Below are 46,200 nucleotides of genomic sequence, written 5' to 3' on the forward strand. Positions count from 1 at the left end.
GGGCCATTCGACCTGCTGGCCGCGCTGGGGCGTGACTGCGTCGGCGCGCTGCAACTGCTGCCGGAAGGCGCCGAGCCCGAAGGGCTGCGCACCATCGAGGGCACGCCGCTGGATGCGTCGGGCATCGCGCGTCTGCTGCGCGATGCCACGCGCAGTGCGCCGCTTGGCCAGCACGACGACGAAGGCGACTTGCGACTGTCGATTGCCGGCGCGCAGGAAAAGACCGCGCTGCTGCATCACGGCGGGCAATGGCTGCTGCCGCACGGCAGCACCCCCACCACCCATATCCTCAAGCTGCCGCTGGGACTGGTGGGCAACATGCGCGCGGACATGCGCACCTCGGTGGAAAACGAATGGCTGTGCGCCCGGATGGTGAGCCACTTTGGCCTGCCCATCGCCGATTGCACCATCGAAACGTTCGAGGACCAGAAGGTGCTGGTGGTGGAACGCTTCGACCGGCGGCTGGCGCCCGACGGCAGCTGGATCATCCGCCTGCCGCAGGAGGACTTTTGCCAGGCGCTGGGCCTGTCGCCGCTGTCGAAGTATCAGGCCGACGGCGGCCCAGGCATCGCGGACATCATGGCCGTGCTGGCGGCGTCCGAAACCCCGGCCCATGATCGTCGTAATTTCTTCAAGACGCAGATCCTGTTCTGGCTGCTGGCGGCGACGGACGGGCATGCCAAGAACTTCAGCCTGTCGATCGGGCCGGGCGGCCGCTACTGGTCGACACCGCTGTACGACGTGCTGTCGGCATTCCCGATCATGGGCGGCGGCGCAAACCAGCTGGCGCCGCAGAAGGCCCGCCTGGCCATGGCCGTGCGCGGCACGCAGAACCACTATCGCATTGGGCAAATCATGCGCCGGCACTGGCTGGAGCAGGGGCGGCTGGTGGGCATGCCCGCCGATGTGGTCGAGGCCATCCTGATGGAGCTCAAGGCGGCCGTCGAGCCCGCTATCGACGCCACGACAGCCGAATTGCCGGCGACGTTTCCGCCCGACGTGGCCGAGCGCGTGTTCGAGGGGCTACGGGCGCAGGCGCGGCGCCTCTGAGCATCGGCTGCTTCCGGGCGGCGATTTGTACCGTTGTGTATCACGACGGCGGGCCGATACGTCGACACACGCAACGGCCGCCTGCGCCACACGGACGCGATACGTCCAACCCTTCCAATAGGCTCCATGGCGATTGCGCATGGTGCGCCGCCAACCATCGGTCCGGCTGGAGCCTCCCATGTCGAAAATCAACATCGCGTTGCAGCTGACGAGGACAGTGTTCTGGTCATTGCCACCTGGTGCGCTCCAGGGGTTGACGCTGGCGGCCGCAGTCATTGCCACCGCCACGGCCTGCGTGGCGCTGGTGATTGCGCTGCCGGCGCGGCCTGTACCGGACTTCCAGAACTAGTCTTGCCGGAATAATCGGAGAAATCGCAATGTGGAATCGCAAGCTGACGCACAACCGAACCATCGTATCGCTGGCCATGGCCACCATCGGCCTGGCCGCCGCCACGGCGGCGCATGCCGCACCGGCTGCGGCCGAGGCCGCTGACAAGCAACCGTCGGTGGTCATCGTGCACGGTGCCTTTGCCGATGGCTCGGACTGGGCCCGCGTCATTCCGCTGCTGCAGGCCAGGGGCGTGAAGGTGCAGGCCGTGCAGAACGGTCTGGAATCGCTGGCTGGCGACGTGGCGGCCACGCGCCGCGCCATCGACAATCAGCCGGGCAAGGTGGTGCTGGTGGGGCATTCGTGGGGCGGCACGGTGATTACGGAGGCGGGCGCCAACGACAAGGTGTCGGCGCTGGTCTACGTCGCCGCCTTCGCGCCGGAAGCGGGCCAGTCGACCGAGGAAGCCGGCAAGGCATTCCCGCCCGCGCCGGGTATCGCCAAGCTGGTGGCCGACAAGGACGGATACCTGTCGCTGCCCCCGCAAGCGGTGGCCAGCGATTTCGCGCAGGACGTGCCCACCGCCCAGGCCCGCGTGATGGCCGCGACCCAGGGCCCTATCCAGGCAAAGGCGTTTGGAGAAAAAACGAGTGTCGCGGCGTGGTCCAGCCGGCCGTCGTGGTACATCGTCAGCGCCAACGACCGCATGATCCCGCCCGATCTGGAACGTGCGATGGCCAGGCGCATTGGCGCCAAGGTGACCACGCTTCCGACCAGCCACGTGCCGCAGCAATCCCGGCCTGCCGATGTGGCGAAAGTCATCCTGGATGCCGTGCAGACGGTGAAGGCGCAGAACTGATACGGGTCTGATCTGGCGCGTGGGCCGCGCCGGGCAGCACGCAGGGCGGCGGGATTATCCCAATAGGCGGGGCGGAATCCCGCGGACGACCGCATTTTCAAGGCGCGCCGGTTATTCTGACAAAATTGTAATGCTCCGCGATTAAGAGAAAACCCTTGAATGACAAATAGACGTTAAAAGATCACCTATAAATAGAGCCTACGTGTTGCGAACTGGTGTCACGCATCACGCCTCCGCCCGCCTGTGCTAGCCTGCGGGCTTTTTTTTGTCAATTTTCCGGCCATGAATGCATTGCAATGATTAATAGCGGATTTTTCATGGGTCCCGGTAATGAATAATGATTCAGGGGTGGTGAAAACCCTCTCCCCGCTTTCGCTTGACTATGTTGGTATATCACATACCTTGTATCTGTCGCGTGGCGCATTACGCGAACATTACGTCGAACATTACATCTTTGTAATGCGGGATAGCCACCGAACATTACAAACCTGTCATTCATTCGGGGTTTTTTGATATCGAGGAGATTTCAGATGCAAAACGAATAGCCAGTCGATGAATTACCTGGAAACCAAGGCTGGACAAGGGTTCTGTCGCGCATTCGGTACCAACTCGTGGTTCGAGCAATGGCGGTCCTGCGCAAATGGGTTTCACACGCGAAACCGGACGACCAAAACAACAAGAACGAAGACACAGGAGACTCGCAAATGCAGGCGACCATTTTACGGTTCGGGCGCACGATGCCCGTGTATCGAACCGCATTCCCATACATTGCAGACCACACCACGACAACAGGGAGCGCGCAATGACTCACGCACCGACCGGGGCCCTTCGCCCCAATCCACAGGTTTCCGACAGCAAACGCTGGTTCCAGTTGCTGGTAGGCGTCGTCTGCATGATCGCTACGGCGAATATCCAGTACGCCTGGACGCTATTCGTGCCGGAAATCCAGGACACCTTTGGCTGGTCTCGCGCCAATATCCAGATTGCCTTTACGATTTTCGTGCTGGTACAGACCTGGCTGGCACCGATCGAGGGGTATTTCATCGATAAATTCGGGCCGCGCCTGATGGTGGCGTTTGGCGCACTATTCATCGGGTTTGCCTGGGTGATCAATTCGCAGGCCACCACGCTGATGGGCTTCTACGTGGGCGCCGCCGTGGGCGGGCTGGGTGTGGGTTCGATCTACGCCACCTGCATCAACAACGCGATCAAGTGGTTCCCGGACCGTCGCGGGCTGGCCGTGGGCCTGACGGCCGGCGGCTACGGTGCCGGTTCGGCGGCCACCATCCTGCCCATCGCCGCAATGATCGAATCGCAGGGCTTCCAGCACACGTTCATGTTCTTCGGCATCCTGCAGGGCGCGCTGGCGTTCATGGCCGCCTGGTTCCTGCGCGCGCCGCAGGCCAGCGAGGTGAAGGCATCGAGCAAGATCTACCAGTCCACGCGCGACTACACGCTGCGCGAGGCGCTGGCCACCAGGCTGTTCTGGCTGATGCTGGTGATGTTCGTGCTGGTGGTCACCGGCGGCATGATGGCCGTGGCGCAGCTGGGCGTGATCGCCAAGGATCTGGGCGTCAAGGAGTTCAAGGTGGACCTGTACTTCTTCACGATGGCCGCGCTGCCGCTGGCGCTGATGCTGGACCGCGTGATGAACGGCATTTCGCGGCCGCTGTTCGGCTGGATCTCGGACAACATCGGCCGGGAGAAGACGATGGTGATCGCGTTCTCGCTGGAAGGGATCGGGATCATCGCGCTCGGCTACTTCGGCAGCAATCCGTACGCGTTCCTGATCCTGTCGGGCGTGGTGTTCCTGGCGTGGGGGGAGGTCTACTCGCTGTTCTCGGCGCTGGCCGGCGACGCGTTCGGCACCAAGCACATCGGCAAGATCTACGGCGTGCTCTATACGGCCAAGGGCATTGGCGCGCTGTTCGTGCCGATCGGCAACCTGATGATGGAGGCCACCGGCACGTGGTCGACGGTGCTCTATACCGTGGCCACCATGGATCTGCTGGCCGCGTGCCTGGCGTTCACGGTGCTGAGGCCGGTGTTCGCGAACCATGTGGCGGCATCGAAACGGGCCTTTGCCGGCGAGCGGGGCGGGACGCAGGTGCCAGCCTGACGTAACGTTCAGGCCGGGAAGGCGCCGCGGCCGGCGTCTTCCCGATGGCACGGCGAAGGCAGGGGACAGGGCTCGACAGGGCGGGACAGGGCGCGACAGGGCGGGACAGGGCGCGACAGGGCCGGACAGGGCGGCATCGGCCCGCCATGCATCTATAATCCGGCATGACTTCTTCAGCCCCTACCCCATTTGCCACGCTGCCGCTGTCCGCGGCCATGCAGGCTACGCTTGCCCAGCTTGGCTACGACGCCATGACGCCGATCCAGGCTGCCAGCCTGCCGCTCGCGCTGGCTGGCCACGACCTGATCGCCCAGGCGCGTACCGGAAGCGGCAAGACCGCCGCTTTCGGGCTTGCCCTGCTGCACCGGCTGGACCCGCGTTCCTTCGACGTACAGGCGCTGGTGCTTTGCCCCACGCGCGAACTGGCCGACCAGGTTACCCAGGAAATCCGTCGCCTGGCCCGCGCCGAGGACAACGTCAAGGTGCTGACGCTCTGCGGGGGATCGCCGATCCGGCCGCAGGTGGAAAGCCTGGTGCACGGCGCCCACGTGATTGTCGGCACGCCGGGCCGGATCATCGACCACCTTGATCGCGGCAGCCTGAACCTCGACACGATCAACACGCTGGTGCTCGATGAAGCCGATCGCATGCTCGACATGGGCTTTCATGACGACATCGCGTTCATCGCCAGCCACGCGCCGAAGAACCGGCAGACGCTGCTGTTCTCGGCCACGTATCCGGACGCCATCGACAAGCTCGCCCATCGCTTTCTGCGCCAGCCGAAGACCGTGAAGGTAGCGGAGTCGCACGACGCCGGCACCATCACGCAGCGGTTTTACGAAGTGGAAAACAGCGAGCGGCTTAACGCCGTTGGCCTGTTGCTCGACCATTTCCGCCCGGCGACCACGCTTGCGTTCTGCAATACGAAGGCGCGTTGCCGCGATCTGGCCGATTTGCTACACGCCCAGGGTTTCGCCGCGCTCGAGCTGCATGGCGATCTGGACCAGCGCGAGCGCGATCAGGTGCTGGTGCAGTTTGCCAACCGGAGCTGCTCGGTGCTGGTGGCCACTGACGTGGCCGCACGCGGGCTCGACATCGCGCAACTGGAAGCCGTGATCAACGTGGACGTCACGCCGGACCCCGAGGTGCACGTGCACCGCGTGGGCCGTACCGGGCGTGCCGGCGAGGCAGGCATGGCATTCAGCCTGGTCAGCCTGGACGAAATGGGCCGCGTGGGCAATATCGAACAGCATCAGGGCGGCGAGTTCGAGTGGCACCCGCTGTCCGAACTGACGCCCGCAGGCGGCGGGCGGCTGCTGCCGCCCATGGTCACGCTGCAGATGCTGGGCGGCCGCAAGGAGAAGATCCGGGCCGGCGATATCCTGGGCGCGCTGACCGGCGAGGCCGGCTTCACGAAGGAGCAGGTCGGCAAGATCAGCGTGATGGAGATGTCCACCTACATCGCCGTGGACCGCGCCATCGGCCGCGAGGCGGTGAAGCGGCTCAACGAGGGCAAGGTCAAGGGCCGCAAGGTGAAGGTCAGGATGCTGACCACCGGGCAGCGCTAAGCCATTGCCGTAGCCATGCCGGTCGCGGCCGGAACAGGCCGGCCAGACGCAGAAGGGGCGCCTCGGCGCCCCTTCTTCATGAACCTCAAGCCAGTTCCTGCTCCGGCACCGCTGCAACCTGTCTGGCCGTGGACTGCCGGCTCGCGGTCAGCCGGCGGTAGCGTCCCAGCGCCCACAGCGGAAAGTACGCGGTATAGCCGTGGTACTTCAGGTGGAAGATGCGTGGGAAACCGGGGGCATTGTGATAAGGATGCGTCCAGAAGCCGTCCTGGCCCTGCGCGTCCACCAGCCAGGCCACGCCGCGCCTGACCGAATCCGATTCGTGCTCGCCCAGCGCCAGCTGGCCCAGCAGCGCCCACGCCGTATGCTCGGCGGTGCTGCCCGCGTCGTGCGTGCCTGCCAGTTCGGGGTGCAGATAGCTGTCGTTGGTCTCGCCCCAGCCACCGTCGGCGTTCTGCTTGCCGCGCAGCCAGTCCACCGCGCGGCGCATCATCGGCAGCTTGCGGTCCACGCCCGCCAGCGCCAGGCCGGCCAGCACGCTCCACGTGCCATAGATATAGTTGGTGCCCCAGCGGCCCCACCAGCTGCCGTCGGCCTGCTGCGTCTGGCGCAGATATCCGATGCAGCGTTCACGCGCGCTGGCGTCCTGCGGGCGGTTGGTCACACCCATGGCCAGCAGCATGCGGCCGGACACGTCTTCGGTGGGCGGGTCGAGCAGGGCGCCATGATCGGCGAATGGAATCGCGTTCAGGTAGTCGCGGTCGCAGTTGGCGTCGAACGCGCCAAAGCCGCCGTTCTTCGACTGCAGCCCGATTGACCAGTCCAGCGCGCGCTCCACGTGCGGCCGGAAGCGTTCGGCCTGGCCGGTGCGCTTGCCGTGGGCGTGCAGCATGGCCAGCACCACGGCGGTATCGTCGATGTCCGGGTAGTAAGGGTTCTCGTACTGGAACGCCCAGCCGCCCGGCGGCGTGGCCGGCGCGGCGTTGTGCTGCCAGTCGCCCACCAGATCCAGCACCTGCCGTTCGGTCAGCCAGTCGTAGCCGCGCGCGATGGCGGCCTTCGATTGCTCGGTGGCCGGTGCCTGCTCCAGCGCCATCAGGCTCCAGGCGGTATCCCACACCGGCGACAGGCAGGGCTGGCAATACGAGATGCCGTCGTCGCGGTGGACGATCAGCTTCTTCAGCGCGTCCATGCAGTCGCGGCGCATCGGATGGTCCTTGGCGTAGCCCATCAGCACCATCATTTCGTAGGCGTAGACCATCGGCGGGAAGATGCCGCCGAAGCCGTCCTCGCCGTTCATCCGCGCCTCGCTCCACTGCACGGCGCGCTGGATGGCCTTGCGGCGCAGCGCGCGCGGGATCAGCGGCTCCATGTGACGTACCACGCGGTCGAGCTTCAGGAACAGGCCCTGCAGGCCGGGCTTGCGCGGGAAGTACTCGGTCTCCTGCTCGGGCGGCGTCACGAACAGTTCCTGCACGCGGATGCCGAGCGGGTTCTTCGCCTGCGCGCGCATCGAGCACAGCACCAGCAGCGGCACCATGGTCGTGCGGGCCCAGTAGGCCACCTTGTCCATATGGATCGGGGCCCAGCGCGGGAACAGCACGAACTCCACCGGCATGAACGGCGTGGCGCGCCAGGGCACTTCGCCAAACGTGGCCAGCAGGATGCGCGTGAACACGTTCGACCGGGCCGCGCCACCGCGCGCCAGGATGGCGTCGCGGGCGCGCACCATGTGCGGGGCGTCGGGCGAATCGCCGGCAGCCTTCAGCGCGAAGTACGCCTTGACGCTGCACGACACATCGAGATCGCCGCCGTAGTACAGGTCCCAGGCGCCGTGCCGGTCCAGCCGCTGCAGCGCGCGCAGATACTTCGCCATGCGGGCTTGCAACGCCGTGTCGATCTCGTCGACAAAATGCATCATCAGGATGTACTCGGCCGTGATCGTGGCATCGGATTCGAGTTCGAAACACCAGTGGCCGTCGGGGTGCTGCTTGTCCAGCAGCGCGTCGCGCGCACGTGCCAGGACGGCATCGATATCGGATGCCGGAATATCTTGTGGAGTCATGCTTGTTCTGGTTCCGTGCAGGGCTGGGTCAGCTGTTCGAGATGGCCAACCAGCGCCGCGCGTTGGGCGGGATCAATGGTGCGATGGCCGAGCAGGTCGGCCAGCCAGAGGCCGTCGGCGGCCAGCCGGCACAGCAGCAGGCGCGTGGCGTCTTCGCACTGGGCCGCGTCACGCTGCAGCGACGCGGCTTCCCATTCCTGGTAGGGCATGCGGAATTCCGGGCGGGCCATGACGAGCATCATGGCGGCCTTCCAGAGTTCGCGTTCGCCCGCTTCGACAAAGCCATCGGCCGATGCCCGCAGGTAGGCGCGCGTGTTGCGGCCGTGCGGCTCGGCGTCGGATTCTGCCACCGTGGTCACCTGGCGCTTGAAATGGTCAAGCACCTCGCTGGACAGCGCCTGCAGCAGTTCCTGCTTGCTGGAGAAGTGATGCTGCAGCCCGCCCTTGGAGACACCGGCGCGGGCCGCCACGGCATTGAGCGTCACCGCGCCGATGCCTTCCTCGACCAGCAGGTCGATGGTGGCGGCGATCAGTCGATCGCGAATCAGCTGGGGCTGCTTGGGGCGGCGGTGGGCTTCACTCATGGCGCCGGAAGATACCATCCGGCCGGATTGTTTGCAAACCGATGCGGCGCCTACGCCGCTTTTTGGGTGTCGCCATGTCTACATTTGTCTACATGAGCGGACGTGCCTTCAGTCGCGGGATTCGGGGCCGTTAGTGCGCTGCAGCATCGACTCCTGTTTCTGTATTGCCATGCCAAGTCAACTTTCGATTCGATTCCGCCTCAACGCGGCGCTGGCCGTGCTGGCAGCACTGCTGACCCTGATCGGCACCATCGGTGTCTTCGGGATGCGCGCGTCCATCGCCGATATCCACGAGATCTACACCAACCAGTTGGCGTCAACGCGCCTTGTGGCGGCATCGCAGCTGAATGCCGCCGTGGTGCGGACCACGCTCGATCGCGCGGTTTTCCATCCCGACGCCGCCGATGTGCCGACCACCATCGACAAGGCGGTGGCCTACCGCGAGAAATCCGAGAAGGCGTGGAGCGCCTACCAGGCGCTGGCCAAGTCCGCCGACGAGAAGGCGCTGTCCGACAAGGTTGAAGCCCTGCGTGGCAATTTCTTCAAGGAAGGCGTGGAGCCGCTGATCGCCGCACTGCGCGCCCACGACGCGGCCGCCATCGATCAGCAGGTCATGGCGAAGATCCCGCCGATGTTCGTGGAACTGACCGCCGCCGTGAATGCGCTCGAACGCAACCAGAGCGACCAGGCGCAGACGCTGTACGACAAGGCCACGGCGCGCTCGCAGCGATTCCTGTGGATGGTCACCGGCGCGATCGCGATCGGCATCGTCGGCGCGCTGCTTTGCGCCATTGGCCTGCGCCGTGCCATTTCGGAGCCGCTGGTACGCATGCTGGAAAGCTTTGGCCGGATTTCCCACGGCGACCTGACCGAACGCATTCGCGTGACCAGCCAGGACGAGATGGGCGACCTGACCCAGGGCCTGCGCCAGATGCAGTCGGGCCTGATCGATGCCATCCAGACCATGCGTGGCGGCAGCGATGCGATTGCCACGGCCACGCGCCAGATCGCGGCGGGCAACCTGGATCTGTCGCAGCGCACCGAGCAGCAGGCCAGCGCGCTGGAAGAAACTGCCGCCAGCATGGAACAGCTGACGGCCATCGTGCGGCAGAACGCCGAGAACGCCCAACAGGCCAACCAGCTGGCCGCGGCCGCTTCGGAAACCGCGTCGCGCGGCGGCGAAGACATGCGCAACGTGGTGGCCACGATGAGCGGCATCCAGCATGCGTCGCGCAAGATTGGCGAAATTACGGCGGTGATCGAAGGCATCGCGTTCCAGACCAACATCCTGGCCCTGAACGCCGCCGTGGAAGCGGCCCGCGCGGGCGAGCAGGGCCGTGGCTTTGCCGTGGTGGCCGGCGAGGTGCGCGAACTGGCGCAACGGTCGGCAACGGCCGCCAAGGAAATCGTCCAGCTGATCAACGACACCGTGAGCCAGGTGGAAGCCGGCACGCAGCAGGTGGACAAGGCCGGCACCACGATGCACGACCTGGTGCAGGCGGTGGGCCGCGTGACGTCGATCATGGGCGAGATCAGCACGGCGTCGCGCGAGCAGAGCGCCGGCATCGAGCAGGTGGGCAAGGCCGTCACGCAGATGGACCAGATGACGCAGCAGAACGCCGCGCTGGTGGAAGAGGCCGCCGCGGCGGCCAAGGCGCTGGAAGAGCAGGCCGATGTGCTGAAGGCGTCGGTGTCGTCGTTCCAGGTGCCGGCCGTGGTGTGAGTCGGGGGGCCTCCGCGCCCCGCTCAGGCCTCGGTCAGCGGGGCAAAACGCACGCGCTCATCGTCCAGCCGCCCGTGGAACATCTCCGCCGGCCGCACCCACGGCGACGTGTTGTGCGGCCAGATATGCACGTAGACCGTCAGGATTTCGTCGTTTTCCGAGTGCCTGGCTTCAAAGATGCGCCGGTACAGGCCGCCCTTGTAGTGCCGGTGCGTGGCCAGCTTCAGCGCGTCGGCCTCGCTGGTGACCTGGTAGCGCGGCGTCTTGCCTTCGCCGAATTCACCCACCAGCGCAAAAGCCTGGCGGATGGCGTCGATGTCCGTGTCTTGCATGAGGAATTCCGGTTGGGTCGGCCTGGCCCGGTGCTGGCCCAGGCGGGGCCGGCATTCTACTCCGGGCAGGGCCGGCGCTTCTCCGCGGCGCCCCGGACGGCATCACGGCGTGATGGCCACCTTCAGCACCCCGTCGCGCTGGTTGGCAAAGAGGTCATAGGCCGATTCGATATCGGCCAGCTTGTAGTGGTGCGTGACCAGCGGCGCCAGGTTCACCCGCTGGGTCTCGATCACGTTCATCAGGCGGCGCATGCGTTCCTTGCCGCCCGGGCACAGCGACGTGATGATCTTGTGGTCGCCCAGGCCGGCGGCGAACGGGCCCAGCGGGATGCGCAGGTCGGTGGAATAGACGCCCAGGCTGGACAGCGTGCCACCGGGCTTCAGCACCCGCAGCGCCGCCTCGAAGGTGGCCTGCGTGCCCAGGGCCTCGATGGCGGCATCGACGCCCCGGCCGCCAGTCAGCCGCAGGATTTCATCGACGACATCGGTCTTGCGGAAATTGACGACTTCGTCGGCGCCCATCTGGCGGGCGATCGCCAGGCGCTCGTCAATGCCATCGACGACGATGATTTTCGATGCCCCACGCAGCCGCGCGCCGGCCGTGGCGCACAGGCCAATCGGCCCCTGCGCGAAGACCGCCACGATATCGCCAATCTTGATATTGGCCTGTTCGGCCCCTGCAAATCCGGTGGACATGATGTCCGGACACATCAGCACCTGCTCGTCGGTCAGCCCGTCGGGAATCGGTGCCAGGTTGGCCTGGGCATCGGGCACCAGCACGTATTCGGCCTGCGTGCCGTCGATGGTGTTGCCAAAGCGCCAGCCACCCATCGGCTTGTAGCCATGGCCGTGCGACTGGCCGTCCTGCGACGCGCAGCCGTCCTGGCAGGCGTACGAGTAAAAGCTCGGACAAATCGCACCCGCAATCACGCGCTGGCCTTCCTGATAGCCGGTGACGTTGCTGCCCAGCTTCTCGATCACGCCGACCGGCTCGTGTCCAATGGTCAGGCCCGGCTGCACCGGGTATTCGCCTTTGAGGATGTGAACGTCGGTGCCGCAGATCGTGGTGGTGGTGATACGGATCAAGGCATCGCCGGGACCGACGCTGGGGATGGGCTTTTCCTGAAGGGTGATCTTGCCGGGACCTTGAAAGACGGCAGCACGCATGGTGGGCATGGTTTGGCTCCTGAAGACTTCGGCGGAAGGGCGGCCGTGGGGGCGAACGGCGCGCCGCTTTCAGTCTATTGCCACAGATTTGCGCCAGTGTTGATCAGAGTCGGAGGATGCAGACGTTGACCTGTGGCGCTTCTGGCGTGCGTGGCAACGCTGGTCCTACCGCCCGCCGCGCTCGAGAATCTTGTACAGGTGCGACCGCGATATCTGCAATTGCGCTGCCGCGCGTTTCTTGTTGCCGCCGTGGCGGGCGATGGCATCGAGCACCGCCGCATAGGCCAGCCCGCTCATGCCGCCCCCGGTGTCCGCCGGCGGTATGCCGAAGGCCACGCCATCGCTGACGGCGGGGGCGCCGGACAACGGTGTGCCGAATGCAGATGCCTCCGGCATATCCTGCGCCACCACCGTACCCCGCGCCGCGTCCCCCCGCGCAAAGTCCGCCACCTTCAGCGCGCGGCCATCGCAAAACACCAGCGCCTCTTCCACGCGTTGCCGTAGCTGTCGGACATTGCCCGGCCATCGCTGCCCGGCCAGATACCGTGCCACATCATGCTCGATCCGGGGCGCAGGCATGCCATTGCGCGTGCAGAAGGCTTCGACAAAATGCTGCAGCAGGGCCGGAATGTCCTCGCGCCGTTGCCGTAGTGCGGGAATGCGCAGCACCACGCCGCTGAGCCGGTAATACAGGTCCAGGCGGAATCTGCCGGCGTCGATCAGTTCGGGGATATCGCGATTGGTGGCCGATACCAGGCGGAAATCCACCTTGCGGGCGCGTCCGCTGCCTAGCCGTTCGACCATGTGGTCTTCCAGCACGCGCAGCAGTTTCACCTGCATTTCCATCGGAATATCGGCCACTTCATCGAGGAATACCGTACCGCCGGCCGCCAGTTCGAGCTTGCCGGCCTGGCCCTGGCGCTTGCTGCCGGTGAAGGCGCCGGGGGCGTGGCCGAACAGTTCGGATTCGATCAGCGTGGCGGGCAGGGCGGCCAGGTTCAGGCTGACCAGCGGGCGGTCCGCGGCAGGGTCGTCGTGGCCGGTGCCGTGGATGGCGCGTGCCACCAGTTCCTTGCCGGTGCCGCTTTCGCCCAGGATCAGCACGGGCACGTCCAGCCGGGCCACGGTCTGGATTTCGCGGCGCAGACGCTGCATCGGCGCGCTTTCGCCGATCAGGCCCATATTCGACTGGCGTTCGCGCAGGCCCTCCACTTCGCGCTGGTAGCGTGCCACCTCCGAACGCAGCGTCACCAGTTCCTTGTGCAGCCGCAGCAGCTCGTCCGGCCCCTTGAACATCACCTGGCCGATGGCGCCCACCACTTCGCCGTGCTGGCGGATCGGAATGCGGTTGACCACCCGGGTGGTGTGATTCAGCTGCTGCAGCTGGCCGATTTCGGCCTTGCCGCTGCTGACCACCTGCGGCAGCCGCGAGTTCGGAATCACCTCGGCCGCCGCGCGCCCGATGCCTGCCCCTGGGGCCAGGCTCAGAAATTTCTCGTGGACCGGGCTGATATAGCGCACCAGCCCCGCGTGGTCGACCACAGTGATGGCCTGGTAGGGATCGTTCAGGAAGTGGTCGAGGATGGCATCGGCAAACGGCACGGTGCCCAGGAAATCGAACAGCGTGGCCTGGGGGTCGGCACGATGCAGCAGGATCAGGTGGCGATCGGCGTCTTCGAGCGACAAGCCGATGTAGCGCGCCGGGCCGACTTCCACCGGAAACAGTCGCCGACCGCTTGCCGGGTCGGCGTTTGCCCGGGCAACCCGCGCCGCGTGCGCCACGGCGGGATCGGCACAGACGCCGAAGGCTGCCACGGGGTCGCCATCGCCCTGGCATACCAGCGCCCCAAGGAACGCGGCATCCGGAAGCGGATCGCGCTTGGCGACCGTCGCCTGTGTTGTCTCCGTGGACACGCGTGTCTCCTGTTGTGTCCTCGTTGTGGACACTTTGATGTATTTGTCACGGACATCTTAACGGTGTCATACGGAATTCTCAATGTAATCAAGGCTGGAACAAGTGCCTGAAATCTGGCACGACTTGTGCGGAGTGTCTTCGCATCAACACAAGAAAGACAGTCGGAGACAGACACGTGAGTTGGCAGCCTGAAGTGGACGAACTTGCCTGGCGGCGGCGGCTGGCCGCCCGCATGGGCGGGGACAGCAAGGTGGAGCGCCACAAGGCGGCGGGCAAGCTGACAGTGCGCGAGCGGGTCGATGCGATTGCCGATCCGGGGTCGTTCCGCGAGGTGGGCGGCCTGAGCGGCAGCGGCCGCTATGACAGCAACGGTCGGCTGATCGACTTGATTCCGTCGAACCTGGTCATGGGCCGCGCGCAGGTGGACGGCCGCCCCGTGGTGCTGGTGGGCGACGATTTCACGGTGCGCGGCGGGGCCAACGACGGCGCGCCCGGCGACAAGCTGATCCATGCCGAAAAAATGGCCCACGACCTGCGGCTGCCGATGATCCGGCTGGTGGACGGCACGGGCGGTGGCGGCTCGGTGCGCAATATCGAGATCAAGGGCCACACGCTGATTCCGACCATGAAGGTGTGGCAGTACGTGGTGGAAAACATGGCCACTGTGCCCGTGGTGTCGCTGGCGCTGGGCTCGGTGGCGGGCATGGGCGCGGCGCGCGTGGCGGCCAGCCACTATTCGGTGATGGTCAAGGAGACCTCGCAACTGTTCAGCGAAGGGCCGCCGCTGGTGGCGCAAGCCGGCCAGGACATCGGCAAGAACGAGCTGGGCGGCAGCCAGATCCACACCCGCAATGGCGTGGTGGACGACGAGGTGGCCACCGAGCAGCAGGCCTTTGCGCGTGCCCGGCAGTTCCTGTCGTACCTGCCGGCCTCGGTGTATGACCTGCCGCCCCGGACGGAAACACGCGATAGCCCGTCGCGGCGCGACGACTGGCTGCTGGCGGCCATTCCGCGCGACGCGCGTGCCGCATACCAGATCCGGCCGATCCTGGAAACACTGGTCGATGCCGGATCGTTTTTCGAGACCGGCAAGCAGTGGGGACGGGCCATCGTCACGGGGCTGGCCCGGCTCGATGGCTGGCCGGTGGCCGTGATTGCCAGCGACCCGGGCTGGCACGGCGGCAACTGGGATAGCGACACCGCCGAGAAATTCACCCGCTTTGTCGATCTGGCGCAGACCTTCCATCTGCCGGTCGTGCACCTGGTGGATACGGCGGGCTTCCAGGTCGGGCCGGAGGCCGAGCAGGCCGGGATCATGCGCTACGGCGTGCGGGCGCTGGCCGCCGTCTACCAGGCCACGGTACCCTGGTGTTCGGTCATCGTGCGGCGCGCCTATGGCGTGGCGGCGGCCGGGCATCAGCACATGGGCCGGTTCAATTTCCGCTACGCGTGGCCGTCGGCCAACTGGGGGGCCTTGCCGATAGAGGGGGGCCTCGAAGTGGCTTACAAGGCCGAGATCGAGGGCGCGGACGACCCCGTGCAGAAGCGCGCCGAGATCGAACAGCGCGTGCGCAGCCTGACGTCGCCGTTCCGTAGCGCCGAGGCGTTCGTGATCGAAGACATCATCGATCCGCGCGATACCCGCGCGCTGCTGTGCGAATTCGCCACCGTTGCCGCGCCGCTACGCGAGCCCGGCGTCAGCCGCTTTGGCGTGCGGCCCTGAGCCGGCACCCCCGACACAAGACACCAGAACATCAGAACAACACAGGAGAGAGACTTGAAGAAGCTGCTGATTGCAAACCGGGGCGAGATTGCCCTGCGTATTTTGCGGGCCGCGCGGGATCTGGATATCGGCACCGTGGCGGTCTATGCGCAGGACGACGTCAGCGCGCTGCATCGCGTGCTGGCCGACGAGGCCGTGGCGCTCGATGGCGCGGGTCCGGCCGCCTACATCGACATCGCGGGCATCGTCGCCGCGGCCAAGGCCACTGGCTGCGATGCCGTCCACCCGGGCTATGGCTTCCTGAGCGAGCGCGCAGACTTTGCGCAGGCGTGCGCGGCGGCCGGCATCCGGTTTATCGGCCCCGACGTCGAGCATCTGGCGATCTTCGGCGACAAGGGCCGGGCGCTGGAACTGGCCGTGCAGAGCGATGTGCCGGTGATGCCGGCCACGCATGGCGGTGCAACGCTGGAAGAGATCACGGCCTTCTTTGATGCGCAGGGCGCGGCCGGCGTGGTCATCAAGGCGGTGGGCGGCGGCGGCGGGCGCGGCATGCGGGTGGTGCGCCGGCGCGAAGACGTGGCCGAAGCCTATGCGCGCTGCCGCTCGGAGGCGGCGTCGGCATTCGGCATCGACGCGCTGTACGCGGAGCGGCTGGTGGCGCGGGCGCGCCATATCGAAGTGCAGATTGCCGGCGATGGCATCGACGTGGTGGCGCTGGGCGAGCGCGACTGCACGCTGCAGCGCCGCCTCCAGAAACTGGTGGAGATTGCGCCAAGCCCGGTGCTCAAGCCTCATCTGCGCGAGGCCATCATCAAGGCCGCGCTGCGGCTGGCACGCCGGGTGCGCTATGCCAGCCTGGGGACGTTCGAGTTCCTGGTCGAGGAAAACGACGCGGGCGATCAGAAGGACTTCGTCTTTATCGAGGCCAATCCGCGCCTGCAGGTGGAGCATACGATCACCGAGCAGGTCACCGGCGTGGATCTGGTGGCGCTGCAGATCGGGCTGGCAGCCGGGCGCACGCTGGGCGACCTGGGGCTGGACCCGGCCGCGCCGCCGCAACCGCGCGGCTTTGCGATCCAGGTGCGCGTCAACGCCGAGATGACCGATGCCAACGGCCTGGCGCGCCCGGCGCACGGCCGCCTGGAGCGATTCGACCCGCCGACCGGGCCCGATGTCCGCGTCGATACCCATGCCTACACCGGCTACGAGCCGTCGCCGAATTTCGACACGCTGCTGGCCAAGCTGATCGTCAGCAGTGGCGCGCCGGACTTCGGCGCGGTGCTGCGCCGCCTGCAGCGCGCGCTGGCCGAATTCCGTATCGGTGGCGTGCCGACCAACCTGAACCTGCTGCGCGCGCTGGTGCAGCGGGACGAATTCCGGACCCAGGCCGTCCACACGCGCCATTTCGAGGCCATCCTGCCCGAGCTGGCCGCCGCCGCAGAACAGATTGCCGACGCGGGCCGCGCGCAGGACGCGCTGCTGGGCGGCACGACACGTCCGCCGGTCCACGGGCTGGCGCATGCGGCGGGGCCCGAGGAACAGGTCGACGAAGGGCTTGTTGCGATCCGCGCGCCGCTGACGGGCCGCGTGGTGGATATCGCCGTCGAACTGAACGCGCTGGTCAAGCCCGGCCAGACCGTGGCCGTGCTCGACGCCATGAAGATGGAGCACGCGATCGTGGCCGAGTGCGCAGGCCGTGTGGTGGACCTGCGCCTGGAGAAGAACGCGCTGGCGGCCGAGAACCAGATACTGATCGTGCTGGAAGCCGCCGATGCCGAGGGCGTGGCGGCCGACACCGCGCAGGCGCACGATGCCAACGCCATCCGCGCCGATCTGCAGCGCGTGCTGGACCGGCACGCCCTTCTGCATGACGCCGCGCGTCCCGATGCCGTGGCGCGGCGCCGCTCGCGTGGCCAGCGCACCGCCCGCGAGAACATCGCCGACCTGTGCGATGCCGACAGCTTTGTCGAATATGGCGCGCTGGCGCTGGCCGCCCAGGCAAGCCGCCGCACCCGCGAAGATCTGATCGCCAACACGCCGGCCGATGGCCTGATTACCGGCATAGGCAACGTCAATGCCGATCTGGTCGGCAAGGAGCGCGCCCGCAGCGCGGTAATGGCCTATGACGCCACGGTGATGGCGGGCACGCAGGGCAAGCGCAACCATATCAAGACAGACCGCATCGTCGAGGTGGCGCTGCGCGACGAACTGCCGCTGGTGCTGTTTGGCGAAGGCGGCGGCGGGCGGCCCGGCGATGTGGACTTTCCGTCGGTGTCGGGCCTGTACCAGCCATCGTTCGCGGCCTTTGCCGAATTGAGCGGCCAGGTGCCGGTGGTGGGCATCGTGTCGGGCCGCTGCTTCGCGGGCAATGCGGCGTTCCTGGGCTGCTGCGATGTCATCATTGCCGACAAGTCGGCCAATATCGGCATGGCTGGGCCAGCCATGATCGAAGGCGGCGGCCTGGGCGTCTTCCGGCCTGAGGATGTGGGGCCCGCGCCGGTGCAGTTTGCCAATGGCGTGATAGACATCCTGGTGGAAAACGAGGCCGAAGCCACGCAGGCGGCCAAGCACTACCTGTCGATGTTCCAGGGGCGCGTCGCGCACTGGAGCGCGCCCGATCCGGCGGCGCTGCGCCACGTGGTGCCGGAGAACCGCCTGCGGGTCTACGACACGCGCAAGGCCATCGAGGGCATTGCCGATGTGGGCAGCGTGCTGATGCTGCGCGGCGGCTTTGGCGCGGGCATCCATACGGCGCTGGCGCGCGTGGAAGGCCAGCCGGTGGGCATCATGGCCAACAACCCGTACCACCTGGGCGGGGCCATCGACGCCGATGCGGCCGACAAGGCGTCGCGCTTCATGCAGCTGTGCGACGCGCATGGCCTGCCGATCGTCTCGCTGATCGACACCCCGGGGTTCATGGTGGGCCCCGATGTCGAGGCCCGTGCGCAGGTACGCCACGTATCGCGCATGTTCCTGACGGCGGCCAAGCTGCGCGTGGCGCTGCTGGCCGTGACGCTGCGCAAGGGCTATGGCCTGGGCGCGATGGCCATGGCGGGCGGCGGCTTTCGCTCGGCGAACTTCACGATCTCTTGGCCGACCGGCGAGTTCGGGCCGATGGGGCTGGAGGGCGCGGTACGGCTGGGCTTCAAGAAGGAACTGGAAGCGGTGCCCGATGGCCCGGAGCGCAAGGCGTTGTTCGACCGGCTGGTGGCGCAATCGTACGAGCGCGGCCACGCGATCAACACGGCGGCGGCGGTGGAAATCGACGCGGTGGTCGATCCGGCCGACACGCGCAAATGGATCGCCCAGGGCATTGCGTCGGCGGAACTGCGCGGCCGCCGCGCGCGCCGCGGCTTCGTGGACGCCTGGTGAGCGCCCCCGTGGACGTTCGGAACCCAAAAATCAGGAGACATTCATGACCAGGAATGGTCCAGATCCGGCGCAACTGGCGCTGGGGGGATTGCGCGTGCTGGAAATCGGTACCGGGCCGGCGCTGGCCTACGCGGGCAAGCTGTTTGCCGATTTTGGCGCCGAGGTCATCAAGGTGGAAGAGGCGGCCGGCGATGCCTGGCGGCGCATGCCGCCGTTGATCGACCCCCCCGGCGGCGGGCAGCCCGAGAGCGCACTGTTTGCGTGGCTCAATACGAACAAGCGCAGTGTCGTCGCCACGGGCGGCGCCGAGGACGACGCCTGGCTGGCGCAGTTGGCCCGCACGTGCGATGTCGTGCTCGATGCGCGGGCGCTTGATGCAGGCATCGCCGTGCTTGAGCGGCCGGTGTGGCGGGCGCCGGGCGACGCCCACGGCCATGTGCCCATCGACATCGCGCTGACGTGGTTCGGCGAAAGCGGCCCATACAGCCGGTTCGCGGGGACCGAGGCGGTCTGCCGGGGGCTGGCGGGAGCCGTACATGGCAGCGGGCCGGTGGAAGGCCCACCGCATATGCCGCACGACGTGCAGACGGGCATCGTGGTGGGCCTGAGCGCATTTTCGGCGGCAGTCGGGGCGCTGCTCGGCACCGGCCAGGGTAGCCGGCGTTATGTGCTGAGCCTGCACGAGTGCATCTTCAGCGTGGTGGAGATGGAAGCGGGGATGGTGCAGGACAAGCGCCACCCGCTGCGCCGCATGGGCGTGAACCGCTTCTGCGGCACGCATCCGGGTGGCATCTACGAGACCGCCGATGGGTGGATCGGCATCTTCACGCATACCTTGCCGCAGTGGAAGGCGCTGTGCGAGGCGATCGGGCGTCCCGAACTTGGCAGCGATCCGCGCTTTGCCAGCGGGCCAGAGCGCATGCTGGTGGCCGACGAGATCGACGCATTCCTGAAGCCGGCGCTGCGCGGGCGGACGGCCGAAGAATGGTTCGCGCTGCTGGGCGACAAGAAACACCCGGCCGTGGTGGTGCCCAGCATGGCGACGCTGCTGGGGCAGGCCGTGCATCGCGAGCGTGGCGCGTTCGTCCCGGTGGAACTGGAAGGCGTGACGTTCGAGGGCCCCGTGGTGCCGCTGCGGCTCGACGATGCCGGGCCGCTGCCCGGCGGCAAGGCGCCGGTGCTGAGCGCGGATACCGCGCGCTATCGGCATGCGGGTCTCGATCATCATCCGCGGCAGGCTCTGGCCGCAGCGCCCGCCGGGCGCTTGCCGCTGGAGGGCATCCGCGTCATCGACCTGACCATGGGCTGGGCGGGGCCGCTGGCCACGCGGACGCTGGCCGATCTGGGCGCGGAGGTCATCAAGGTGGAAAGCACGGGCTATCCGGACTGGTGGCGCGGCGCGAATTTCACCGACGAGTTCTACCGGGACAGGCTGTACGAGAAGAACTCGAACTTCAACATGATGAACCGCAACAAGCTCGGCATCACGCTGGACCTGACGCAGCCCGAAGGCAAGGCGCTGTTGCTGGATCTGGTGGCGCACGCCGACGCGGTGATCGAAAACTACTCGGCCGAGGTGCTGCCCAAGCTCGGCCTGACCTACGACACGCTGCGCGCCCGCAATGACCGGCTGGTGATGGTGTCGATGCCGGCCTTCGGTCTGGGCAACGCGTGGAGCAACACGCGCGCCTATGGTGGCACGCTGGAACAGGCCAGCGGCCTGCCGTGCTACACGGGCCACCCCGAGGGTCCGCCGGCCATGACGTCGTACGCCTACGGCGATCCGATTGGCGGGCTGAACGCCGGCGCGGCGCTGCTGGTGGCGCTGTTCGCCCAGCGGGCCACGGGCAAGGGGCGGCATCTGAACCTGTCCCAGGTGGAGGCCATGCTGGCGCTGACCGCGCCGTACATGATCGAGCAGTCGGTATCGGGCCGCGTGGCACCGCGCCAGGGTAATCGCCATCCGATGGCCGCGCCGCACGACTGCTACCGCTGCGCGGGCGACGACGGCTGGATTGTCGTGAGCGTGACCGATGCCCAGTGGCCTGCGCTATGCCAGGTGATCGGCCGCGTTGACCTGGCCGAAGACACGGCGCTGGCCGATGCGGCCGGCCGGCGCGCGCAGCATGACCGCATCGACGCGGCCATTGCCGCCTGGTGTGCGACGCGCGAGCCCGACGACGCCATGCAGCAGCTTCAGCAGGCCGGCGTGGCCGCCGGCGCGGTCAAGCCCATGTGGCAGGTGCTGCAGGACCGCCATCTGCACGCGCGCGGCTTCTGGTGCGAGGTGGAGCGGCCCTACGTCGGGCGCTATGCCGCCAGCACCAGCTGGTTCCGTGGCATCGACGGTCCCGCGCCGATTCGCCGGGTGTCGCCCACGCTGGGGCAGCACACCGACCAGGTGCTGGCCAGCGTGCTGGGGCTCGGCGCCGAACAGCGCGAGGCGCTGGCGCGTCGGGGCATCACCGGACAGACCGCCCGGCCCAAGGGCGCCGGGACATCGGCCTAGCCCGATGTCCTGGGCAGGAAACGCCAGATTCCAAGACCAATACGACAAGGAGACAACATGAACCGACGCGCACTGACCGCCGCCATGGCAATGGGATGCCTGCTGGCCGTGGGGCTGCCCGGCACCGCTGCCGCACAGGGCAGCCAGGCCGGCAACTGGCCGAACAAGCCGATCCGCATGATCGTGCCGTTCCCGGCCGGATCGTTCACCGACACCGTGGCACGCGTGCTGTCGGAACGGCTGACCAGATCGCTGGGGCAGCCGGTGGTGGTGGAGAACAAGGCCGGCGCGAACGGCCTGATCGGCGTGGGCGAGGCGGCGCGCGCGGCGCCCGACGGCTACACGCTGCTGGTGACCAATTCCAGCAGCGTCACCATCAATCCGCATATCTACAAGAAGGCCAGCTACAAGGCCCGCGACCTGGCGCCGGTCACGCTGGTGCTGGAGGCGCCGTTCATCCTGGTGACCAATCCCGAATGGTCGCAGAAGCACGCCGTGGCCACGGTGCCCGACCTGGTCCGCTACGCGTCGCAACATCCGGGAAAGATCAGCTACGGCTCGGCGGGCCCCGGCAACATCGCCCACCTGAGCTTTGCGATGCTGAACAACCGGGCCCGGATCAACACCACCCATGTGCCGTACAAGTCCGCCGCCCAGGCGGAAATGGCGGTGATCAGCGGCGAGCTCGATACGGCTTTCGATACCTGGACCGCGCTGCCGCAGATCAAGGCCGGCAAGCTCAAGCCCATTGCCGTCAGCTCCACGCGGCGCATGACGCAGTTGCCTGACGTGCCGACCGTCGAAGAGGCTGGCCTCAAGCCGTTCAATTCCACGTTCTGGATCGGCCTGCTGGCACCGGCCGGCACCCCGCAGCCGATCGTCCAGAAACTGCACGCGGCCACGCGCGGCGTGCTGGAAGACGAAAAGGCCAAGGCGGCGCTGAGCCAGCAGGGCGATGTGGTGATGGTGGACCCGGAGAACTTCGCCAGGCGGGTCGAGAAAGAAGAAGTGAGCTGGGATGCGGTGATCCAGAAGGAGAACATCACGCTGGATTGATCGACGGAGCGGTGCTGCGCGGCGTGGCTGGGTGCATCCCGGTCACGTCTCGATGTGACGCTTTCGCGGGCCATCGGTACCAATCCCTAGTTGACGTCGTTTTTCATGGGCATAAAATCGGTTTCATAAACATGAAAACGGAGCGCCGACCATCCGGTCCGACGCCGCCATGGCGCCATCATTTGGAGACAGCCCACCCATGACCGCATCGTCCGCCGCCGATCAGGCGGCTCCTTGCTATTTTGTTCGCACCGAAGAGGTTGCCGGCTATCACCCGGCCAACCATGTCGGCACCCTGAACCGTCGCATCATCGGCCGCGAAAATGTGGGCGCCACGCAACTCGAAGTCATCCACGGCACCATCGAGCGGGGCAAGGGCGCGCTGCCGCACGCGCACCCGGGCATCGAGCAGGTCTGCTACGTGCTGGAAGGGCGTGCGCGGGCCGAGGTCAATGGCCAGGCGCGCGAACTGGGGCCGGGAGACTGCTGCTTCTTTCCGGCCGATGCCATGCATGTGTTCACGGTGATCAGTGACGAGCCCGTGAAGCTGCTGGTGATCTATGCGCCACCTTACGAGGAATCACCGGATCGCGTGATTCGTCCGGCCTGAATATCGCAGTCGGCTGGACCATCAAAGGCCTTGCAGCCGCCCAACACCCTGGAGGAGATCACCATGCCGAATTTCCGCGTGCGGCGCACGCTTGTCGCCGCCATGCTGGCGCTACCCGCGACGGCGCTGCCGCTGGCCGCGCAGGCAGCCGACACTTATCCAAGCCGGCCGATCCGGCTGGTCGTGCCATTTGCCGCGGGCAGCGGTACTGACGCCGTGGCGCGCATCACGGCCAAGGAACTGGGCGACGCGCTGGGCCAGAACGTGGTGGTCGACAACCGGCCCGGCGCCAACGGCGCGATTGCGGCCGAACTGGTGGCGCAGGCCGCCCCCGACGGCTACACGCTGTTCATGACGACGAACACCACGCATTCGGCCAACCCGTCGTTGATGAAGAAGCTGCCCTACGACCCGATCAAGGATTTCACGCCGGTGGCACGCATGGGCAATCTGCCGTTCATGCTGGTCATCAATCCGAAGCTGCCGGTGAAGACCGTGGGCGACCTGATTGCCTACGCCAAGGCCCATCCGGGCATGTCATACGCCAGCGGCAACAGCACCGGCATCGTGTCCGGGGCCACGCTGGGCCGCATGGCCAACATCGACCTGTTGCACGTGCCCTACAAGAGCACGCCGCCGGCCATGACCGACGTCATTGCTGGCCAGGTGCCGATGATGTTCGTCGATGTGGCGGCCGGCATCGCCAACGTCAAGGCCGGCAAGATGCGCGCGCTGGCCGTGACCACCGCGCAGCGCAGCCGCCTGCTGCCCGACCTGCCGCCGATTGCCGACACGCCGGAGCTGAAGGGTTTCGACATCACGTCCTGGAACGGCGTATTCGCGCCGGCAAGGACGCCGCAGCCGGTTGTCGAGCGGTTGAACCGCGAATTGTCGAAGATCGCCGCCAGCAAGGAGGTGGCACCGAAGTTCGAGGCGCTGGGCTTCGAGGCGTTCGGCCAGACCCCGCAGCAGTTCACGGCCTTTGTCGGCAGCGAACTGGTGAAGTGGAACAGGCTTGTCAAGGACGCGGGCATCCAGCCGGAATAAGGAGCACCGGATGAATTTCGAAAGGACACCCGAGCAGAACGCCATCGTCGATGCCGTGACGCAGTTGTGCAGCGACTTCGGCCCGGAGTACTGGGCCGAACTGGACCGCGAACACCGGTTCCCCGAAGCGTTCCACCAGGCCATGGCCGGGGCGGGCTGGCTGGGCATCGCCATGCCCGAGCGATTCGGCGGTGCGGGGCTGGGCATCACCGAGGCGGCACTGATCATGCAGACGGTGTCGGCGTCGGGGGCGGGATTCTCCGGCGCGTCGGCCATCCACATGAATGTGTTCGGCCTGAACCCGGTGGTGGTATTCGGCAACGAGGCCCAGCAGGCGGCCGCGTTGCCGCCGCTGATCGAAGGCCGCGACAAGGCCTGCTTTGCGGTGACCGAGCCCGATGCGGGGCTGGACACCACGCACCTGAAGACGCAGGCCGTGCGTACCGCCGACGGCAGCGCCTACCGCGTGGATGGCCGCAAGATCTGGATTTCCACGGCGCAGGTGGCCACGCGCATGCTGCTGCTGGCGCGCACCACGCCGCTGGACGCCGTGAGCAAGCCCACGCAAGGCCTGAGCCTGTTCTATACGACGCTGGACCGCAACCACATCGAAGTGCGCGAGATCGACAAGATGGGGCGCGGCGCGGTCGATTCGAACATGCTGTTCATCGACGGTCTGATGGTGCCGGCCGAAGACCGCATCGGCGAGGAGGGCAGGGGCTTCGAGTACATCCTGCACGGGCTGAATCCCGAACGCATCCTGATCGCGGCCGAGGCCGTGGGGCTCGGCCGTGCCGCGCTGGAAGCCGCCACGCGTTATGCCCGGGAGCGCACCGTGTTCGGCCGGCCGATCGGCCAGAACCAGGGCATCCAGCATCCGCTGGCGCAAGCCTGGATGGCGCTGGAGGCGGCTGACATGATGGTGTGGAAGGCGGCCTGGCTCTACGATCAGGGCAAGCCGTGCGGTGCAGAAGCCAACGCGGCCAAGTATCTGGCGGCGGAAGCGGCGCACCAGGCGTGCCAGACGGCCGTGCTGACGCTGGGCGGGATGGGCTATGCGCGGGAGTACCACGTGGAACGCTACCTGCGGGAGTCCTATATCCCGCGCATCGCGCCGGTCAGCGCCCAGCTGATCATGTGCCATATCGCGGAGCGCGTGCTGGGGCTGCCGAAGTCGTACTGAAGCCGAAAAAGGAAAAGGAAAAAGGAAAAGGCCCCGGACCTGTGAAGATCCGGGGCCATTTTCAGTGCAGGTTTCCCGCTGCCGCGCCATGACGATCCGTGAGGATCTGACACCGTTGAGTGCCACGCTGCCTTTCAGCGATGAAAACGTCCAATCATCGTTGAAAAGCACCTAGGCCGATGCTCATGGCGCGGCGCGCGGCGGCATGTTCTTCCCATCTAAGAGCCCATGCCGCGCAAATCTGGATGACCCTGCCCGCCATCCAGACCGCGGAAATCGTCAATCACTTGCCAAGCTCGTGGCCAATCACGCCACCCACCACGGCGCCACCGACCGTTCCGGCCGTGCTGCCGTGCGTGGCCTCATGGCCCACCACACCGCCTGCCACCGCGCCGGTTGCCGTGCAGCCCGACAGGGCCCAGCAGCACGCGCCGAAGGCGATCACGCCTGTGATTCGCTTCCACATGATGTTCCCCTACGTTGGCGCCACGCGGTTCCTGCTGTTGTGGCGCGGCGGCGTCTGTCGTTCATCACGCCTCAAGGATAGGTCCGGGCCGCCGTCGAGCCTTTCCGGCGGGCGCTGATTGCACTGTAGGAATTTGTCGGACGGTCGCAACAGGGGGCCTGCAAGGCGTGTCAACCGTGCAAACGTACGAAACCATGGGGTGCGTGTAGCGGCCGCAAGCGGGCTGATGCACAATCCCCCGCTTCAGTCTGGGCTGAAACGACCGATAACCGTTGGCGGTGCCGGAAATTTCACGCCGGGCACGCCTGACCCTTCAGAATGGCGGCCTGCCGCAAGCCACTGCCCCGTCACCCGCTGCCATGATGTCGCCCCGTTTCGACGCCTCCCTCGTCCTGATTTCCGTGCTGGTTGCCGTGCTGGCGTCGTATACGGCGCTCGACATGGCGGGCCGCATTTCCACCGCCGCCCGTGGCCGTTACGCGCGGATGTGGCTGGCCGGCGGTGCCGTGGCCATGGGGCTGGGCATCTGGTCGATGCATTTCATCGGCATGCTTGCCTTCAGCCTGCCGATTCCGCTCGGGTACGACGTGTCCATCACCGGGGCGTCCTTGCTGATTGCCGTGCTGGCGTCGGCATTCGCGCTGCGCCTGGTCAGCCAGGAGTACCTGCCGCGCAGGCGCCTGGCGCTGGGGGCGCTGGCGCTGGGCGCGGCTGTCTCCAGCATGCACTACACGGGCATGGCGGCCCTGCGCATGCAGCCCGGTATCGATTACGACCCCTGGCTGTTCCTGCTGTCGATCGGGATTGCCGTGGCGGCTTCGGGCGCGGCCCTGTGGATTGCCTTCCGCCTGCGGCGCAGCATGCCGCGCGTGCATCAATTGCGGTTCGGCGCCGCGCTGGTCATGGGCGGGGCGATCGCCGCCATGCACTACACGGGCATGGCGGCGGCGCGGTTTCCGCTGGGCAGCATCTGCGGCGCGGCGGGCTCGGGCGTGGACAGCGGGGCGCTGGCCCTGCCGATCCTGGTCGTCACCGTATGCGTGCTGGCCGTGGCGCTGATTACCTCGGTGCTCGACATGCGCCTGGAAATGCGGACGGCCGTGCTGGCGGACGCGCTAGGCGTGGCCAACAAGGAGCTTGAATTCCTGGCCCTGCACGACAAGCTGACGCACCTGCCCAACCGCGTGCTGCTGGAAGACCGTTTTCAGCAGGCCATCCAGGCAGCCACCCGGCAGCCCGGCACATTTGCGGTGCTGTTCGTGGACCTGGACGGATTCAAGGGCGTCAACGACACCTACGGCCATCAGATGGGCGACAGCCTGCTGGTGGAGATTGCCGGGCGCCTGCGCGCGTCCGCCCGTTCCGAGGACACCATCTCGCGCGTGGGCGGCGACGAATTCGTCGTGCTGGCCAGGGTCGACGAACCGGCCGACGCCGGTGTGATGGCCGAGCAGCTGATCGAGGCGCTGCGCGAGCCGGCGCACGTGGCCGGCCATGCGCTGCATGTGTCGGGCAGCATCGGCATCGCGCTCTATCCGGCCGACGGCGCCGACCAGGACACGCTGATGACCAACGCCGATGCCGCGATGTACCACGCCAAGGCGTCGGGCCGCAACGCGTACTGCTTCTTCGAACGGTCGATGAACCACCAGGCGCGCGTCCAGCAGTCGCTGATCCAGGACCTGCGCGGCGTGGTGCGCACGGGCCAGCTCGAACTGCACTACCAGCCCAAGTTCGCGGCAACGGACAGCCGCCTGGTGGGGGCCGAGGCGCTATTGCGCTGGCAGCACCCGGTACACGGCCTGCTGATGCCCGACCAGTTCATCGGGCTGGCCGAAAAAACCGGCGCCATCGTGCCGATCGGCAAATGGGTGCTGAACGAGGCCTGCCGCCAGCTGGCCGCCTGGCGTGCCCACGGTCATGTGGACTGGTCGATGGCGGTGAACCTGTCGGCGTTGCAGTTCTGTCACGCGGGGATGATCGAGACCGTGTCCGATGCGCTGAAGCGCCACGGCATCCCGGCCGCAAGCCTGACGCTGGAAATCACCGAAAGCACGGCCATGCGTGATGTGGAAGAAACGCTCGCGATCATGACGCAGCTCGACGACATGGGCGTGCGCATTGCCATCGACGACTTCGGTACCGGCTATTCGAGCCTGCTGCACCTGAAGCGCATTCCGGCCAGCGAACTGAAGATCGATCGCGGCTTTGTGCGCGACCTGGCGGAGGATTCGGAAGATGCGGCCATCGTGTCGGCCATCGTTGCGCTGGGCCGTACGCTGAACCTGCAGGTGGTGGCGGAAGGGGTGGAGACCGCCGCGCAGCAGTCGTTCCTGGCGGGGCTGGGGTGCGATGCGCTGCAGGGTTACCTGTTGGGCCGGCCGGTGCCCGCCGCGCAATTCATGAGCCAGGCGGCGACGCGGTAAGCGCCGCCGCCTGGCGGTTCGGGCCGTATCAGCCCGGATCTGGCCCGAGCGGGCCATGGCGTGGATCAGGCACCGTCCGTGTACGGGCTGCGTGCGTCGCGCACATCATGGGCGCCATCGACGAACGGGTTGCGCGCATCGCGCACGTCGCGGGCGCCATCGGTGTACACGTCGCGGGCACCCACGCGTTCGACGATGCCATCACGGTTGGTGACACGTGCGCCGTCGGTGTAAGGGTCTGCGCTGCGCGGCGCGGCGTTGACCATGGTGGCGGCACCGGCCAGCGTAGTGGCGAGGGCGGTATAGAGCAGGGCTTTCTTGAGCATGTGGATTCCTTGGATTCGAGGATGGAGGCAGTTCGGTGTGTCGGTGGTTTGTACCGGTCGTCATGCGACCTTGGCTTGCAGTCTATAAGCCGGGTAGCCACGCCAACATGACCAACGCATGACAGATTCGTCATTCGTTCGCGCGCCGCGCGGCGCCATGGGCACTGTCGAACCCTGCGCGGCGAATGCAACATTCCGGCGGTAATCGGCGGATTCCGCGGGAGCCGCGCCAACAAGCTGTAGAATCCGTGCTGGTCCGCCGGATTTCCTGCCCGGACCGCTCCCCCCTTCGAATTCTCCAGCCCGCCCGCAAGGTGGCGGGCGCGCACGATAAGTCATGTCCGAGTCTGATGCAGCCAAACAAGCCGCGGTGGCATGGATCCGCGAGCAGATGGATCACCATGGCCTGACGTTCGACCATCTCGTCGAAGCAGGCTGCTTTACCGATGCCGACACCGATGATGGCGCCGATGTGGCGCCATCCGCCCCCGACGCCCAGCCGCCGGTGGCGGGCGCCGCCGCGCCGCGCGCGATGTATCGCAACGCGATGGGTCAGACCTGGGACGGCGTCGGCGAGTATCCGGACTGGCTGCAGCGCGCCGTCAACGCCGGACAATCGATCGACTTCTACCGCGTCGACTGAGGCGCGCACGTCCGATATTGGCTGCCGGTTACTGCACGACGGCCAGCGAGGTCACCGTCAGCAGCCCGTCGACACGGTCGACGGTGAACCGCACCTTGTCGCCCGCCTGCACCCGCGTGAGCATCGCCGGGTCCTTCACCCGAAAAATCATCGTCATCGCACCCATGTCGAGGTTGCCGATCGGCCCGTGACGTATCGTCAGCTTGCCGGCCTCGGCATCGACCTTGCGGATTTCGCCGTCCACTTCGGGTAACGGCGCCTGCGCCGTGGCGGCTGCCACCGGCGCGTCGGGCGCGTCGGGCGCACCGGCCGTCAACGCCATCGCAGCGGGGGATGCCCCGGCCAACAGGGCCAGCAGCATTGCGGTTGCCATCGTGTTTTTCATTGCTGTCCTTCGGTCGATGCGGTAGAGCGTCTATCGCGTACGGCGCGGCGCCTGCGCCACGGGTTCGGTGTATTCAAATGCCACGGTGCCCCTGGGATGCCGATACCAGCCTGGATCGCGGTAGTCATTGGCTGCCATGCCCGCACGCACCTTGAGCGTGGTGAACATGCCGCCCATCTCGATGGGGCCAAACGGGCCCTGGCCGCTCATCATCGGCAGCGTGTTCTCCGGCAGCGGCATCTCCATGCTGCCCATGTCGGCCATGCCCGCCTGCCCCATCGGCATGTAGTCGGGCACCAGCGCATTCATGCGGCTGGCCAGGTCCTTCTGCTTTACGCCGATCATCGTGGGCAGGTTGTGGCCCATCGCGTTCATCGTGTGGTGCGACTTGTGGCAGTGGAACGCCCAGTCGCCCGGGTTGTCGGCCACGAACTCGATGACGCGCATCTGGCCCACCGCGACATCGGTGGTCACTTCCGGCCAGCGCGCCGACGGCGGGACCCATCCGCCGTCGGTGCCCGTTACCTCGAAGCGGTGGCCGTGCAGGTGGATCGGGTGGTTGGTCATGGTCAGGTTGCCCATGCGGATGCGCACGCGGTCGCCCAGACGCACGGGCAGCACGTCGATGCCGGGAAACACCCGGCTGTTCCACGTCCACATGTTGAAATCGGACATCTCGGCCACGCGCGGCGTGTACGAGCCGGGGTCGATGTCGTAGGCGGCGATCAGGAACACGAAATCGCGGTCCACGCGCTGGGCGGCGGCGTCGCGCGGGTGCACGACGATAAAGCCCATCATGCCCATGGCCATCTGCACCATCTCGTCGGAATGCGGGTGGTACATGAAGGTGCCCGCATGGCGCATCTCGAACTCGTAGACGAACGTCTTGCCGGGCGGGATATGCGGCTGCGACAACCCGCCCACGCCGTCCATGCCCGCCGGCAGCAGCACGCCGTGCCAGTGCACGGTGGTGTGTTCCGGCAGCTTGTTGGTGACGAAGATGCGAACACGGTCGCCTTCCACGCATTCGATCGTCGGTCCTGGACTCTGGCCGTTGTAGCCCCACAGGTGGGCGGTCATGCCGGGCGCCATCTCGCGTTCGACTGGTTCGGCCACCAGATGGAATTCCTTCCAGCCGTTGCGCATGCGCCAGGGCAGCGTCCAGCCGTTGAGCGTGACCACGGGCTGATAGGGCCGGCCGCTGGCGGGCGCAAGCGGCGGCTGGGTGGTGGCGCTGTGCTGCAGCGGGGCCTCGGGCAGGGCGGCGGCGCCGGCGCGCGACACCATTGCCGTGCCGAGCATGGCCGCCGCCGATTGTCCCAGGAAATTGCGTCGGGAAACCATTGTCATTGTCCTTGTGGGGTCGTGGCGGCAGGGGTGGCCGCTTTGGGGGCCGCTGTGGGGGCCGATGTGGGGGCCACTGGGGGCGCGGCTGCGGCGTCGGGTAGGCGGCCGCCCAGCGCGCCGCGCAGGTCGGCGTCGGCCAGCCAGAAGTCGCGCTGCGCATCGAGATAGCCGTTCACGGCGTTGACCTGCTCGCGCGCGTCGGTCAGCAGTTCGAACACGCTGACCAGCATGCCGTTGTAGCGCAGCAGGCTTTCATCGACGATGCGCTTGCGCAGCGGCACCACTTCGTCGCGATAGTGCAGGGCGATGTCGTAGCGCGCCTGGTAGCCAGCGTAGGTCTCGCGCACCATCGACCGGGCGTTGATCGCCTGTTCGGCCAGCCGCGCCGCCGCCTGCATGTAGACGGCTTCGGCGCGGGCCACCCGGGCCCCGCCCCAGTCGAACAGCGGCACCTCGATGTCGATGCCGTAGCCCGTTTCGCGCGGCCGGCTGGTCTCCGAATTATGGAGATAGCTGACGTCCAGCACGCTGATGAAGCGCGTGGCGCGGGTCAGGCCGAGCGAGCGCGACAAACTGTCCAGTTGCAGACGACCGGCCTGCAGGTCAAGACGCTGCGAAATCGCATAGCCTTCCAGGTCCTGCATGGCCGGACGCGCCCTGGGCAGGTCGGGCAGGCGGTCCGGCAGCGTATAGGCGATGTCGGCACCCCACAGCCCCAGTTCGCGCGTCAGCTGTTCGCGTGCCGACAGCGCCCGTTCGCGGGCGCGCGCCAGCTGCGCTGCGGCATCGGCGTAGAAGGCTTGCTCGCGGGCATGGTCGAGGGCGCTGACGTTGCCGGCGCGGGCCAGATCGCGCGCGAACAGCGCGCCGGTTTCGGCGGCCCGGCGTACCTGATCGGCATAGCGGGCGGCCTGCTCGGCGGCAACGGCCTGTACCCAGGCACGACGGGTGGCTTCGGCGCGGCGCAGTGTGGCATCGGCCACGGCCAGGCGCGTCTGCGCAAAGCGGCCTTCCTCGATGCGGGCGGCAAAGGGCAGCGCCAGCAGGTTCATGAGGCCGATGGTGACAGCCCGGTCGATCTTGAGTTCGTCGCCCGACGTCTTGCGGCTGAACGAGAAACCGGGGTTCGGCAGGCGCGTGGCCTGCACGTAATCGGCCTCGGCAATGCCCAGGTCGGCGTACTGGGCCTGCAGCCCGGCGTTGTTGAGCAGTGCGACCTGGATGGCGGCATCGGCATCTAGCGGTTTCGCCAGAAGCTCGCGCGTGCGGTCGCGCAATGCACTGCTGTCGGCATCGCTGCGCGCCCAGACGGCGTCCTTGGCCAGCCTGTCGCGCGCGGTGTCGGCGACCGGGCCGAAGCCGCCGTCGGGCGCAAAACCCGCACACCCGGTGAGCACGATCGCGGCGGTCAGCGGCACTGCAGCGCGACGAAAAATTGCATTCATCATGGCTGGGCTCCGTCAGTGCGCGTGATGGCCGGCATGGCCACTACGGTCGGCCTGGCCTGCCGCCGGTGCGGATGCCGGCGCGGCAGTGGTGCCCTGCGGCATGTGGTGGCCGGCATGCGGGTCGGCCGCCGGCGTGGCGCCTGGTGTGACATCGGCATTCGACTGGCGCCAGGACGAGACCTTGGGGCTCTGGTAGGGGACGTAACCGGCCATCGGCGCGATGTCGGGCAAGGCCGGCACGGGTGCGGCAGCGTTCAGGGGATCGGGCAGATCGGGCGGGTGGGCCGGATGGACGGCAGGCGCCGACGCCTGGGCCACGGCAAGGACCGGGGCAAGCGTCAGCAGCCAGGCCACGGCGACGGTACGCACGGCGGGCATGACAACCTCTTGAATCTTGATCGGCCGCACGCGGCGGTTCAGGCCGTGCGGCAGGCAAATACAGGGGTGGATTGGCGCGGACGAGTCAGTCGGCCGCGCCCTCGGCGCCGGTCAGGCGCGGGGACGAGCGTGCGAAGGACGCACCTCGGGTGTCAGCAGCGACGGGCAGGCGGCCGGTCGGCAGGCAGCGGAAGCTGGCTGGCAAAGCTGGCCGGCGTGGCCAGCGGCAGGGCATGGCGGCGGTGTTGCAACGCCACGAGGGGGATTTCCGGCAGCAACATGGCGCTGGCTGCGCAGGCACCGCACGCGCTGCAGTGTCCTGCGGCATGGTGCGCATGGTTGGTCGGCTGGTCAGGCGTGGCACCGGCAGGCGGCGCGTCGTGCCACACTGGCATATCGGCGTCGTCGCTCATGCCGGCCTGGTGGCAGTGCGCGTGGTCCGTCTGGCCCATCTGGCCCGACTGGTCCATCACCAGCACCGCCTCGGATTCAGCCTCCGCCTTGATAGCGGCATGGCGTTCCGGCATCGACAGGCCCGCGGCTTGCGTGACGCTGCAGATCATCATGACTGCTGCCGCGGCGCCCTGGATGGGCAACGCGAACATGGCAAGACACAACAGGAAGCTGGCGATCAGACGTTTCATCAGAATTTGACTAGACCTGCCCGGTCAGGGACGCGGCAGGCTGCCACAATCGGGGCAGCGGGCATTGTACTGTGTTTGAAGGCAGGATTTCGCCGATTGACGATGACATTCCTGCAATGTTCCACAAAATGCGTCTAACCTCGGATAGTGTCTAGGTTCTGCAATAAACCGAACAGGCGGCACCGGCGACGAGCCGGCGCCCGGAAGTGAATCCCCATGCGTATCCTGATTGTCGAAGACGAACCAAAGGCCGGCGATTACCTGCTCAAGGGCCTGACGGAGTCCGGCTTCGTGGCCGACCTGGCGCGCGACGGCGTGGACGGCCTGTCCCATGCCCGCGAGCAGCACTACGATTTGATCGTCCTGGACGTGATGCTGCCCGGCATCGACGGCTGGCAGGTTCTGCGCGAACTGCGGCGCGACAAGGACACGCCGGTGCTGTGCCTGACCGCGCGCGACGAACTCTCGGATCGTCTCAAGGGTCTGGAACTGGGCGCCGACGACTATATGGTCAAGCCGTTCGCGTTCGCCGAACTGGTGGCGCGCATCCGCACCATCCTGCGCCGGGGGCCGCTGCGCGAGAGCGAATTCATGGAAGTGGCAGACCTGCAGATCGACACGATCCGGCGCCGCGTCACGCGTGCCGGCCAGAAGATCGACCTGACGTCGAAGGAATTCGCGCTGCTGCAACTGCTGGCGCGGCGTCGTGGCGAGGTGCTGTCGCGCTCGCTGATCGCCTCGCAGGTGTGGGACATGAACTTCGACAGCAACACCAATGTGGTGGATGTGTCGATTCGGCGGCTGCGCGCCAAGGTGGACGACCCTTTCCCGAAGAAGCTGATCCATACGCGCCGTGGCATGGGCTACGTGCTCGATGAGTCGGAAGAAGCGTGAGCGTCGCAGCATGAGGCGCCTCGTGCGCATGCGGCGCGCGCTGAAGGCGTGGATGCCGGCGTCGCTGACCACCCGGCTCGCGCTGGCCTATGGCCTGACCACGGCCGCGATCCTGGTCGGGGTAGCTACCTATCTGTCCAGTGCCCTCGGCAGCCAGTTGCAGTCGCGCGACGAATCCGAACTCGTCGGCGAAGTGCTGCTGGTACGCCATCTGCTGCGCGAAGTGGCCGACGAAACCGAAATCCGCACCGATACGCATCGTTTTGCAGATATTGCGATGGGGCACGAGGGGCTGATCCTGGTCGTGCGCAACGCGTCGGGCGATCCCCTGATCTCGCTGAATCCCCATAACGAAACCCTGCCGCCGTTGCGTGTGCTGCCGCTGTCCACGGCCCCGGACAAGTCGCAGCTGCAGACCTGGCATCCGCGCAATGGTGTGCCGTCGCGCGGCATGGCCGCGCTGGGTCAGATTGGCGACACGGGGCGCACCGTCGAAATTATCGTGCTCAGCGACGCTGGCTACCGCGTGGCGCTGATGCGCGAGTATCGGGGCGAACTGCTGGGTGCGGTGCTGTGCGGGGCCATCGTGGCGGCGGCGCTGGGTTTCGTGCTGGCCCGGCGCGGGCTGCGCATGTTGCGGCGCATGGCCAGCGATGCGGCGGCGGTGACCACCAGCCGCCTGGCGACGCGGCTCGATGTCGGCGGCGCGCCTGAAGAACTGCGTGAGCTGGCTGGCGCGCTGAACGGCATGCTGGCCCGGCTGCAGGACAGCTTCACGCGCCTGTCGCAATTTTCGGCCGATCTGGCACACGATTTCCGCACGCCCATCAGCAATCTGGTGGGGCAGACGCAGGTGACGCTGGCCCAGCGCCGTACGCCGGCCGAATATGAGGCGGTGCTCGAATCGAACCTGGAAGAGTACGAGCGCCTGTCGCGCATGATCGAGAACATGCTGTTTCTGGCGCGCGCGGACAACGCACAGGTGGCGCTGGGCGCCCGCCCGCTCGATGCACGGGCCGAACTCGACAAGGTGGCGGAGTATTTCGAGGCCGTGGCGGCCGACCGGAACCTGACGGTGATGGTCTCGGGCCACGCCACGGTCGTGGCGGACCAGACCTTGCTGCGCCGCGCCATCATCAACCTGCTGGACAACGCGCTGCGTCATGCGCCGGTGGGCAGTGCGGTGCGCATGGCGGTGGCCCGCAATGGCACCGATGTGACCGCGATCACAGTCACCAACGGCGGCCCGGCGATCCAGGCCGATGCCTTGCCGCACCTGTTCGGGCGCTTCTACCGTGCCGATCCGTCGCGCCGGAATTCGTCGGGCTCCACGGGGCTCGGTCTGGCGATTGTCGACACGATCATGCGGCTGCACGGTGGCAGCGTGTCGGTGACCAGTGTCGACGAACAGACCCGCTTCGAACTCGAGTTTCCTGACAATTCTGTCAGTAGGGCAGGCGCATAATGGCGCCGCGCGGACTATCCGTCCGCGGACCCTACAGGAGACCGACATGCAGGTGCAACCGTATCTAGACTTTGGCGGACGCTTTGACGAGGCCATGGCCTTCTATGGCCAGGTAATGGGCGCAAAGGTGACATTCCTGATGCGCTACAAGGACACTCCGCCGGGCGGTGGCGAGCCGCCGTCGGCGGCATGGGCCGAGAAGGTCATGCACGCCAACGTCCAGATCGGCGATAGCCAGATCATGGCGTCGGACGGCCGGGAAGGACAGACCCCGGCGTTTTCGGGCTTCATGCTATCGGTAGGCTACGTCCCGAACGCCGAAGGCAAGCGCATTTTCGACGCGCTGTCCGAAGGCGGACAGGTCATCATGCCGTACCAGAAGACCTTCTGGGCCGAAGGCTTCGGCATGGTGGTCGACAAGTTCAAGATGACCTGGATGGTGAACTGCGAGCATTGAGGTTTGGCCGGCCCCTCCCGTAAGCAGGAGGGGCCGCCCGCGTCAGTGCAGGACGGAGCCGGCCGGTTCGACCGCCGTTTCCGTCCGGCGCCCATGCGCCCACCTGTACAGCACCGGCAGTACAAGCAGCGTCAGCGCCGTCGATGACAATATCCCGCCAATGACCACGGTCGCCAGCGGCCGTTGCACCTCGGCGCCAGTACCGGTGGCAATGGCCATCGGCACGAATCCCAGCGAGGCCACGAGCGCCGTCATCAGCACCGGCCGCAGGCGCGTCAGCGCCCCGTGGAACACCGCGTCATCGAGCGACTCGCCCTGCTCGCGCAGGCCGCGGATGAACGACAGCATCACCAGCCCGTTGAGCACGGCCACCCCGGACAGCGCGATAAAGCCCACCGCAGCCGAAATGGACAGCGGAATCCCGCGCAGCCACAGTGCCAGCACGCCGCCGGTCAGGGCAAACGGAATGCCGGTGAACACCAGCAGGCCGTCGCGCGCATTGCCGAACATCACGAACAGCAGCACGAAGACCAGCAGCAGCGCCAGCGGCACCACGATCCGCAACCGCTCGGTGGCGGACTGCAGTTGCTCGAACGTGCCGCCCCAGGCAACCCAGTAGCCCGCCGGAATCTGCACGCGCGATTCGATGGCCGACATGGCCTCGGGGACGAAGCCGCCCACATCGCGGCCGCGCACGTTGGCGCTGATCACGATGCGGCGCTTGCCGTTTTCGCGCGATACCTGGTTGGGGCCCGGCGATACGTCGAGCGTAGCAATTTCGCCAAGCGGGATATAGCTCGTGCCGCCATTGGCGCTTCGGGGCAGCGGAATCGGGAGGCGCCGCAGGGCGTCCACCTCGGCGCGGATGCCCTCGGGCAGCCGCACGCCGATATTGAAGCGGCGGTCGCCCTGGTAGAACACCCCCGCGTCGCGCCCGCCGATGGCGATGGCCACGGTGTCCTGCACGTCGATCATGTTCAGCCCGTAGCGCGCGGCGCGGGCGCGGTCCACATCGACGGTCAGCACGGGCAGGCCAGTGGTCTGCTCGACCTTGACTTCCGTGGCGCCGGGCACCGACTGGAGCACCTGGGCGATCTTCTGCGCCGTGGCGTCCAGCACCGCGTTGTCGTCGCCAAACAGCTTGACCGCCACATCGCTGCGCACGCCGGAAATCAGCTCGTTGAAGCGGAGCTGGATCGGCTGTGAAAACTCGTAGCGATTGCCCGGAATGGTCTCCAGCTCGGCCTCCATCGCCGCGCGCAGCGCGTCACGCGAGCGGCCCGGGTCCGGCCACTGGTCGTGCGGCTTCAGCATGATGTAGGCATCCGACGCATTGGGCGGCATCGGGTCGGAGGCAATCTCGGCCGTGCCGGTGCGCGAGAACACGCGTTCGATTTCAGGAAATTTCTCCTTGAGACGGGCCTCGATCTGCTGCTGCATCGCCACCGACTGCGTCAGGCTGGTGCCCGGAATGCGCAACGCCTGCACCGAGAAGTCGCCTTCGTTCAGGTTCGGGATGAATTCGCTGCCGAGGCGCGTGGCCAGCAGGCCGCTAAGCAGGATGGCCACCACGGCTGCCGTCAGCACCACCGGCGTATTGGCCAGCGCATGCTTGAGGGCGGGCTCGTAGCAGCGCCTGGCCCAGCCCATGATGCGGTTCTCTTTTTCGGCGACACGGTCACCGATGAACAGCGCGACCGCCGCCGGCACGAAGGTCACGGACAGGATCAGCGCGCCCAGCAGCGCCACCACGACTGTCATCGCCATCGGATGGAACATCTTGCCTTCCACGCCGGTCAGCGCAAAGATCGGCACGTAGACGATCATGATGATCAGCTGGCCGAATACCAGCGGGCGCCGGGCCTCGCGGGCCGCGGCAAACACTTCCTCGAAGCGTTCCGCGCGCGTCAGCGGGCGGCCCAGCCGTTCCCGGGCATGGGCCAGGCGTCGCACGCAGTTCTCGACGATCACCACCGCGCCGTCGACGATGATGCCGAAATCCAGCGCCCCCAGGCTCATCAGGTTCGCGCTGATCCGGTATGTGACCATGCCCGTGAACGTGAACAGCATCGACAGCGGAATCACCATCGCCGTGATCAGCGCCGCGCGCAGGTTGCCCAGGAACAGGAACAGCACCGCGATCACCAGCACGGCGCCTTCGAGCAGGTTCTTCTTGACCGTGCCGATGGCCTTGTCGACCAGCGTCGTGCGGTCATAGACCGTGACGGCCTTCACGCCGGCCGGCAGCGACTTGTTGATCGCGGCCATGCGCGTGTCCACCGCCCGCGACACGGCCCGGCTGTTCTCGCCGATCAGCATGAACACCGTGCCCAGCACCACTTCGCGGCCATTGTCCGTCGCGGCCCCGGTGCGCAGTTCGCGGCCCAGCCCCACGTCGGCCAGGTCGCGCACGCGGATCGGCTGGCCCTGCGCCGTGCCGACGATCACCTCGCGGATATCGTCGATCGACTTCACCTGCCCGGGCGCGCGCACCAGGTACTGCTCGCCGCGCCGCTCGATATAGCCGGCGCCGACGTTGCCGTTGTTGCGCTCCAGTGCCTGCACCACATCCTGCAACGACAGCCCGTAGGACGCCATCTTCTCCGGGCTCGGCGCCACCAGGTATTCCTTGGCGAAACCGCCAATCGAATTGATCTCGGTCACGCCCGGCACCGTACGCAGCTGCGGCTTGATGATCCAGTCCTGGATTTCGCGCAGGTCCGTGGGCGTGTACGCGGTGCCGTCGGCCTTGCGCGCGCCGGGGTCGGCTTCCACGGTCCACAGGTAGATTTCGCCAAGGCCGGTGGAAATCGGACCCATCTGTGGCGAAATGCCGGAGGGCAGGTGCTCGCGCGCTTCCTGGATGCGCTGGTTGACCAGTTGCCGCGCGAAGTAGATGTCCGTGCCGTCCCGGAAGATCACGGTGATCTGGGACAGGCCGTAGCGGGACAAGGACCGCGTCTGCTCCAGACCCGGCAGGCCGGACATCGCCGTCTCCAGCGGATAGGTCACGCGCTGCTCGGCTTCCAGCGGCGAATAACCGGGCGCCTCGGTGTTGATCTGCACTTGCACGTTGGTGATGTCGGGCACGGCATCGATCGGCAGGCGGCTGTAGTTGTAAACACCCAGGCCGGCCATGGCGAGCACGCCCAGCATGACCAGCCATCGCTGTGCGATGGCAAACCGGAGAATACGTTCGAACATGGCGGCCTCCGGTCAGTGCGCGTGCTCGGCGCTGGCCTTGCCCTGTTCCGCCTTCAGCACGAAGCTGTTCGCGGAGACATAGCGCGTGCCGGCTGCCAGGCCATCGACGATTTCAATGCGCTTGCCGTCGGTACGGCCCGTCTTGACCGTGCGCGCCGCAAAGCCCCCGGGCACCTCGACGTACACCTGCTGGCGGTCGCCGTCGGTCTGCAGCGCGTCGCTGTCGATGACCACGGCGGCGTCGGTTTCGCCGGTGGCGACGCTGACGGTGACGAACAACCCCGGCCGCCATGCCATCTGCGGGTTAGCCAACGTGACCCGCGCCGTGGCCGTGCGGGTCTGCTGGCCCAGCAGGGCGCCCACGTACGAGATCCTGCCTTCGGCGGTGCCGTCGAAGGCGGCCGATGTCACCCGGACCGCCTCACCAAGCCTGACATGGCCCAGGTCCTTGGCCGCGATCACGAACTCCGCCCATACCGTGTTGAGGTCGGAAATCGTGAAGACCGCGGTTTCTGCTGCCACGGCCTCGCCCAATGCGAGATGCTTTTCCACCACGATGCCGTCGAACGGCGCGCGCAGTTCGAACTGGTTGATGGCGCGGGCTGATGTCGTGGCACCGATGGCGGTCAGCTTCTGCCGCGCATTCTGCGCGGAGATTTCGGCTTCCTGCAGTGCGGTGCGGGCGGCCAGGAAGTCTTGCTCCGCCGACACCTTGTCTTCCCAGAGTTTCTTTTCCCGTGCGTAGGTGGTGCGGGCCAATTCCAGCCGGCGCTGGGCGGCCAGCAGTTCGCTGCGCTGGTCGGACAGCTGGGTGCTGGCGAATACCGCCAGCAGGTCGCCTTTCTTTACGCGCTGGCCCAGGTTGGCCACTACCGATTCGGCAACGCCCGCCACGCGCGGCACGACGTGCGCGGTGCGGTCCTCGTTGAACTTGATTTCGCCGGGAAATTCCACGGCGCTGCGGATTCTGCCAGGCCCGGCGCTGGATATCGACAGGCTGGCGTTGCGGATCTGCTCCGGCGTCATGGCGATCCGCCCGGGGTCTTCGTCTGTGTGGCCGGCGTGGTCGCCATGCCCGGCGTGGCTTGCTTCCGTGGCCGAGGCGGGCGCGACATGGGCGGCCTCGCCTTCGCCTTCATGGCTGTGGCCGTCGCCACGGCCAGCCAGCAGCAGCGCCAGCGCGGCCATCAGGCCGGCGATCACGATGGCGGCAATCGCCACGCCTTGTTTGCGGGTCAAAGTCATCACGGTGTTCCTTGCGTTGGCGCGTCAGCGGCCAAGAATGCGATCGATGGTGGTGGCGGCCTGCCAGCTGCTGGCGACGACACCGAGATAGCGGATGCGGGCCTGGAACAGCGTGCGCTGCGCATCCAGCACATCGAGATAGTTGAATTTGCCGGCCTCGAAACCCTGCGTCGCTGCCTGCAAGGCGCGCTCGGCGGCCGGCAGGACGGTCTCCCGCAAGGTCAGCGCCGAGGTGCGCGACACGTTCAGCTGGCTGGACGCCTGCTGCAGGTCGTGATCCAGCCGCAGCCGCGTGGCGCGCAGTTCGTCGGCGGCCTTGTCGGCCTGGCGGATGGCGGTGTACAGGTTGCCCTGATTGCGATCAAACAACGGCAGCGGAATGGCGATGCCCACCACGGGGAAAGTGCCGCGCTCGGGGGCGCCGTTGTCGCGCTTGGCGCCCACGCTGAGCGTCACGTCCGGGTACTGGCGGCTGCGCTGCACGTTGATTTCGGCCTGGCGCCGATCCAGTTCGCGTTCGCTGGTCAGCAGCGCGGGCGCGTTGTCGAGCGACTGGCGAAGCAGGGTGGACGCCGGTCGGGCCGGCAGGTTGTCCAGCTTGCCGTCGGCTTCCGAAAAACGCGGAGACGGATTGCCCCACAGCGTGGCCAGGGTCTGGCGGGCCGCTACCAGCCCGGCATCGGCCTCGGCGCGCTCCAGTTCGGCATTGGCCAGTTCGACCTGGGCCTTGGTTTCCTCGACCGGCGAGATCTTGCCCGCCGCCACACGGCGCGCGGCGGCGTCGGCGCCGCGCCGGGCGATATCGACGGACCCGGCGGCCAGCCTGATGCGCTCCTGGGCGATCAGCACGTTGAAGAAGGCGCCGATCACGGTGGCGCGCAGGTCCGCTTGCAAGGCCCCGAGCTGGGCCTGCGCCACATCGCGTGCGCGCTGTGCGGCACCGATACGCGCGCCGCGCTTGCCGCCGAGCTCCACCGGCAGGTTCATCTGGGCCGTGGTGGCACGCGTGGCCTGCCGCGTGTCTTCCATCTGGACCGACACTTCGGGATTCGGGATCACACGGGCCTGGGTAATGCCGCCTTCGGAGGCGTCCACTTCGATCCGGGCGGCCGACAGCGTGGGGTTTTGCGACGCCGCCAGCGCCAGCGCGGCGTCGAGCGTCAGGGCGCCGGGCGGCTCCTGGACACCGGATGAGGCGTCCTGGGCGAACACCCCGGGCGTGAAGAACGGGCTGCACAACGCGGCCGCCAGCCCCAGCGGCAATAAAAGGCTTCTCATCGAATTCACCAGATCAGCAGGAGAAAATCGGCGAGACGCGCAGCGATACCGCTCAGCGGTATCGGGATGACAGGGTCAGTCGTGCGTCCCGCCGGCTAGGCGAGGCGCAGCCACTGGGGCCGATCGGGAACGGGGGCTGGAATGGAGCCGAACGCGTACTGGCGCGGCGCGTAGCGCAAGGTGACGTAGCGATAGTCACCGGGCATGAGAAGTTCGGCAAAGACGCCGTGCGAACCGGGGAAGTGGCAGGCGGTGCAGTCGCCGTCGGGCAGGCTGGCGGCCTTTGCGGTGGTCTTTCCGCCACTTTTGCCGGCCTTGTGCGCGTCGTTGCCGTGCTCGTGCGTGTGATGGCCGAAATGGTTGGTCGTCGCGGCTGGCAGGTCAGCCGATTCATGTGCGCAATAGGCCGCAGCGCCGGCCCAGGCAAACTGGAGCGGCAGCAGGATCGACAGGAAGACGAGCAGCAGGCGGCGCATGGGCAGCGATTATAGGCTGCCGCCCCCGCAGTGGACATTACGTTGATGTCATCGACGGGGTCTTTCCGGCCGGTGCTTGACCTTGAAGTGGCTACAGGGTCTTCAATAGCACCCAACAACGCAAAATGGATAACCGCCATGGCTCGTACCACCCCTGAAAACCTGCTGACGCCGGGTTCGGCAGCCCGCGGTCATGGGCACGACCACGCGCACGGTCACGACCACGATCATGGCCATGACCACGCGCATGATCACGATCACGACCATTCGCACGATCACAGCGATGCCCATGCCCGCAGCCCGGCGCCTGCCAGTTGCGGCTGTGGCACTACCTGCAGCACCCCGTTGACGGTGGGTCCGGCGGTGGCAGCACCCGCTGGCACACGATCGGCCGCGTACCGGATCGAGGCGATGGACTGCCCGACCGAGGAAACGCTGATCCGGAACAAGATCGGCAATATGGCCGGCGTGGCGGCGCTCGATTTCAACCTGATGCAGCGCGTGTTGACCGTGCATCACACGTTGGATTCGCTCGATGCCGTGGTCAAGGCGATTGCGTCGCTGGGCATGAAGGCCGAGCCGCTGTCGGACGACAGCGCCAAGGCGGCCGTGGCGGAACCGGGCAAGCCCTGGTGGCCGTTGGCGCTGGCCGGTGCGGCGGCCATCGGCGCCGAAGCGGCCGAGTGGTTCCACATCGGCGCGCCTTATCTGCCGGCGGCGCTGGCGTTGGCCACGGTGCTGATGTCGGGCCTGGGCGTCTATCGCAAGGGCTGGATCGCGGTGCGCAACGGCAACCTGAATATCAACGCGCTGATGAGCATCGCTGTCACCGGTGCCATGGTGATTGGCCAGTGGCCCGAAGCGGCGATGGTGATGGTGCTGTTTGCGCTGGCCGAGCGGATCGAGGCGGCTTCGCTGGATCGCGCGCGCAATGCCGTACGGGGGTTGATGGCGATGGCGCCGGAGCAGGCCACCGTGCTGCAGCCCGATGGCACCTGGCAGGCCGTGGAGGCGCGTGCGGTGGCCGTGGGTGCAACGGTGCGGCTGCGCCCCGGCGAGCGGGTGGCGCTGGACGGGCGCGTGCTGCGCGGCCAGTCGGCGCTTGACCAGGCGCCCATTACGGGCGAGAGCGTGCCGGTGGACAAGTCGCAGGGCGATCCGCTCTATGCCGGTTCGATCAATCAGTCGGGCGAGCTCGAATACGCCGTGACGGCGCCTGCCAATGACTCCACGCTGGCACGCATCATCCATGCCGTGGAAGCCGCGCAAGGTAGCCGTGCGCCGACCCAGCGGTTCGTGGACCAGTTCGCGCGCATCTATACGCCGGTGGTCTTTGCCATCGCGCTGGGCGTGGCCGTGATGCCGCCGCTGGTCCTGGGCGGCCCCTGGCTGGACTGGGTTTACAAGGCGCTGGTGCTGCTGGTGATCGCGTGTCCGTGCGCACTGGTGATCTCCACGCCGGTGACGATCGTCAGCGGACTGGCTGCGGCGGCCCGGCGCGGCATCCTGATCAAGGGCGGCGTCTATCTGGAGCAGGGCCGGCATCTGTCATGGCTGGCACTGGACAAGACCGGCACGCTGACGCACGGCAAGCCTGCCCAGACCGATATGGCGCTTTTGGTGGACGACGTGCCGCAGGCGCGCGCCATCGCCGCGAGCCTGGCGGCACGATCGGACCACCCGGTGTCGCGCGCGGTGGCCGCTGCGGCGGACGCCGATGGCGTGGCGCGGCGGGAAGCGAGCGATTTCGCGGCCCTGCCCGGGCAGGGCGTACGCGGCACGGTGGATGGCGTGGCGTACAGCTTCGGCAATCACCGGCTGATCCACGATCTGGGCGCATGTTCGCCGGCCCTGGAAGCACGGCTGGAGGCCATCGAGCGGCAGGGCAAGACCATCGTGTTGCTCGCGGCGACGCCGGGCGACGGGCAGCCCGCCCGCGCGCTGGCCCTGTTCGGCGTGGCCGACACGGTACGCGAGACCAGTCGGCAGGCCATCGAACAGCTGCACGCGCTGGGCGTGAAGACGTTGATGCTGTCGGGCGACAACCCGCATACGGCACAGGCCATTGGCCAGGCGGTGGGCATCGACGAGGTGCGTGGCAATCAGTTGCCGCAGGACAAGGCCGATGCCATCGCCGCGCTGGCGGGGCAGGCGCATACGCATGCGAACAAGGTGGGCATGGTGGGCGACGGCATCAACGATGCGCCCGCGCTGGCGCGGGCCGATATCGGTTTTGCGATGGGGGCGGCGGGCACGGACACGGCCATCGAAACCGCCGACGTGGCGTTGATGGACGATGACCTGCGCAAGATCCCCGCCTTCGTGCAGCTGTCGCGCCGTACGTCGGGCATCCTCAAGCAGAACATCACGCTGGCGCTGGGCATCAAGGTGGTGTTCCTGGCCCTGACCGTGATGGGCATGGGCACCATGTGGATGGCGGTGTTTGCCGATATGGGCGCGAGCCTGCTGGTGGTGTTCAACGGGCTGCGCCTGACGCGCAAGGGCGCGGCCTGACCCCGATTCGGACGAACCCGGGGCCGGGCGGGTTACGGCTGGATGATCAGCTCGCCGCTGCGGCCGGGGATTTCGCCCCAGGTGACCGGCAATTGCGGCAGGTCGGTGCGGTCGATGTGCCGGTAGTAGGTGGCCATCGATACCAGGTCGTGCCCCTGGGCGCGCCAGCCAGCCAGCAGCCGCTGGAACACCGGTGCCAGCTTGCCGCCTTCCAGTTCGGTATGGAGCGTGAAGATGTGGTCGGCGTCGCCTTCGGTCAGCTTCAGCACGGCGTGGTGAACATTGTCCTCGGTCAGGTCGCCCACGCCGATCAGCTCGTCGAGCGTCGGCAGCGTGGTCGGCATCTGCACGTGGCGGCATGGTTTGCCCGCCACGGTCGGGATGTAGGGCGCCGTGCCCCGGCCATCCGACGCGTAGGTCATGCCCCAATCGTCGATCTGACGAAACGCCTCTTCATTCATCTGCCAGCCCGCCGCGCCGTGCGTGGTGGGCGGCGCGCCGAAGATTTCCACGAATCGCTCGAACGACTGCTGCATCTGGCGGCGCGTCCAGGCCGCATCGCGATCGCGCACGTTGTCCTGCCAGTAGACGTGGTCCCACGTGTGGATACCGCATTCATGGCCTGCCGCCGCGGCTGCACGCATCTCGGCGGCGCCCTTGCGGCCGATGTCGGGCCCCGGCAGCAGCACGCCGTACATCAGCGTACGCAGCCCGTAGTTCGACACCACCGACGTGCGCGACACCTTCTTCAGGAAGCCGGGGCGAAATACCCGGCGCAGCGCCCAGCCCGTGTGGTCCGGGCCAAGGCTGAACAGGAATGTCGCTTCCGCCTGATGCGGAGACAGCATCGACAGCAGCGCGGGAACCCCTTCACGGGTGCCGCGCAGCGTATCGACGTCGACTTTCAGGGCAATGCGGGCCATGTGGGGATCAGTTGTTGCTGTCGACCAGCGTACGGGCGTCCACCACCTTGTCGCGGTAGGCCTCGAAGATGCGGCGCAGCGCCTGCTCCATCGTCACCTCGGGCTTCCAGCCCAGTTCGTCGATCGTGTTGTCGATCTTCGGCACGCGGTGCTGCACGTCCTGGTAGCCCTTGCCGTAGAACTCGCCCGACGACGTCTCCACGATCTGCGTCTTGCGCGCTTCCTCGGCGTACTCCGGGTAATCGGCCGCCATCTTCAGCATCATCTCGGCCAGCTCGCGCACCGAGTGGATGTTCTTGGGGTTGCCGATGTTGAAGATCTTGCCGCTGGCCACGCCATCCTTGTTCTCGATGATGTGCATCAGCGCCGAGATGCCGTCCGAAATATCGGCAAACGCGCGCTTCTGTTCGCCGCCATCGACCAGCTTGATCGGCTCGCCGCGCACGATATGGCCCAGGAACTGCGTCACCA

37 protein-coding genes (1 of these 37 running past the window's edge) are annotated in these 46,200 nt (G+C 67.1%); 19 read left to right on the forward strand and 18 right to left on the reverse strand.

Going from position 1 to position 46,200, the window contains the following annotated elements:
• The 5 genes from AC3G88_RS11025 to dbpA all read left to right on the forward strand — a co-directional run.
• A protein-coding gene (locus tag AC3G88_RS11025; protein WP_488772478.1) for a type II toxin-antitoxin system HipA family toxin crosses the window boundary here: on the forward strand, positions 1-1,050 show its 3' portion. 273 nt of this gene lie to the left of the window's left edge; 1,050 of the gene's 1,323 nt are visible here — the last part of the coding sequence; its start codon lies off the left edge, out of view; the stop codon is at positions 1,048-1,050.
• A 178-nt stretch (positions 1,051-1,228) separates the two neighbouring features.
• On the forward strand, positions 1,229-1,399 hold the full coding sequence (locus AC3G88_RS11030; protein ID WP_488772477.1) for a hypothetical protein: 171 nt from the start codon (positions 1,229-1,231) through the stop codon (positions 1,397-1,399).
• A 28-nt stretch (positions 1,400-1,427) separates the two neighbouring features.
• Positions 1,428-2,237 carry an alpha/beta fold hydrolase gene (locus AC3G88_RS11035; RefSeq protein ID WP_488772476.1) on the forward strand — a complete coding sequence of 270 codons (810 nt, stop codon included), beginning with the start codon at positions 1,428-1,430 and terminating at the stop codon, positions 2,235-2,237.
• Positions 2,238-3,039: 802 nt separating this feature from the next.
• On the forward strand, positions 3,040-4,356 hold the full coding sequence (gene oxlT, locus AC3G88_RS11040) for an oxalate/formate MFS antiporter (protein WP_488893389.1): 1,317 nt from the start codon (positions 3,040-3,042) through the stop codon (positions 4,354-4,356).
• Between the two features lie 164 nt (positions 4,357-4,520).
• Entirely contained in the window at positions 4,521-5,924 is a 1,404-nt protein-coding gene (dbpA, locus tag AC3G88_RS11045; RefSeq protein WP_488772474.1) for an ATP-dependent RNA helicase DbpA, read from the forward strand.
• An 85-nt stretch (positions 5,925-6,009) separates the two neighbouring features.
• Here the strand turns inward: dbpA and shc are convergent, their stop codons facing one another.
• Entirely contained in the window at positions 6,010-7,989 is a 1,980-nt protein-coding gene (gene shc, locus AC3G88_RS11050) for a squalene--hopene cyclase (RefSeq protein WP_488772473.1), read from the reverse strand.
• A complete protein-coding gene (locus tag AC3G88_RS11055; RefSeq protein ID WP_488772472.1) occupies positions 7,986-8,573 on the reverse strand; it encodes a TetR/AcrR family transcriptional regulator in 588 nt (195 codons plus the stop codon). Before AC3G88_RS11055 ends, shc begins: the two co-directional genes overlap by 4 nt.
• A gap of 169 nt (positions 8,574-8,742) precedes the next feature.
• Here AC3G88_RS11055 and AC3G88_RS11060 point away from each other — a divergent pair, with 169 nt between their 5' ends.
• Positions 8,743-10,296 carry a methyl-accepting chemotaxis protein gene (locus AC3G88_RS11060; RefSeq protein WP_488772471.1) on the forward strand — a complete coding sequence of 518 codons (1,554 nt, stop codon included), beginning with the start codon at positions 8,743-8,745 and terminating at the stop codon, positions 10,294-10,296.
• Between the two features lie 23 nt (positions 10,297-10,319).
• Here the strand turns inward: AC3G88_RS11060 and AC3G88_RS11065 are convergent, their stop codons facing one another.
• From AC3G88_RS11065 to AC3G88_RS11075, 3 genes are all read right to left on the reverse strand, one after another.
• Positions 10,320-10,583, reverse strand: a complete 264-nt coding sequence (locus tag AC3G88_RS11065; RefSeq protein ID WP_400397528.1) for a DUF1653 domain-containing protein — start codon at positions 10,581-10,583, stop codon at positions 10,320-10,322.
• 147 nt (positions 10,584-10,730) lie between these two features.
• The gene (locus AC3G88_RS11070; protein ID WP_488893390.1) at positions 10,731-11,804 is read right to left on the reverse strand and encodes an NAD(P)-dependent alcohol dehydrogenase; all 1,074 of its coding nucleotides are present in this window, start codon (positions 11,802-11,804) and stop codon (positions 10,731-10,733) included.
• Between the two features lie 156 nt (positions 11,805-11,960).
• Positions 11,961-13,709 (reverse strand): sigma-54 interaction domain-containing protein, encoded by a 1,749-nt coding sequence (locus AC3G88_RS11075; RefSeq protein WP_488772469.1) that lies wholly within the window; start codon positions 13,707-13,709, stop codon positions 11,961-11,963.
• Between the two features lie 176 nt (positions 13,710-13,885).
• On the opposite strand from AC3G88_RS11075, the gene AC3G88_RS11080 reads away from it, so the two are divergent.
• The 7 genes from AC3G88_RS11080 (at position 13,886) to AC3G88_RS11110 (ending at position 25,210) form a co-directional block, all read left to right on the forward strand.
• Positions 13,886-15,433, forward strand: coding sequence for an acyl-CoA carboxylase subunit beta (locus AC3G88_RS11080; protein ID WP_488772468.1), 1,548 nt, complete (start codon positions 13,886-13,888; stop codon positions 15,431-15,433).
• A 54-nt stretch (positions 15,434-15,487) separates the two neighbouring features.
• A complete protein-coding gene (locus tag AC3G88_RS11085; protein ID WP_488772467.1) occupies positions 15,488-18,805 on the forward strand; it encodes an acetyl-CoA carboxylase family protein in 3,318 nt (1,105 codons plus the stop codon).
• A gap of 43 nt (positions 18,806-18,848) precedes the next feature.
• The gene (locus AC3G88_RS11090; RefSeq protein ID WP_488772466.1) at positions 18,849-21,314 is read left to right on the forward strand and encodes a CaiB/BaiF CoA-transferase family protein; all 2,466 of its coding nucleotides are present in this window, start codon (positions 18,849-18,851) and stop codon (positions 21,312-21,314) included.
• Positions 21,315-21,371: 57 nt separating this feature from the next.
• Positions 21,372-22,370: a Bug family tripartite tricarboxylate transporter substrate binding protein gene (locus AC3G88_RS11095; protein ID WP_488772465.1), complete on the forward strand. Its 999-nt coding sequence runs from the start codon at positions 21,372-21,374 to the stop codon at positions 22,368-22,370.
• Between the two features lie 199 nt (positions 22,371-22,569).
• Positions 22,570-22,980, forward strand: a complete 411-nt coding sequence (locus AC3G88_RS11100) for a cupin domain-containing protein (RefSeq protein ID WP_488772463.1) — start codon at positions 22,570-22,572, stop codon at positions 22,978-22,980.
• A gap of 63 nt (positions 22,981-23,043) precedes the next feature.
• On the forward strand, positions 23,044-24,027 hold the full coding sequence (locus AC3G88_RS11105; RefSeq protein WP_488772462.1) for a Bug family tripartite tricarboxylate transporter substrate binding protein: 984 nt from the start codon (positions 23,044-23,046) through the stop codon (positions 24,025-24,027).
• Positions 24,028-24,037: 10 nt separating this feature from the next.
• The gene (locus tag AC3G88_RS11110; protein WP_488772461.1) at positions 24,038-25,210 is read left to right on the forward strand and encodes an acyl-CoA dehydrogenase family protein; all 1,173 of its coding nucleotides are present in this window, start codon (positions 24,038-24,040) and stop codon (positions 25,208-25,210) included.
• Positions 25,211-25,493: 283 nt separating this feature from the next.
• Here the strand turns inward: AC3G88_RS11110 and AC3G88_RS11115 are convergent, their stop codons facing one another.
• On the reverse strand, positions 25,494-25,676 hold the full coding sequence (locus AC3G88_RS11115) for a glycine zipper 2TM domain-containing protein (protein ID WP_488772459.1): 183 nt from the start codon (positions 25,674-25,676) through the stop codon (positions 25,494-25,496).
• 359 nt (positions 25,677-26,035) lie between these two features.
• Between AC3G88_RS11115 and AC3G88_RS11120 the strand changes: the two genes are divergently transcribed.
• Positions 26,036-28,102 (forward strand): putative bifunctional diguanylate cyclase/phosphodiesterase, encoded by a 2,067-nt coding sequence (locus AC3G88_RS11120; protein ID WP_488772458.1) that lies wholly within the window; start codon positions 26,036-26,038, stop codon positions 28,100-28,102.
• A gap of 65 nt (positions 28,103-28,167) precedes the next feature.
• Here the strand turns inward: AC3G88_RS11120 and AC3G88_RS11125 are convergent, their stop codons facing one another.
• Entirely contained in the window at positions 28,168-28,428 is a 261-nt protein-coding gene (locus AC3G88_RS11125; protein ID WP_153948481.1) for a copper resistance protein CopQ, read from the reverse strand.
• A gap of 337 nt (positions 28,429-28,765) precedes the next feature.
• Between AC3G88_RS11125 and AC3G88_RS11130 the strand changes: the two genes are divergently transcribed.
• Positions 28,766-29,071, forward strand: coding sequence for an H-NS family nucleoid-associated regulatory protein (locus AC3G88_RS11130; protein ID WP_488772456.1), 306 nt, complete (start codon positions 28,766-28,768; stop codon positions 29,069-29,071).
• 28 nt (positions 29,072-29,099) lie between these two features.
• Here the strand turns inward: AC3G88_RS11130 and AC3G88_RS11135 are convergent, their stop codons facing one another.
• From AC3G88_RS11135 to AC3G88_RS11155, 5 genes are all read right to left on the reverse strand, one after another.
• Complete coding sequence (locus AC3G88_RS11135) at positions 29,100-29,444, reverse strand: copper-binding protein (RefSeq protein ID WP_488772455.1); 345 nt, start codon at positions 29,442-29,444, stop codon at positions 29,100-29,102.
• 42 nt (positions 29,445-29,486) lie between these two features.
• Positions 29,487-30,800 carry a multicopper oxidase family protein gene (locus AC3G88_RS11140; RefSeq protein WP_488772454.1) on the reverse strand — a complete coding sequence of 438 codons (1,314 nt, stop codon included), beginning with the start codon at positions 30,798-30,800 and terminating at the stop codon, positions 29,487-29,489.
• Between the two features lie 2 nt (positions 30,801-30,802).
• Positions 30,803-32,251, reverse strand: a complete 1,449-nt coding sequence (locus AC3G88_RS11145) for a TolC family protein (protein ID WP_488893391.1) — start codon at positions 32,249-32,251, stop codon at positions 30,803-30,805.
• A gap of 12 nt (positions 32,252-32,263) precedes the next feature.
• Positions 32,264-32,629 carry a hypothetical protein gene (locus AC3G88_RS11150; RefSeq protein WP_488772452.1) on the reverse strand — a complete coding sequence of 122 codons (366 nt, stop codon included), beginning with the start codon at positions 32,627-32,629 and terminating at the stop codon, positions 32,264-32,266.
• A 152-nt stretch (positions 32,630-32,781) separates the two neighbouring features.
• Positions 32,782-33,273: a hypothetical protein gene (locus tag AC3G88_RS11155; protein WP_488772451.1), complete on the reverse strand. Its 492-nt coding sequence runs from the start codon at positions 33,271-33,273 to the stop codon at positions 32,782-32,784.
• A gap of 216 nt (positions 33,274-33,489) precedes the next feature.
• Here AC3G88_RS11155 and AC3G88_RS11160 point away from each other — a divergent pair, with 216 nt between their 5' ends.
• Genes AC3G88_RS11160 through AC3G88_RS11170 form a run of 3 tightly spaced genes read left to right on the forward strand, consistent with a single transcriptional unit; the run spans position 33,490 to position 36,089 of the window.
• Entirely contained in the window at positions 33,490-34,167 is a 678-nt protein-coding gene (locus AC3G88_RS11160; RefSeq protein WP_092598032.1) for a heavy metal response regulator transcription factor, read from the forward strand.
• A 10-nt stretch (positions 34,168-34,177) separates the two neighbouring features.
• Positions 34,178-35,632, forward strand: coding sequence for a heavy metal sensor histidine kinase (locus tag AC3G88_RS11165; RefSeq protein WP_488772449.1), 1,455 nt, complete (start codon positions 34,178-34,180; stop codon positions 35,630-35,632).
• A gap of 46 nt (positions 35,633-35,678) precedes the next feature.
• Complete coding sequence (locus AC3G88_RS11170; RefSeq protein ID WP_092598035.1) at positions 35,679-36,089, forward strand: VOC family protein; 411 nt, start codon at positions 35,679-35,681, stop codon at positions 36,087-36,089.
• A gap of 42 nt (positions 36,090-36,131) precedes the next feature.
• Here AC3G88_RS11170 and AC3G88_RS11175 read toward each other — a convergent pair whose 3' ends face one another.
• The 4 genes from AC3G88_RS11175 to czcI form a co-directional block, all read right to left on the reverse strand.
• The gene (locus tag AC3G88_RS11175) at positions 36,132-39,293 is read right to left on the reverse strand and encodes a CusA/CzcA family heavy metal efflux RND transporter (RefSeq protein WP_488772447.1); all 3,162 of its coding nucleotides are present in this window, start codon (positions 39,291-39,293) and stop codon (positions 36,132-36,134) included.
• A gap of 12 nt (positions 39,294-39,305) precedes the next feature.
• Positions 39,306-40,538, reverse strand: coding sequence for an efflux RND transporter periplasmic adaptor subunit (locus tag AC3G88_RS11180; protein ID WP_488772446.1), 1,233 nt, complete (start codon positions 40,536-40,538; stop codon positions 39,306-39,308).
• A 24-nt stretch (positions 40,539-40,562) separates the two neighbouring features.
• Positions 40,563-41,816, reverse strand: a complete 1,254-nt coding sequence (locus tag AC3G88_RS11185) for a TolC family protein (protein ID WP_488772445.1) — start codon at positions 41,814-41,816, stop codon at positions 40,563-40,565.
• Between the two features lie 95 nt (positions 41,817-41,911).
• Positions 41,912-42,292, reverse strand: coding sequence for a cation efflux protein, CzcI family (czcI, locus tag AC3G88_RS11190; protein ID WP_488772444.1), 381 nt, complete (start codon positions 42,290-42,292; stop codon positions 41,912-41,914).
• Between the two features lie 138 nt (positions 42,293-42,430).
• On the opposite strand from czcI, the gene AC3G88_RS11195 reads away from it, so the two are divergent.
• Complete coding sequence (locus tag AC3G88_RS11195; RefSeq protein WP_488772442.1) at positions 42,431-44,806, forward strand: heavy metal translocating P-type ATPase; 2,376 nt, start codon at positions 42,431-42,433, stop codon at positions 44,804-44,806.
• Between the two features lie 32 nt (positions 44,807-44,838).
• Here the strand turns inward: AC3G88_RS11195 and AC3G88_RS11200 are convergent, their stop codons facing one another.
• A complete protein-coding gene (locus tag AC3G88_RS11200; protein ID WP_488772441.1) occupies positions 44,839-45,729 on the reverse strand; it encodes a polysaccharide deacetylase family protein in 891 nt (296 codons plus the stop codon).
• Between the two features lie 7 nt (positions 45,730-45,736).
• Positions 45,737-46,200 (reverse strand): NAD-dependent epimerase/dehydratase family protein (locus AC3G88_RS11205; RefSeq protein ID WP_488893392.1); only part of this gene is annotated, 464 nt, incomplete at its 5' end.

This window comes from Cupriavidus sp. 86D6, assembly GCF_057815095.1.

What these genes read in the sequence shown, in the direction of transcription:
- AC3G88_RS11030 (WP_488772477.1), top strand. Translation starts at nt 1,229, where the DNA reads ATGTCGAAAATCAACATCGCGTTGCAGCTGACGAGGACAGTGTTCTGG.
- AC3G88_RS11035 (WP_488772476.1), top strand. Translation starts at nt 1,428, where the DNA reads ATGTGGAATCGCAAGCTGACGCACAACCGAACCATCGTATCGCTGGCC.
- oxlT (WP_488893389.1), top strand. Translation starts at nt 3,040, where the DNA reads ATGACTCACGCACCGACCGGGGCCCTTCGCCCCAATCCACAGGTTTCC.
- dbpA (WP_488772474.1), top strand. Translation starts at nt 4,521, where the DNA reads ATGACTTCTTCAGCCCCTACCCCATTTGCCACGCTGCCGCTGTCCGCG.
- shc (WP_488772473.1), bottom strand. Translation starts at nt 7,989, where the DNA reads ATGACTCCACAAGATATTCCGGCATCCGATATCGATGCCGTCCTGGCA.
- AC3G88_RS11055 (WP_488772472.1), bottom strand. Translation starts at nt 8,573, where the DNA reads ATGAGTGAAGCCCACCGCCGCCCCAAGCAGCCCCAGCTGATTCGCGAT.
- AC3G88_RS11060 (WP_488772471.1), top strand. Translation starts at nt 8,743, where the DNA reads ATGCCAAGTCAACTTTCGATTCGATTCCGCCTCAACGCGGCGCTGGCC.
- AC3G88_RS11070 (WP_488893390.1), bottom strand. Translation starts at nt 11,804, where the DNA reads ATGCCCACCATGCGTGCTGCCGTCTTTCAAGGTCCCGGCAAGATCACC.
- AC3G88_RS11090 (WP_488772466.1), top strand. Translation starts at nt 18,849, where the DNA reads ATGACCAGGAATGGTCCAGATCCGGCGCAACTGGCGCTGGGGGGATTG.
- AC3G88_RS11095 (WP_488772465.1), top strand. Translation starts at nt 21,372, where the DNA reads ATGAACCGACGCGCACTGACCGCCGCCATGGCAATGGGATGCCTGCTG.
- AC3G88_RS11100 (WP_488772463.1), top strand. Translation starts at nt 22,570, where the DNA reads ATGACCGCATCGTCCGCCGCCGATCAGGCGGCTCCTTGCTATTTTGTT.
- AC3G88_RS11105 (WP_488772462.1), top strand. Translation starts at nt 23,044, where the DNA reads ATGCCGAATTTCCGCGTGCGGCGCACGCTTGTCGCCGCCATGCTGGCG.
- AC3G88_RS11110 (WP_488772461.1), top strand. Translation starts at nt 24,038, where the DNA reads ATGAATTTCGAAAGGACACCCGAGCAGAACGCCATCGTCGATGCCGTG.
- AC3G88_RS11115 (WP_488772459.1), bottom strand. Translation starts at nt 25,676, where the DNA reads ATGTGGAAGCGAATCACAGGCGTGATCGCCTTCGGCGCGTGCTGCTGG.
- AC3G88_RS11120 (WP_488772458.1), top strand. Translation starts at nt 26,036, where the DNA reads ATGATGTCGCCCCGTTTCGACGCCTCCCTCGTCCTGATTTCCGTGCTG.
- AC3G88_RS11125 (WP_153948481.1), bottom strand. Translation starts at nt 28,428, where the DNA reads ATGCTCAAGAAAGCCCTGCTCTATACCGCCCTCGCCACTACGCTGGCC.
- AC3G88_RS11130 (WP_488772456.1), top strand. Translation starts at nt 28,766, where the DNA reads ATGTCCGAGTCTGATGCAGCCAAACAAGCCGCGGTGGCATGGATCCGC.
- AC3G88_RS11135 (WP_488772455.1), bottom strand. Translation starts at nt 29,444, where the DNA reads ATGGCAACCGCAATGCTGCTGGCCCTGTTGGCCGGGGCATCCCCCGCT.
- AC3G88_RS11140 (WP_488772454.1), bottom strand. Translation starts at nt 30,800, where the DNA reads ATGGTTTCCCGACGCAATTTCCTGGGACAATCGGCGGCGGCCATGCTC.
- AC3G88_RS11145 (WP_488893391.1), bottom strand. Translation starts at nt 32,251, where the DNA reads ATGATGAATGCAATTTTTCGTCGCGCTGCAGTGCCGCTGACCGCCGCG.
- AC3G88_RS11150 (WP_488772452.1), bottom strand. Translation starts at nt 32,629, where the DNA reads ATGCCCGCCGTGCGTACCGTCGCCGTGGCCTGGCTGCTGACGCTTGCC.
- AC3G88_RS11155 (WP_488772451.1), bottom strand. Translation starts at nt 33,273, where the DNA reads ATGAAACGTCTGATCGCCAGCTTCCTGTTGTGTCTTGCCATGTTCGCG.
- AC3G88_RS11160 (WP_092598032.1), top strand. Translation starts at nt 33,490, where the DNA reads ATGCGTATCCTGATTGTCGAAGACGAACCAAAGGCCGGCGATTACCTG.
- AC3G88_RS11165 (WP_488772449.1), top strand. Translation starts at nt 34,178, where the DNA reads ATGAGGCGCCTCGTGCGCATGCGGCGCGCGCTGAAGGCGTGGATGCCG.
- AC3G88_RS11170 (WP_092598035.1), top strand. Translation starts at nt 35,679, where the DNA reads ATGCAGGTGCAACCGTATCTAGACTTTGGCGGACGCTTTGACGAGGCC.
- AC3G88_RS11175 (WP_488772447.1), bottom strand. Translation starts at nt 39,293, where the DNA reads ATGTTCGAACGTATTCTCCGGTTTGCCATCGCACAGCGATGGCTGGTC.
- AC3G88_RS11180 (WP_488772446.1), bottom strand. Translation starts at nt 40,538, where the DNA reads ATGACTTTGACCCGCAAACAAGGCGTGGCGATTGCCGCCATCGTGATC.
- AC3G88_RS11185 (WP_488772445.1), bottom strand. Translation starts at nt 41,816, where the DNA reads ATGAGAAGCCTTTTATTGCCGCTGGGGCTGGCGGCCGCGTTGTGCAGC.
- czcI (WP_488772444.1), bottom strand. Translation starts at nt 42,292, where the DNA reads ATGCGCCGCCTGCTGCTCGTCTTCCTGTCGATCCTGCTGCCGCTCCAG.
- AC3G88_RS11195 (WP_488772442.1), top strand. Translation starts at nt 42,431, where the DNA reads ATGGCTCGTACCACCCCTGAAAACCTGCTGACGCCGGGTTCGGCAGCC.
- AC3G88_RS11200 (WP_488772441.1), bottom strand. Translation starts at nt 45,729, where the DNA reads ATGGCCCGCATTGCCCTGAAAGTCGACGTCGATACGCTGCGCGGCACC.